Raw genomic sequence first — 57,511 nt, forward strand, 5'->3', positions numbered from 1 at the left:
GTAGCTACGTACGGTCGGGATAAGCGCTGAAAGCATCTAAGCGTGAAGCCCCCCTCAAGATGAGATTTCCCAATTCGTAAGACCCCTGGTAGACGACCAGGTTGATAGGTTCGGGGTGGAAGCGCCGTAAGGCGTGCAGCTGACGAATACTAATCGGTCGAGGGCTTATCCTCAAACCCCCCACAAAGTGACGTGATGCTTCGCAGCAGCACCGATTACTTTGCGAGGGGGCCCGGAAGACCCATTCCGGGTAACTCGATCCAGCTTCAAACTCAATTCTTTCGCATCCGGTTTTCAGGGCGCAAGAGGACCCCCAAAGTGACGATTAGCTTCGACGTTAATCCGAATACTTTGCGGGGAGCCCCGATTGAGCCTGTATAATGCAATTCGTTTGGTGATGATGGCGGAGGGGATCCACGCGTTCCCATCCCGAACACGACCGTTAAGCCCTCCAGCGCCGATGGTACTTGGACCGCAGGGTCCTGGGAGAGTAGGACGTTGCCAAGCGAAGCGAAGAACCGCAATTTTCATTGCGGTTCTTCGCTGTTTTCGAAAGGAATCGTACGGACAGTGGGGAAGCTAAATCCGTTCAATCACGAAGGCGAAAGAAGAAGCGCACGCCGCCGATCATAACGACGATTTCGAGATTGCACCGCTCGTCGGTCGTTTGGTAAGAAAAAGATGATTTCGGATCAGAAAACATGGAATTATTTCAAAATGAATGAAAGGTATTCGTAATGGAAGTTGTTCCACGCCGTTCAGTGCTCCATTTTTCGGGAAATAGGAAATAAACGAATATCTTTATTCCAAAATGAAAGAAAGTCGTTTATACTACAAATAGAGACATGACGAGAGGGACGATGGGGATGGAGAAGCTCGGAACGCGATGGAGACGGTTATGGCCGATTTTCTGGACGTTTTGTCGCATCGCTCCGATTACGTTCGGCGGCGGTTATGCGATGATACCGGTGCTCGAGCGCGAAGCGGTACAGAAGCGCCGGTGGATCGAGCAGGAAGATATAACGGACGTGCTGGCCGTCTCCCAGACGGTTCCCGGGGCGGTCGCGCTGAATGCCGCATCGTTCGTCGGCTTCCGCGTCGCCGGCGTCGGCGGAGCGATTGCGGCCGTGCTCGGCATGATGCTCCCCACCTTTCTGATTGTCATCGGTTTGGCCGCGTTGCTGCTCGCGTTCCAGGATAACGCGAAAGTGGCGGCCGCGCTTCAAGGGATGAAGCCCGCCGTCATCGCCATGATCGTCTACGCGGGTTACCGCATATCCCGAACGTCGATCACCGACAAACCGACGGCGGCGATCGCCCTCGTCGGCGCGTTCGTCCTGCTGCAGAAGCTCGTATCCCCGATCGCCGTCATCGTGCTTGGCGCGATCGCGGGCGTTCTGATCGGCGGCTGGCGGCACAGGCACGGATACGAGACGAGCCGGCCCCAAACGTATTATACCGACCCCGACTATTTCATCGGAGAAGGAATCTAATGCCGGGAGGCGTTTCGCCATGCTTTGGGAACTGTTCGCCACGTTTTTGATGATCGGTTTCGTCTCGGTGGGCGGCGGTTACTCGATGATACCGGTAATCGAGCATGAGGCGATTTCGCGCGGATGGATGAACGCGGAATCGTTTTCTGATATGATTGCGGTAGCGGGTGCATCGCCGGGCCCGATCGCTACGAATACCGCCATTATGGTCGGTTACGAAGCGGACGGTTGGCTCGGCGCGGCCGTTTCCGCGATCGCCATGACGCTGCCGTCGCTCTTGATCGTTATCGTCGTAGGCTTGCTGTTCGCCAAATTCCATCATCATCCGACGGTGGAATCGGCGTTTTACGGCTTGCGGCCGATCGTGGCGGCTCTCATTTTATACGCGGCTTACCGGATGCTGATGACGGGAGGCGCCGCGTTCGCGTTCGATTGGAAAACGGCTTGCTTCCTCGCCATATTCGCCGGAGCGTTTCTCGCCCTGATGCGCTATCGCGTCCATCCGTTGGCGGTGATTGCGGTTTCCGGTCTGGTGGGTGTCGCGTTGTATGCCTAATTTGGAAGATTGGATCCCGAACCGGAAGGCGAAGCCTATTTTCGCCGAAATCCGGCGCAGGGGCGTCGTATCGAAATTCGACCTGCTTGAAATGAGCGGGCTGACGTCCAGCACGCTGACGCGGATGCTCGAAGAGCTGGCCACGTCGGGCTGGATTGAGGAAAGCGGCTTGGGCGAATCGTCCGGCGGACGAAGACCGCTCTTGTATCGGCTCAAGCACGATCGCGGCTACGTACTCGGGTTGGACGTATCGCGCGCGTCGACCCGGCTCGTCCTGTGCGATCTGCAGCTGGAGAAAATCGATTCCGCGTCGTGGCAAATGACGGAACGGATGACGCCCGATCGGCTGCTGCAAGAGATCGAGGCGGCCGCGAACAAGATGATCGCGAAGCATGGCCTCGATCGGGGACGTCTGCTCGGGATCGGCATCGGAGCCGTCGGACCGGTCGACCGGACGAACGGTACGATGCTGAACCCGCTTTATTTTCCCGCAGAGGGATGGAGTCAAGTGCCGATCGGACCGAAGCTCGAGCGAATGCTGGGCGTTCCCGTTCTGCTTGACAACGGCGCGAATACGGCGCTTCTCGCCGAATATTGGGCCGGCTCTCAGCAATATCGCCACTTGCTCTACGTCCGCGCCGGCGTCGGCCTCCGTTCCGCGATGATGTCGAACGGCCAGCTTGTGTACGGCGCCGTCGATATGGAAGGCTCGGTCGGGCACATGATCATCCAGACCGACGGACCGCCGCACCCGGAACGGCCGCACGTGTTCGGCTGCCTCGAATCGTTCGTTTCGATCCCCGTGCTCGAGAAGCAGGCCGCCGCCAAGCTGAAGCAGGGGAGACGCAGCGTGCTGACCGACTGGGTCGATCGCCCGGACGACGTCGGCTTCCATCATTTGCTCAAGGCGTTGTCGGCCGACGACCGGCTCGTGACCGAGCTGTTTACGCAAGCGGCTACTTATTTCGGCATCGGCCTGTCCAATTTGCTTAATATTTTGCATCCCGAGAAGGTCATTTTGGGCGGCCCGCTCATAACGAGCAACGAGCTGTTTTATCAGATCAGCACGCAGGTCGCTTTGAAAAACACGTTATATTACCCGACGTATCCCGTCACGTTTTCGCGCGGCAAGCTGTCCGACGACGCCCTGGCCGTCGGAGCGGCGGCGATGGTCGTCGACCGGCTGACGTCGTGAAAACGTTTTACGCATGCATTTGTTGTTGCTTGACAAGCCTCTTTTGCAAAAGATAAAATGGGGTTGTACACGCGTTTTCGCCGGATTTCGCCTTTTTTTCCTTTTATGCAGGATTTCGCCGCCGACGATTACGGCGGAAGTCCGCGGAATGCGTGCCGTTTTACCGGGCGATAGCCGGGGTTTTCATGAACTGGAAAGTGAATCGGAATAAAAAACCGAATATCCCAAGCTAACCCCTTGGAGGCTTCAACGAGGAGGTGAACAAGATGGAGCTCTTCATCTGGATCGTGATCGTTCTCGTTGTTGGCGCAATATGCTTTGGGATTGGTTATTTTATCCGCAAGTCCCTCGCCGAGGCGAAAATTTCCAGCGCCGAAGAAGCTGCCCGTCAGCTGATCGAATCGGCCAAGAAAGAGGCCGACGCGCAGAAGAAGGAAGCGGTGCTGGAAGCGAAGGACGAGATTCATAAACTTCGCGCCGAAGCTGAAAAAGACATTCGTGAACGTCGGAATGAAACTCAACGGCAAGAAAGACGATTGTTGCAAAAAGAGGAAACGCTGGATAAAAAATTGGAATCTCTGGAGCGTAAAGAAGAGCAGGTCGCCAACAAAGAGAAACGAATCGAAGAAACGCAAGCCCAGATCGATCAGCTGTACCGCAGTCAAGTCGCCGAGCTGGAGCGGATTTCGGGGCTGACGATGGACGAAGCGAAGCATATCATTCTGTCCTCCGTCGAGCAGGAAGTTCGCCACGAGACGGCGCAAATGATCAAGGACATCGAGAATCAGGCGAAGGAAGAGGCCGAGAAGCGGGCCCGCGAAGTCATTACGCTGGCGATCCAGCGATGCGCAGCGGACCATGTGGCCGAGACGACGGTCTCCGTCGTCGCCCTGCCGAACGAAGAGATGAAAGGCCGCATCATCGGCCGCGAGGGCCGGAACATCCGGGCGCTCGAGACGTTGACCGGCATCGACCTGATCATCGACGATACGCCGGAGGCGGTCATCCTGTCCGGCTTCGATCCGATTCGCCGGGAAATCGCCCGGACATCGCTCGAGAAGCTGGTGGCCGACGGCCGGATCCATCCCGCGCGCATCGAAGAGATGGTCGAGAAGTCGCGCAAGGAAGTCGACGAGCGGATTCGCGAGTACGGCGAGCAGGCGACGTTCGAAACCGGCGTTCACGGATTGCATCCGGACCTGATCAAAATATTGGGCCGGTTGAAGTTCCGGACGAGCTACGGCCAAAACGTGCTCAAGCACTCGATGGAAGTCGCTTACTTGACGGGACTGATGGCCGGCGAGCTCGGAGAGGACGTCACGTTGGCGAAACGTGCCGGACTGCTTCACGATATCGGCAAAGCGCTTGACCACGAAGTCGAGGGCTCCCACGTCGAGATCGGCGTCGAAATCGCCAAGAAGTACAAGGAGCATCCGGTCGTCGTCAACTCGATCGCTTCTCACCACGGCGATTGCGAAGCGACTTCGGTCATCGCCATGCTCGTCGGAGCCGCGGATGCATTGTCCGCCGCAAGGCCGGGCGCGCGTCGCGAAACGCTGGAGACGTACATCAAACGGCTCGAGAAGCTCGAGGAGATTACCGAATCGTTCGAGGGCGTCGAGAAGTCGTACGCCATCCAGGCGGGCCGCGAAGTACGCGTCATGGTGCAGCCGGAGAAAATCGACGATACCGAAGCGTTCCGTTTGGCGCGCGACATTACGAAGAAGATCGAGAGCGAGCTCGACTATCCGGGCCACATCAAAGTGACGGTCATCCGGGAAACCCGCGCAGTCGAGTACGCGAAGTAAAGAAACGAATCATACGATCGAACGATTGCGAGAAGTGGCCTTCTGTCGGCCACTTCTCCTTTCTTTTGCCAACGAGGAGGAGATTTCCATTCGGATTTTGTTTATCGGCGATATCGTCGGAGGCTCCGGCCGTCGCGCGGTCAAGGCGATGCTGCCCGAGCTGAAAAAAAAGTACGACCCCGCCTTCATCGTCGTCAACGGCGAAAATTCGGCCGGCGGACGCGGCATTACGGCGCAGATCGCCAAGGAGCTGTACGAGCAAGGCGTGCACGGCATTACGATGGGCAACCATACGTGGGACAACAAAGACATCTTCAACTTCATCGACGAGGACGACCGGATGGTCCGTCCGGCCAACTACCCGCCGGGTACGCCGGGGAACGGCTACGCCGTGTTGAAAAACCGCGACGGCAAGGAGCTGGTCATCGTCAACGTCATGGGCCGCTCGTTTCTCCCGCCTCTCGACTGTCCGTTTCAGACGATCGATTCGATCCTGGACAAGCTAAAGAAAAAGCATAAGTATGTTTTCGTCGACTTTCACGCCGAGGCGACGTCCGAGAAAATCGCGATGGGCTGGCATTTGGACGGCAAAGTGTCCGCCGTCGTCGGCACGCATACGCATGTGCAGACGCACGATGAACGGGTGCTGCCGCAAGGGACCGCCTACGTCACCGACGTCGGCATGACCGGAGCGAGAGACGGCGTGCTCGGCATGGAGCGCGAGGCGGTGCTGCACAAGTTCCGGACACAGCTGCCCGTCCGATTTACCGCGGACGAAGGGAAGTGGCAGTTCCACGCGGTCGTCGTCGACGTCGACAACGATACGGGGCTCGCGAAGCGGATCGAATTGATCCGGCGATTCGAAACGGAAGCGGTTTTCGAATAGATGGCGTGGAACGGTGCTTGATGGGTCGATAAGCCGATTCCTACTGAAATTGCCAAATTGCGCGAATTGACAGAAACTTTCGAAATATTGTGCGGGGCAGGCCTCCGGGAAGAAGGAATTATTTGCGGCATGCGCGAATAGGGTAGTAGTGGAATTCATCCATCATTCCCGAGGAGGTCTTGCCATGGAAGTATTAAAAGTTTCAGCAAAGTCCAATCCAAACTCCGTAGCTGGTGCATTGGCCGGCGTTTTGCGCGAACGCGGGGCGGCCGAGCTGCAAGCCATTGGCGCAGGTGCACTGAATCAAGCTATCAAAGCAGTAGCGATCGCACGAGGATTCGTAGCACCGAGCGGGGTCGACCTGATCTGCATTCCGGCGTTTACGGACATCGTCATCGACGGTGAAGATCGTACGGCCATCAAGCTGATCGTGGAACCTCGGTAAGGAACGGTTGATTTCCATGACTTTACCACCCGGATGAAAGCTCCCCGCAAGGAGCTTTTTTTGCTGGATTGAACGAATAGAACGAATGAAGGAGAAAATCGGAAGGGAGCGGATCCCATGACCATTATCGATGCGCATTGCGACGTGCTCGGCAAGCTGCTGCTCGAGCCGACGCTCGACTTTGCCGGGAACGACCCGTCGCTCGACGTGACGATGCCAAAGCTTCGGCAGGCGGGCGTCCTGATGCAGCTGTTCGCCATCTGGATACCGGAGCGGGTGGACGAGCCGGGGTTCAAGCACGTGCTGCATTCGGCCGAGCTGTTCCGGGACAAGGTCGTCGGACAGGCCGGAATGGCGCTTGTGCGGACGTCGGAAGATTTGACCCGAGCGGCCGCCGGCGGAACGCCGGGCGCGATGCTGACGATGGAAGGCGCGGACGCGCTCGCCGGCAGCATGGAGCGGCTGCGCGCCGCCTACGACCTCGGCGTGCGCTGCCTGGGGCTGACATGGAACTACGCGAATTGGGCCGCGGACGGCGTGCTGGAGCCGCGTAACGGGGCGTTGACGTTGAAAGGGCGCCGGCTAGTTGCCGAATGCAATGCGATGGGCATCATAATCGATGTATCGCACCTGGCCGAGCGCGGCTTCTGGGAAGTGGCGGAACGGAGCGAGCGGCCGTTCGTCGCGTCGCATTCGAACGTGCTGGAGCTGTGCGGCCATCCGCGCAATTTGAATCGGGAGCAGATTCGCTGCATTGCGAGCCGCGGCGGCGTCATCGGAATCAACTTTTTTCCGCCGTTTTTGAGGACGGACGGACCGGCCGCGATCGACGACGTCGTCCGACATATCGAAACCGCTCTTGAATGGGGCGGAGACCGGGCTGTCGGACTCGGCTCCGATTTCGACGGCATCGGCTCGAAGGTGGAAGGGCTCGAAGACCCTACCGGCTACGAAAAACTGGCGGAAGCGCTCGCGAAACGGTTGACGGACGAGCAGACCGAGCGCGTCCTGTACCGGAACTGGTATGAATTTTTTGTGTCGGAGCTGCCGAAAACAGAATGCAACTGAAATAATCAATCTATTTTGGAGATTGATTTCGATCTAAAAAAGCTATGTTTAATTTCTCGCATTTCGCTTGCTTTTTCCTGTCCAAAGGCATAAAATCTTAACGGATGATAAGGAATTGTTAACGGTTTAGCGCTTACAAAATAACCGGGAAACGCGGAATATACGTTCCGAAAATCGTCTCCAGGTACACAGTTCAAAGGAGTGGACGTTGTGATCGAGCAATTGTCGTGGAAAGTCGGGGGGCAGCAAGGGGAAGGCGTCGAAAGTACGGACCGCATTTTCTCCACCGCCTTGAATCGTCTTGGCTACTATCTGTACGGGTATAGACATTTCTCTTCCCGGATTAAGGGAGGACACACGAACAACAAGATCCGGATCAGCACGAAGCCGATGCGGGCGATTTCCGACGACCTGGACATTTTGGTCGCCTTCGACCAAGAGACGATCGACTTGAACGCGCATGAGCTTCGCAAAGGCGGCGTCGTCGTCGCGGACGCGAAATTCAATCCGGTACTGCCTGAAGGAATCGACGCACGACTGTTCCCGGTGCCGATTACGGCTATCGCCGAAGAGCTGGGAACGGCGCTGTTTAAAAATATGGCGGCTTCCGGCGCTTCGTGGGCGCTGCTCGGCTTGCCGCTCGAAGTGTTCAACAAAGCCGTAGAAGAAGAGTTCGGCCGCAAAGGTCCGGCCGTCGTCGAGAAAAACCTCGAAGCGGTCAAGCGTGCCGCCGACTTCGTCATCGAGCTCGCCGGCGGGCCGCTGGAAGATTTCAAGCTGGCCGAAGCGGACGGCAAGCAAAAGCTGTTCATCATCGGGAACGACGCCATCGGTCTCGGCGCAATCGCGGCGGGATGCCGCTTCATGCCCGCGTATCCGATCACGCCGGCTTCCGAGATTATGGAATATTTGATCAAGCGTCTGCCGAAATTCGGCGGAACCGTTATCCAAACCGAGGACGAAATCGCGGCCGTCACGATGGCCATCGGCGCCAACTACGGCGGCGTACGCGCTTTGACCGCATCCGCGGGTCCCGGCTTATCGCTCATGATGGAAGCGATCGGCCTCGCCGGCATGACCGAAACGCCGGTCGTCATCGTCGACACCCAGCGCGGCGGACCGAGCACCGGTCTTCCGACGAAGCAGGAGCAATCCGACTTGAACGCGCTCGTCTACGGCACGCACGGCGAGATTCCGAAAATCGTCATCGCGCCGAGCACCGTGGAAGAATGCTTCTACGACACGATCGAAGCGTTCAACCTGGCCGAGAAATTCCAATGCCCGGTTATCATCATGACCGACCTGCAGCTGTCGCTCGGGAAGCAGTCGTCCGAGCTGCTCGATTACAATAAAATCGTCATCGACCGCGGCAACCTTGTCACCGATGTGCCGGCGCTCGAGGACGGCAAGCTGTTCAAGCGTTACGAGTTTACGGAAAACGGCATTTCCCCGCGCGTACTGCCGGGCGAAAAGGGCGGCCTGCACCACGTGACCGGCGTCGAGCACGACGAGACGGGACGTCCGTCGGAAAGCCCGATCAACCGTCAAAAAATGATGGATAAGCGTCTGTCCAAGCTGAAAAACTTGAAGCTGGCCAACGCGATCGTCGCCGACGCGCCGCACGACAACGCCGATCTGCTCATCATCGGCATGGGCTCGACCGGAGGCACGATCGACGAGGCGAGAGCGCGTCTGGAGAAAGACGGCATCACGTCGAACCATGCGACCGTCCGCCTGATCCATCCGTTCCCGGCCGAAGAAGTGGCCGCGCAAATCGCGAAGGCGAAAAAAGTCGTCGTCGTCGAGAACAACGCCACCGGACAATTGGCAGACCAAATCAAGCTTCACGTCGGACACGACAAAATCGTCAGCATGCTGAAATACGACGGAACTCCGTTCTTGCCTTCTGAAATTCATAACTACTGCAAGGGGCTGAAATAAGATGGCGACATTAAAAGATTTCAGAAACAACGTAAAACCGAACTGGTGCCCGGGCTGCGGCGACTTCGCCGTACAAGCCGCCATCCAGCGCGCGGCCGCCAACGTCGGGTTGGAGCCTGAAAACTTGGCTGTCGTATCCGGTATCGGCTGCTCCGGACGTATTTCGGGTTACATTAACTGCTACGGCTTCCACGGCATTCACGGCCGTTCGCTGCCGATCGCGCAAGGGCTGAAAATGGCCAACCGCGAGCTGACGGTCATCGCCTCCGGCGGCGACGGTGACGGCTTCGCCATCGGTCTCGGCCATACGGTTCACGCGATTCGCCGCAACATCGACATGAGCTACATCGTCATGGACAACCAAATTTACGGGCTGACGAAAGGGCAAAACTCCCCGCGCAGCGCGAAAGGGTTCGTCAATGCGAAGTATACGCCGCAAGGCTCCATCGAGTCCGAGCTCGCTCCGCTCGAAATGGCTTTGGCCGCCGGCGCCACGTTCGTCGCGCAGTCGTTCTCGAGCAACCTGAAGCAGCTGACGACGGTGATCGAGGAAGGCATGAAGCATAAAGGGTTTTCGTTCATCAACATCTTCAGCCCGTGCGTCACGTTCAACAAGTTCAACACGTACGAGTGGTTTAAGGAAAACATCGTCGACCTCGACGAAATTCCGGACTATAACCCGAACGACCGGGTGATGGCGATGACGAAGATCATGGAAACGAACGGCATGCTCACCGGTATCATTTACCAGAACAAAGAAAAGCAAAGCTACGAAGAGATGGTTCCGGGCTTCAAGCCGGAGGCGCTCGCGAAGCAAAACATGAAAATTACCGAAGCCGAATTCGAAAAGCTCGTTGCCGAATTCAAATAATAGTTCGATGCGAAAGACATGTGATGCGACTCACATGTCTTTCGTCATATCCGTGGTAAACTTATAGACGAGGCCATACATACCGATACTAAGCACCAGATCGACTTGATGCGGTTGATAAGGAAGGAGACAGCACGATGAATGCGAAAATCGTTCCGGTCGGCGTGTCCGCACGCCATATTCATTTGACGAGAGAACATATCGACATTTTGTTCGGGGTGGGGTACGAGCTGAAGCCGTTAAAGCCGCTATCGCAGCCGGGGCAGTTCGCGGCCGAAGAGACGGTGGCGATCGTCGGCCCGAAGGGAAGATTCGATAAAGTGCGCATCCTCGGTCCGGCGCGGCGAGCGTCGCAAATCGAAATATCGCGCACGGACGCGTTCCAGCTCGGCGTCGATGCGCCGGTGCGGGAATCGGGCAACATCGAGGGTACGCCCGGGATGACGGTGATCGGACCGGCGGGGGAAGTCGCCTTGGAACGGGGCGTCATCGTCGCCGCCCGCCACATTCACTTTCAGACGAAGGAGGCGGCCGCCTGGGGCATCGCGGACAAGCAGCTATTGAAGGTACGGGTCCACGGCGAGCGGCCGCTCGTATTCGAGGACGTCATCGCGCGCGTCTCGGACGATTTCGCCTTGGACCTGCATATCGATACGGACGAAGCGAACGCGGCGGGTGTCGCGACCGGCGGCCGCGCGGAAATCGTGGACGCGTAAGGGGGGCGCGGCGTGCGGATCCCTTTTCTCGGTACGGAATGGGGATTCTGGCTCCGTGCCGATTTTTTTTGTCAGAAGGGGCGGATCGATGGTATAATTGAATAATGACTGAATGCAGGGAGGAAGTGACGAATTGAACAAGGATTCGACGATTTCGGGCACGAAGCAAGCGAAGTCCGATAAGGACTATTCGATATATTTCCAACCGCCTTCGTTGAAAGAGGCGAAGAAGCGGGGCAAGGAAGACGTCCAGGTCCGGTACGAATCGGCCATTCCGGACGACATGAAGACGATCGGCAAAGGACGGAAGTATTTGATCCGCACGTTCGGCTGCCAGATGAACGAGCACGACACCGAAGTGATGATGGGGATGCTCGAGGAGATGGGGTACGAGCCGACGGAGGACAAGCTGGAAGCCGACGTCATCCTGCTCAATACGTGCGCCATCCGGGAAAACGCCGAAGATAAAGTGTTCGGCGAGCTGGGTCACCTGAAATCGCTGAAGCAGGAGAAGCCTTCGCTCCTTCTCGGCGTCTGCGGCTGCATGTCGCAGGAGGAGTCGGTCGTCAATCGGATCATGCAGAAGCATGCCTTCGTCGATATCATCTTCGGCACGCACAACATCCATCGGCTGCCGGTATTGATCAAGGAAGCGTACTACGGCAAAGAGATGGTCGTCGAGGTGTGGTCCAAGGAAGGCGACATCATCGAGAATTTGCCGAAGAAGCGCGAAGGGATGAAGGCTTGGGTCAACATCATGTACGGGTGCGACAAGTTTTGCACGTACTGTATCGTCCCGTATACGCGAGGCAAGGAGCGGAGCCGCCGTCCGCAGGACGTGTTGGCCGAAATTCGCGATTTGGCGCGCAAAGGGTTCAAGGAAATTACGCTTCTCGGCCAAAACGTCAACGCCTACGGCAAAGATTTCGACGATATCGACTATTCGTTCGCGGACTTGATGGACGACGTCCGCAAAATCGACGTGCCTCGCATCCGATTCACGACGTCGCATCCGCGCGATTTCGACGACCATCTGATCGAGGTGCTGGCGAAGCGGGGCAATCTCGTGGAGCATATCCATCTGCCTGTCCAGTCCGGCAGCACCGAGGTGCTGAAGCGGATGAGCCGCAAATATTCGCGCGAGCTGTACCTCGAGTTGGTCGGCAAAATCAAGCGGGCCATTCCGGACGTCATGCTGACGACGGATATTATCGTCGGCTTCCCGGGCGAGACGGACGAGCAGTTTGAGGAGACCATGTCGCTCGTACGCGAAGTGCGGTACGATTCCGCCTTTACGTTCATTTACTCGCCGCGCGACGGCACGCCGGCCGCCGACATGGAGGATAACGTGCCCGAGCAGGTGAAGAAGGAGCGTCTGACCCGACTGAACGAGCTGCTGAACCAGATCAGCCGGGAGAAAAACGAGCAGCTGCGCGGCCAGACGGTCGAAGTGCTCGTCGAAGGCGAAAGCAAAACGAACCCGGACGTGCTGTCCGGCCGGACGCGCACGAACAAGCTCGTTCATTTCCGCGGACCGAAGGAGCTGGCCGGACGTTTCGTTCACGTGACGATTACCGAGCCTCAGACGTGGGTACTGAAGGGCGAGCTGGTGGCGGAGGACGCGGCGCGCGTCGTGTAAGGCAAAACCACATACAAAGCGATGAAGAGGGTAGGGGTGAGCGGAGATGGCAGCAGGACAAGGGGCGCACGCCCACGATCACGACCATGGACACGGTCACGGTCACACATGCGACATTCACGACAATATGGAGCGGTATACCGCTACCGAATTGATCGTACGCGAAGATATTATGGAGAAGGCGAAGGAGTTGGCCGGACTCCTCTCGACGTCGGACGAAGTCCGTTTTTACCGGCAGGCGGAGAAGCAGGTGCAGGGCAACGCGGAGATTCAAGAGCTGATCAAGCTGATCAAGAAACGGCAAAAGGAAGCCGTCGCGTTCGAGACGTTCCAGAACCGGAAAATGGTCGACAAAATCAACGGCGAAATCGAAGAGCTGCAGGACAAGCTGGACGCATATCCGATCGTCTCCCAGTTCAAGCAGGCGCAGGAGGATATCAACTACTTGCTCCAGCTCGTCGTAGGAGTCATTCGCGATACCGTTTCGGAAAAAATTCAGGTGGAAGAAGGAACGGCCGACGTTTCCACGGGCAATTGCAGCGAATGAACGAAACGGCGGCGCCGTATTCGGAGAAAGGAGGTACGATGCTTCGCGACGGCATTCGGTCGCGGGGCGTCGGCCTTTTTTATTTCAACGGTCGGACGAGAGAGGTTGGAAAAGCCCGTGCACCTGACCGCATAATCATGGATCTAAAAGAATGGGAGGCGTTTCGAACGTGATTCGGGTATTATTCGTATGTTTGGGCAACATTTGCCGCTCGCCGATGGCGGAGGCGGTGTTTCGCCACAAGGTGAAGGAGGCGGGGCTGGACGGCCGGATCCGCGTCGATTCCGCCGGTACGGGCGATTGGCACGTCGGACGCCCGCCGCACGAAGGAACGCGTCGGCTGCTCGACCGCAAACGCATCGATTGGCAAGGCATGACGGCGCGACAAGTGACGAAGGATGATTTGGCCGAGTTCGACTATATCGTCGCGATGGACGGCAGCAACTTGTCCAACTTGCGCGAGATGGCGGCGGAACGGGGGGACGGGTCGGAAGCGAAGCTGTACCGGCTGCTCGATTTCGTCCCCGAGAAGAAGCTCAACGACGTACCGGATCCCTATTATACGGGCAATTTCGAGGAAGTGTACGACCTGGTCGACGCCGGCTGCGGCGCCCTGCTGGACAAAATCCGCCGCGAATCGCTCGAGCGAGGCTGATCGACATCGAGGAGAAACGGACGAAAGCTCCGACGCGGGCCGGAGCTTTCTCGGTCAGATCAGGAACATGGCGACGATCGTCGTCACGACGAGGCCGATGATGACCGGCTTCAAGTTGCGCCGGGCAAGCTCGAACGGGTCGACGCCGCATATAGCGGCCGCCGGGATAAGCGCCCACGGCACGAGCGTCCCGCCGCCGACCCAGATGCCGGCGATTTGTCCGAGCGCCGTCAACGTGGCGATGCCGGAGCCGATCGCCGCGGCGAACAGGTGGGCGATGGAGCCGGCGAGCGATATGCCGGAGAAGCCGGAGCCGTCGAGTCCGGTTATCGCGCCGACCGTCGTCAGGGTCACGGCGCTAACGCCGGTATTGATCGGCACGGACTGCGCGAGGGCGAGGCCGAGGTCGTTGACGATGCCGTGCGATCCTTCGGGCAGCACCTTCCCGAAAATATCGACGAAGGCGGCGTCGCCCAAGTAAAAGAAGGCGGCGATCGGGATGACCGGTCCGAACACTTTGAAGCCGAACAAAAATCCTTCGATCAAGTACGACGTCGTGCGCTCGAGACCGTCTTTGCGGTGCGATACGAGCGACAGGACGAGCATGATGAGCAGCGCGGTTCCGCCGATGAGCGCGGTCGCATCGCCGCCCTGCAAGTTCAGACGGAACATGGCGACGATGTCGAGGGCGAACAGGAGCGGAATGGCGATCGCCGCGATTCGCCGCACCGTCATCGGAAGCGGATTCGCGGGCGGGAACGATGCGGCGCCCGCGACCGAATCGGCCGCCGTAGGCGCGGCTCGGCCGGTCGCCATCGTGAGCCGGCCCGCTTTCATGTCGCGCCGCATGTACCAGTAGGCGACGACGGTCGTCACGGCGCCCATGACGAGCACGAGCGGGACGCTGGCGCCGATAACGTCGGATACCGGAATGCCCGCCGCGTCGGCGGTCAGCTTCGGCGCTCCTTGAATGACGAAGTCGCTCGACAGCGCGATGCCGTGTCCGAACAGGTTCATCGAGACCGCGACCCCGAGAGCGGGCAATCCGGCGCGGATCGCCACGGGGAGCAGCACCGCGCCCACGAGCGCGACGGCGGGGGACGGCCAAAAAAACCACGAGATGACCATCATGACGATCCCGATGACCCAATAGGCGAGCGCCGGAGAACGAATGAGCCGGGCTACCGGGGAAATCATCAATTCGTTGATGCCGGTACGGATCATAATTTTGCTGAGCGCGACGATGAGCGAGATGACGAGGATCGTTCCGATCAATTCCTTGATGGCATAAATGAAACTGGCGAACAGGCCGCCGACCGAGTGGCTGACCGATTCGGTCGCCAGCAAGCCGAGCGCCGTTATGCCGACGACGCAGACGGCGGTCGTATCGCGGCGCATCACCATGAAGCCGATGATGAGCACGACGAACGCCAAATAAACCCAATGCAGCGAAACGAGCGAGACGTCCATGCGCGGAACACCTCCATAAAAGGGGTTACAAGCTACGTATTTCAGTGTATGCGGGGCGGCGTCATGTGTGTTTGCGGAGAATGTCCGGCGAACAGTGGGGAGATGGTCTCGCCTAACGGAGCATCGAAGGGGCGGTTCGGCCGGGTTGGGCGCGTCCGTTCACGATATGACGGAAGTCGTTCGGCGCGCCGGAAAGGTCCCTATCGACCGGAACGTATGGTATAATGGATGGACATCGTCGGCACGCATGCGAATGCGCGTTCGTCAATCGGACCGAAGGAGGAGGAAGGCGATTGAATCCGATTCCCGACCATCTCGACTACGGCCTCTCCGTCCTGTTCGTCGGCTTCAACCCGAGCGTGCGGTCCGGCGAGACGGGACATCATTACGCGAATCCGAACAACCGGTTTTGGACCATTCTGCACGAAGCCGGACTGACTCCGCGCAAATATAAGCCGGAGGAAGACGGCGAGCTGCTCCGTCTCGGCTACGGCTTCACGAATATCGTCGACCGTCCGACGAAGACGGCGGCCGAAATTACGAAGGACGAATACAAAGCCGGCCGTCTGCGGCTGATCGACAAGATCGCGACGTACCGGCCGAAGGTCGCCTGTTTCGTCGGCAAAGGCGTCTACGAGCAGTACAGCGGACGGAAGGACGTCGACTGGGGCGAGCAGCCGGAACCGGTCGTACCGGGCGTCGTCGAATTCGTCGCGCCGTCGTCCAGCGGCCTCGTCCGCATGAGAACCGGCGAAATCGTCGATATTTTCAAACGGTTGAAGCGGTATACGGAGCAAGACGGGAGGGGAAGGGAATGATCGTCGGAGTCGTATCCGATACGCATATGCCGGCACGTGCCCGCAAGCTGCCGTCCGCCCTCGTCGAAGGGCTGAAGGGAGCGGATCTCATCCTGCACGCGGGCGATTGGGTGTCGTCCGACGTCTGCGAGGAGCTGGCGCAGCTCGCGCCGATCGAGGGCGTGTACGGCAACGGCGACGGCGGGGACATCGTGAGTCGGTTCGGCGCTCGAAAAACGCTCGATCTCGACGGTGTCCGGGTCGGACTCGTGCACGGCCATGAAGGCCCGGGTCGCACGACGCCGGAGCGGGCGCTGTTCGCCTTCCGCGAGGAGCTGCCGCCCGACGTGATCGTTTTCGGCCACTCGCACGTTCCGCTGCTTGAGCAGGTCGGGGGCACGACGCTGTTCAACCCGGGCTCGCCCACGGACAAGAGGCGGCAGCCGCTCTATTCGTACGGTATTCTCACGATTCGGGGCGGGACGTTTACGGCCGAGCATCGTTTTTTTGCCGATCGCGACTAAAGCGAATTCCGCTGGCGGAAGGAGAAGAAGCAAGCATGCCTATGCAAATCCGACATTATTCGAAGCCGAGTCCGCAAAAAAGCGAAGGGGAAGACGCGCTGGCGCTTAACCCGCACCGCGGCTTCTACGGCGTCATGGACGGCGTGACTCCGATCGCCGACTATCGGGACGCGAACGGCCATAACGGCGCCTATTTGGCTTCGAATATCTTGAAAGCGTACTTGGAACGACCGGACGGCTCCGGAAGCTTGCTCGAGGAGGTGCGGGCGGCCAATCGGGCTTTGCGGGAGGCGATGGTCGATGCGGGGATCGATTTGTCGCGGAAGCACGAGCTGTGGGCGTCATGTCTTGCGGTCGCGCACGTGACGGAGGAAGGCGTTCGCTTCGCCCAAACCGGCGATTGCATGATCGTGGCGAAGTTCGCCGACGGGAGCGTGCGCGTTTTGACCGAAAACCGGGTGAACGGCGTCAGCGCCAGGGCGAAGGCGAAGCGCGCGGCCGACCGTGAACGAGGGCTGCCCGTCGAGGACGAGAGCCATTACGAGGAGCTGTACAACGTGCTCGCGTACAATCGGTCCGTCATGGCGAACACGCCGGAAGGCTACGGCGTCGCGAACGGCACGGAGGAGGCGGCCGAGCATATCCGCGCCGGCTTCGTCCAGGCGTCGGAGCAGCCGACCGATCTGCTGCTCGTTTCGGACGGGATGTTCCATCCCGGCGTTCCGCTCGAGACGACGTTGGAACAAATCGTGCAGGAAGGCTTCGAAACGTATGTGGAGCGGGTGGAAGCGGCCGAACGGGAGCGGGGGATGCGACCGGACGACCGATCCGCCGTTCTGCTGCAATGGCGCTAGCCGACGAACCCGGCCACACATCGGCAATCGCGCATCTCGCGCATCTCGCGCGTCGGCAACGCCATTCGCATACGAACACGGCAGAGGAGGGCATCGACGTGAATCCCGATTTCATCAAACTGAAGCCGCTGGAAGGCGAATTGAAGCTGTCGCATAAAAAGCCGCATTTCGGCATTACCGTCTCGACGAAGGAAGTCGTGCTGCATAAGCCGCATGTGAACTACTACTTGAATTTGGAAGATATCGTCAGCATTACGCCGTTCGAGACGAAGCCGTCCCCGCAAGTCCGGCTCGTCAGCAGGCAGACCGCCAGCCACGAGGTCGTCCAAGCGGGGGACGGGACGCCGCATTACAACGTATTCGTGAAAAAAGCGACGCTCCATAACCGGAGCGGACTGTTCTCGCTCGGCGCGATGCGCTTCGTCATCCCGATCCATCACGAGCTGATGAACATGATCGGACTGCTCGGCCGATGGGACGTGGCGCTTGACATGTAGGCCGCGTCAGTCGGCGTCCAGCTCCAGCACGCGCCGCCAAATCGCCGGGTCGACGGGGATGCCTTCGCGCAAGTTGCGCTCGCGGATGCGAACCGTTCCTTCCCCCGGGTACCGCGGTTGGCCGCCATGCTCGTCCGGCGCCGCGGCGTGCAGATCGTCGATCATCGCGTTCACCTTGTCGCGCAGCGCCTCTTGATCGGGAAGACGGGCCGCGTCGATGGCGATGAACACCTGCGACAAATCGCGTTCGACGCCGAGACGCCCCATATCCATCGCGGCGTTGCCGCCGGACAGCATCGTGACGATGAGATCGAGCGCGAACGACAAGCCGGAGCCTTTCCAGAAGCCGATCGGCATCGCCCGTCTCGTCTCGAGTATGGCCGCCGCGTCGCGCGTCGGATTGCCGTCGCGGTCGAAGCCGCCGTCCACGGTGAGCGGCTCGCCGCTTTGCGCGTGGATGCCCATTTTCCCGTACGAGAATTGGGACATGGCGACATCGAGCACGATCGGACCTTCCGGCCGCGGGACGGCGAACACGATCGGGTTGTTGCCGAGCTTGTTCTCCATGGAGCCCCACGGCGGCATGTTCGGAATCGTATTCGTCCAGCATAGGCCGATGCAGCCCTGCTCGGCGGCTTGCCAGCCATAGCTGCCCGCGCGCATCCAATGGTTCGTGTTGCGGATGGCGACGCAGCCTACGCCGTGCAGCTTGGCCAGCTCGATCGCGCGCCCCATCGAGAAGTGGGCATTCAAGTTGCCCGGGCCGGAACGGCCGTCCCATCGCTCCAGCACGCCCAGCCGTTCCAGCGCTACCGGCTCCGCCGCGGCTTGGACGTACCCTTTGCGAATATACTCGATAAAGAGAGGAAACCGGTTCAGGCCGTGGGAATAGACGCCGTCCCGGCTCGCTTCCGCGAACAGCCGGGCGCACAGCTCCGCCCGATCCGGCGTAAAGCCGTTCCGCATCAGCACGGACCGGAACCGGCCGGCCATTTCTTCGTACATCACTCGCACCATGCTCAACTCCTTTGGGTATTCGTCGCGACGATCACGCGAAAAATAAAGGTGCCGCTATCGACCAGTATAGCAAAACGGCGGCGCCGCGTCTGCGGATCGAGTCATTTTGAAAGGAAAGGAAAGGGATTCGGATGAGCCCGATGAAACAAGTGGCGGTTGTGACCGGCGCCGGCAGCGGGATCGGCAAAGCGGTATCGGCGGATTTCGCGGCACGAGGTTACGGCGTCGTCGTAGCCGAGCTGGACGCGGAAGCGGGCGAGCGGCAGGCGGCCGCCATCCGGGAAGCCGGCGGCTCGGCGATTTTCGTGCGGACGGACGTCCGCCGCGAGCCGGACGTCGTCCGGCTGATGGAGGCGGCCGTCGAAGCGTACGGCACGATCGACGTGCTGATCAACAACGCCGGCGTCTCGCGCTGGAAGCCGGTTTACGAGCTGACGGCGGACGAGTGGGACGACGTGCTGGGCACGAATTTGCGCGGCTCGTTCCTATGCGCACGAGAGGCGGCGAAGGTGATGCGGCGCGGCGGCGGAGGGGCGATCATCCAAATCGCCTCCACGCGGGCGATGATGTCCGAGCCGCATTCGGAGGCGTACGCCGCGTCCAAGGGCGGGATCGTCGCGCTGACGCACGCGCTTGCCGTCTCGCTCGGACCGGACGGGATCCGGGTCAACTGCATCAGTCCGGGCTGGATCGAGACGGGCGACTACGAGGCGCTTCGCGACGTCGATCACCGCCAACACCCGGCGGGACGCGTCGGCACGCCGGAGGACGTCGTACGGGCGTGCCGATATTTCGCCGATCCCGGCAACGATTTCGTGACCGGCACGAATTTGGCGATCGACGGCGGCATGACCCGGAAAATGATATACGAGCCGTGAAGGGAGAGCGATAGTTGATGAGCGACCGCGCGCAGCACCAGCCGAACGGAGCCGACGGGGCGGCCGGTTCGGGCGAACCGGAAGTGACGGCCGATACGAAGTACGTGGAGCTGTTCATGATCCGCCCGCATTTCCGCGATATTCCGCAGCCGGCTTGGCCCGACGGGTACGCGATCCGGCGTTTTCGGGCGGGCGACGAGCGCCATTGGGCGCGAATCGAGCAGGCGGCCGGCGAATTCAAGACGACGGACGACGCGCTGCGGAGGTTCCGGGACGAGTTCGGCCCCCACGTCGCCGAGATGGAGCGGCGCTGCCTGTTCGTCGTCGATCGGGACGGCGTGCCGGTCGGTACGACGACCGCATGGTACGGCCAATGGGACGGGGCGACGGCCGGCCGCATTCATTGGGTGGCCGTCGTGCCGGACCATCAAGGCCGGAAGCTGGCGAAGCCGCTGCTGGCGCAGGCGCTTCGGACGCTGGCCGAGGAAGGCCACGACCGGGCGTACTTGACGACGCAGACGACGAGCTGGAAGGCGGTCGGCCTGTATTTGAACTACGGCTTCGAGCCGGCGGTTCGCAAACCCGCCTGCGCCGAAGGTTGGGCGCTTGCCGGGAAAGCGCTGAACCGGACCATTCCGCTCGAGTAGACGAACCGACTAACGGATAACGGGGTGTAACATGAGAAGCAGATGGTTCGTCATGACCAGCATCGTGCTGGCCGTCTTGATTTCTTCGATCGATTCTACGATTACGAATACGACGGTGCCGCACATCGTCAAAGAGTTGGGCGGCTTCGAGCTGTACGCCTGGAGCTTCGTCGCCTACATGATTACGTCCACCGTGCTGACGCCGATCGCCGGACGGCTGTCCGACATGTACGGGCGAAAAAAAGTTTTCGCCGCCGGCATGATCGTGTTCCTGATCGGCTCGCTGCTGTGCGGCAGCGCGAACACGATGATTCAGCTCGTTCTGTTCCGCGCCGTCCAAGGCATCGGGGCGGGAATCATGAATCCGTTTCCGTCCATTATCGCGGGCGACTTGTTCCCGGTGGAGAAGCGGGGAACGGTGCAGGCGCTGTTCTCGGGCATGTGGGGCATATCCGCGGTGCTCGCGCCCCTGCTCGGCGCGGTGTTCGTCGAGTTCGCGAGCTGGCGCTGGATTTTTTACGTCAACGTCCCGGTCTGCATCGCGGCGATTCTATTGCTGATCCCGTACAAGGAAACGTATGTGCCGAAGCGAGCCTCCGTCGATGTGGCGGGAGCGGTGCTGTTCACCGCGTCGATCAGCCTGCTGCTGCTGCTCACCGTCGTGGACAAAGGCGTCGTCGTCTACGCCTTGGCCGGCGTGGCGCTGCTTGCGGCTTTCATCGCATACGAGCGAAAGCACCGTTCTCCGCTCATCCCGCTCGGCTTGTTCCGCAAACGGAATGTGACGTGGATGATCGCCAACACGTTTATCGCGTGCGCTTCGCTGTTCGGCACGTCCAGCTACATCCCGCTGTTCATGCAGGAGGTTCGCGGACACGAGCTGTTCGTGAGCGGGCTGCCGCTGCTCGGACAGGCGATCGGGTGGATGTTCGTCTCGGTGCCGGCCGGCAAATGGGTCGTCAAGTACGGCTATCGCAGACTGCTCGTCATCGGCAACGCGCTGCTGATCGGCTGCGGCGTCATGGCCGTCCTGCTGAACGCGGGAAGCGGGTTTGTCTACGTGTTCACGCTGATGTTCGTCCAAGGATTGGCCTACGGCCTCATCTTCACGGTGACGACGATCGGCGCGCAAGAGCTGGTCGGCCAGCATCAGCGGGGAATCTCCACGTCGATGCAGTTTTTCGCCCGCAACATCGGAACGGCGGTAGGGACGACGATCATGGGCGCTTACTTGACGCGTGCGCCGGATACGATGACCGGCATGCATCATTTGCTGCTGTACGGCTTCTGGACGTCGCTCGCCGCATTCGCCGCCGGCTTGTTCATCCAAACCGCCCGCGCGGCGCAAACGGAAGAACGGCCGGCTTGATCGCGAAAGGCCGCGGTACAAATCGGATAGCGGGAAATTAGGAAGGAGGGGACGATCGGATGAACGACCGGTTGGGCGGGAAACGAAGAAGGCTTCCGTTTGTCCTATCGGCGCTGGCGGCAATCGCCCTCACGGCGACAGCCTGTGCGCAAGTCATCGTCGATTGGGTCGACTTCGTCCGGTTGGACGGACGAACGTACGAAGCGCAGTGGGAGGCGGTCGTCGCCGATCCGTCCCGCATCGGCCAGGAGGTCGGCAGCGTCAAGCACATGCTGAACGGGAACGTCAAGCGGGCGAATTACAAGTCGAAGGACGGAGACGCCGCTTACTTGGATAAAGGGACGAAGCTGCTGTCGCTGACCGGGGTCGATGCCGAGGCGGCGGTCGTCGTCGCGGACGGCCGTTATCCGAACGGGTACAAAGTGTACGCGAACCGCGACGACGCCGGGATGCTCGAGCGGATACGGGCCGAGCCCGAGCCCGGAAAGACGGCGAAGGTCGATTGGATCCGCGAGGAAGGAACGTCCGTCGAGCCGTATCGGACGGTCGAGGGCGACGAGGCCGGGACGCTCGTCCGGCTGCTGGTTAGCCCCGCCGCCGAGCCCGAGCAGCGCGGCATCGGCTCCGGCGCCCAAGCCAGCTATTACTCCGCGGTCGTCTACACCGACTCGCCGTTCGCCGTCCGCATCCGAATCCGGTGTGAAACGGCGGGCTGCTACCGGCAGGACGACCGGTCCGGCAAGCTGCCGGACGAGGTGCGGGCTTTTCTCGAGCCGAGATGAACGCCCGCACCGCACTTGCTTGTTTTCATCAACGGTTCTTCAATATCGATTGCGACGCCGCCCATTCCAGCAGCCGGTCGACCGGCCCCCTGCCGCCCGTCACGGCATACCAGCCTCCCCCGATCTGAGCTATCATGCTCCGTTCGGGGTTTTTGCGTTGAACCGGCACGTACAGGACGAATTCGTTATCCCCGTACCGCGCATACACGTGATCGCCGATCGATTTTGCGTCGCCGTCCGTCAGCTTGCCGGAGACGGCCAGCGTCGGCAGCACGTCGTCCATGAGCCGCTGAATGGCGGCTCGTCCGTCCGGCGTCCATTCGGCGATCGCGCGGTTCGATTGGAAGTCCGGCGTCCGGCCGACCATGCCGGCAACGATGCCGGAAGCCTCCGCTTTTTCGGCAGGATCGAGCGTCTCCGTCCGAACACCGCGATCGTCGTCGCCGCAGCCGGCGGTTATCGGCAGGAGCAGCAGGAAGCACAATAGAACCAGAATCGGATTTCGCATCGACATCATCCTTTCGTCGGCTGGTCTGCAAGCCGTTTCGATCATGCAGACGGCCGGAAGGTGCGGATTGTTGCACCCGCCACGCAAAAGTACAAAAACGGCGAACGATAATCCAACACGAAGTGCAAAAAAAGCGGGCGATCGGATAAAGCTTTTCCGCTCGCTTCCGGCTACGATAACGGTATCTTCCACGAGTCGCTTCGTTCTTGCCGCCGCTCGCAAGATCACCCAGAACGCACCCCGCCGTTTCGCTCATTCTCCTCGGAAGCTTCTTTCACCGACGTACCGTCCGGCAGCCCGAAAAATGTAACCGCTTTATCCGTCCGCACCGACGTTTCCGCTCGCGATCGATCCGGCATTTCCGTCCGCACGAGGCCCGCATCCCGGTATGACGGCTTACTTCAGCCTTCATATAATTTGAGGTCGAATGGAGGAACGAGGATGAACGAAACGAACGAACCGGCGTCCGCCGCCATCGGAGGCGCCACCCCAGCTTTGCAAACCCAAACGAAAGGAGGGACGATGACGAATGAGACGGCGCAAGACGCCGGACAAGCCGCCGTGCGAGCGCCGGGCCGCCGCAAGCTGCTGCGTACGATCGGGATGGCCGGGGCGGCCGCCTTCGCCGGCAGCCTGCTCGGTCCGGGGGCGATGCGTACCGCCTATGCGGCGGGAGCCTATACGCTGACGACGATCGCCGCGCTGCGCGCGACGTCGGCCGCGCCGGATCCGGCGAATGTGTATTACGTGACGGACAAAGGACAAGAGGGCCATTTCTATTACGATCCGGCCGATACGACGTCCGCAGACAATACCGGCACCGTGCTGGCCGCCGCGGCGGGCTATCGGTTCAAGCGGATCGTCGAGTCCGAGACGTACAGCGTGAGATGGTTCGGGGCGAAAGGGAACGGGACGAACGACGACACGCAGCCGATTCGGGACGCCATTGCGGCCGTTTCCGCCGCGGGCGGAGGGACCGTCTTTTTTCCGCAAGGGACGTATATCGTGGCGCCGTCCGGCTCGACCCGCATCGATTTGAAAAGCTTCGTTCATTTGAACGGCGTCGGAGCGAAATCGGTCATCAAGGTGAAAAACAATCCGGGCGATTACGCCGCGATATTCGGCGCGCCTTCGTCGGTGCTGACGGAGCATGTGCGGATCAGCAACTTGAAATTCGACCAAAACCCGGCGAACAATACGACGTGCAATCTCGATACGACGCGGACGGATGCGAACTGGTATCAGTTCTGCATCATGCTGTACAACTACGATCATATCACGATCGACAATTGCATCTTCGATCCGGTTTGCGGCGTAAACGCCATTACGCTCAACAACGTCGCCTGTCGCAACGCGACGATCCACAATTGCTACTTTCATTTCGTCCGGGGCACCGGCACGCCGAACTACGACAATACGTCCGTTTATTTGAACGGCCGCAACCACACGGTGTCGCATTGCCGCTTCTACACCGAGATCGGGACCAAGGCGCTCGGCGCGATCGAGACGCATACGGGACAGAGCGTCATCGCGAACAACGTCTCGGAAAATTATTGCACCGGCATCAACTTGCAGGCGAGCGCGGACAGCGACCCGCACTGCGACATGACGATAACGGGCAATACGTTTTCGAACGCGAACCAGGGCATTCAGCTTTGGCCGCTCGGCGCGCATCCGATCAAAAACGTGACGATCGTCGGCAATACGATCAGCCTCGACAATCCGGGCCACAACCGGCAGACGACGGCGGGCATTACGAGCGCGGGCGCTTCGACCGATATCGGCGCCTTCGAAAACATCAACATTACCGGCAATACGATATTGTTCAAGGAGGAGCTGACGCAGCGGACGAGCACGTTTTACGAGGGGTTCGCCTACGGGATCGGGATCGCGAAAAATACGACGATCCGCGACGTGACGATCGCCAACAACGTAATCAAGTACGCGCCGTGCATCGGCATCCAGCTCGGCACGCCCGACCCGACCGCGACGAGCTGCATCGTCGAAAACGCGGCGATCACCGGCAACGTCATCGTCAATTCGGGCTGCTACCCGGCGCTGAACGAAACGGTGCGGGCCGGCATTATCCTGCGCAAGACGGTGCGCAACGCGAAGGTGTCCGGCAACTGCATCATCGACACGTACGACCCGTGCCGCTCCGTCTTCTCGATCCGGCTGAACGCCGGCGAAGGGACGTTTACGAACGTCGAGGTCGGCGGCAACTTCGTCCAGACGAAGCAGGGCGGACTGTACCTCGACCTCGCGTCGACGGTCGCGAATGCGGATGCCGCCAATCCGGTCAAGCTGTCGGCGGCCAATCCGCCGAACGCCGGCTCGTACACGGCGGGAGACGTCATCCTGACGAACGCCGCCGCCGCAACCGACGGCCAGACACCGGTCGGGTACAAATGCACGGCCAGCGGCACGTTCGGATCGATCACGGGCGTAACGGCGACCGGGACGAGCGGCACGTTCAAAATCGTCGTCGCCGGATCGGCGGCCGAGCTGGCCAAGCTGAAGGTCGGCCAATGGATCAGCATCGCGACGACGTCGGGAGCGGTCTCGAGGCAAATCGTCCGCATCGGCGGGACGGACGTCCGGCTGCACGCCTCGCTTCCGGCCGCCGTCTCCGGAGGGGCGGTCACGTTCACCGCTCCGGTGCTGAAGCCGTTCGGGGCGATCGGCGCAAACGCGGCGATCCCGAACGTGGCGGTCGCCAGCTTCGCCGCCGTAGAGGCGGAGCTGAACAAGCTGAAGCAGGCGATGCGCAGCTACGGCATCATCGCGCCGTGAACGAAGGCGGGGCTCCGAGCGGAGCCTCGCTTGTTTTTTTGCCTCGGCGGGAGACAGTTCAAGTGCAAAAAAAATGAACGAATGTCCAACCCGAAGTGCAAAAAGAACGCAAAATCCTCCAAAGCCTTCCCTTTTGTTCCACGTTATGATTACGGTAACAGCGCCGATGAAAACGGTTACGAAGCTTCGGCAAGCAGGCGCGGGCGGAAAGGGGACTGAAGCCGGATTGCGACGGGAACGGCCGCAGAGGCGCGTTCCAAACCAAACAGTCGGGAGGGATGAATATGAACGGAAAGGAACAGGAACACCGGACGGCGCCGATGGGGGAACGGGAACAAACGGAGATGACGGAATCAACGGAATCAACGGAATCGGGCGCAGCCTCGAACGGAGGCGACGATGCGGATGCGGTCCCAGCGGCGGAGACGGCCGAATCGGAGCAGCTCGCGGATCGGGCGAACCGGCCGGGCGACAAGACGATCAGCCGGAGAAAGCTGCTCGTCTCGATGGGGATGGCCGGCGCGGCGGCGATCGCATTCGGCACGATGCTGAACGCGAACGGCGGCGAGGGCGGGACCGTGCAGGAGGCCGTGTACGGGAAGAAAAAGCCGAAGCCGGGCGAGCCGCTCGATTTGACGGGAACCGGCTGCGTCGTACGCGCCACGATCGCGGAGCTGCGGGCGATGACCGCGCCGGATCCGGCCTTGGCGTATCTCGTAACCGACCCGGGGCAGGAAGGCCATTTCATCGTCGATCCGGAAGATACGACGTCCTCCGACAATACGGGTACGGTACTGGTCGCCGCATCCGGCGCCCGGCTCAAGCGTCTGCTTGAAGCGCCGTTCATGAATGTGAAATGGTTCGGGGCGAAAGGCGACGATACGACCGTCGATATGACCGCCATTCAGCTTGCGATCAACGCGGCGTCCGCCATGGGCGGAGGAACGGTGTTCGTCCCGAAAGGGACATATATCGTCGCTCCTTCGGGAAGCACGAGGATCCTCTTGCGCGACAACGTCCATGTGCTCGGCGAAGGGACAGGCTCGGTCATCAAAGTGAAGGACAACGCCGGCGATTACGGGATGATCTTCGGAGCCGCTTCATCGGCAACTCCGCTTCGGAACGTCCGCATCTCCAACCTGCGCGTCGACCAAAATCCGCAAAACAACTTGTCGTGCAACATCAACTTGTCCCGAACCGATTCGTATTACTGGCAATTCGTCATCGCCCTGTACAATTACGACCATATCGTCGTCGACAACGTGACGTTCGACCCGACCTGCGGCGTCAATACGATCACGATGAACAACGAATCGGCCCAAAACGCGACGATTACGAACTGCCGATTCAACTTCGTCAAGGCGAACGGCGACCCGGAATACGACAATTCCGCGATCTATCTCAACGGTCGCAATCATACGGTGTCCAACTGCCTGTTCTACGCGGCGCCGGGTCAAAAGGCGCGCGGAGCGATCGAGACGCACGGCGGACAGAGCGTCGTGACGAACAACGTGAGCGACGGCTACTATACCGGCGTCAACATCCAAGCGAACAGCAAGGACATCCACGGAGACATTACGGTCAATTCGAATACGTTCAGCAACGCGAACCAGGGCATCCAGCTTTGGCCGTATAAGCACTATGCGCTGCGCAACGTGACGGTCAGCGGCAACACGATTCATTTGGCCAATACGGTCCATCAGCGCTATACGACGACCGGCATTTCGAGCGCGGGCGGGACGACGGAAACCGGGGCGTTCGAAAACATTACGATTACCGGTAACACGATTACGTTCCAGGAGGAGCCGGCGTACCGTTCATCGATGAACGAAGCCGCGTACGGCATCGGGCTCGTCAAAGACATCGACATGACGAACGTGCTGATCGCCGGCAATCTCATCAAGAACGCGCCGGTTTCGGGCATCCGGCTCGGCAGCAACAGCAAAGTCGGCACGATCCGGAACGTGCAGATTACGGGCAACGTCGTCGTCAACGCCGGTTATTATCCGGCGCCGTCGGAGCTGTACCGGGCGGCCATCGTGCTTCGCTCGACGGTGAACGGCGCGAACGTGTCCGGCAACTTCATCTCGGATACGTTCGATCAGGCGAAGGGGCTGTTCTCGATCCGGGTCAACGACTTCGACGGCACGTTCACGAACGTCTCCGTTACGAACAACTTGATCGCGTCGAAGCAAGGGGGCTTATGGTTCAGCATCAGCCCGTCGGTGACGACGGACGCGCCGCTCGTGAAGACGGCGACGGCGTACCCGCCCGCTTCCGGGACGTTCAACCAAGGCGAAATCGTCATGATCGCGGGACCTTCGGTCGCTCCGGGCCAGACGCCCGCCGGTTACAAAGTGACGGCGACGGGCACCGCCGGGACTCTCTCCGGCGTGACGGGGACCGGAACGATCGGGACGCCGACGATAACGGTCAACGACTCGTCCCCGCTCAAGCCGGAGCAATGGATCCGCATCGCGGCCGGCAACCAGCTAAGGCGCATCGTGCGCATTTCCGGCAATCAGGTGCGGTTGAACGCCAACTTGACGACGGACGTTCCGACGCCGAGCGCGATTTCGTTCCAGGCGCCGACGTTCGAGCCGTTCGGCGCGATCGGCAGACTGCCCGGCATCGCCGACACGAACGGCGCGACGGTCGCGCAGCTGGAAGCGGAAATGAACCAGGTCAAGCAGGCGCTGCGGCAGTACGGCATTCTCCATACGTAAACGGCGAGGAGGGACGAACATGAACAAGATGCACGAACAAGGGACAAGTAGGACCGAGGGCGGTTCCGGCGGCGCCCGAGACGCCTCCGGGCGGCCGGAGGATCGGTTGATCAGCCGGAGGAAGCTGCTCGCTTCGATGGGAGCGGCCGGCGCGACGGCCGTCGTATTCGGCTCGATCCTGAACGCGAATGGCGGAGACGGAGGGCCGTCGGTATCGGAATCGGTGTACGGCTTGGGCGGGGCGAAAACGAAGCCGAAAGATTTGGTCGATCTCGGCTTCGTCGTCTCCTCGACGATCGCGGAGCTTCGGGCGATGACGGACCCGAACCCCGAGTACGTTTATCTCTTAACCGATCCGGGACAAGAAGGGCATTTCGTTTTCGATGCGGCGGACACGGCTTCGGCGGACAATACCGGGACGGTGCTCGTATCCGTATCCGGCGCCCGGTTTAAGCGACTTCTCGAGTCGCCCTATATGAACGTGAAATGGTTCGGGGCGAAGGGCGACGGCGTCACAGACGACATGGCCGCCATCCAGAGCACGATCAATGCAACGTTCGCACGCGGAGGGGGAACGGTGTTTCTTCCCAAGGGGACGTACCTCGTATCGCCGTCGGGCAGCACGAGAATCGTCCTGCGCGACAACGTCGACCTGCTCGGGGAAGGGACGGCGACGGTTGTCAAGGTGAAGGACGACGCCGGCGACTACGGCATGGTGTTCGGCGCCGCCACGTCGGCCGTGCCGCTCAAAAACGTCCGCATCTCGAACCTGCGCGTCGATCAAAACCCGCAAAACAATACGACGTGCAACATCAACTCGTCCCGCACCGACTCGTACTACTGGCAATTCGTCATCGGGCTCTACAACTACGAAAACATCGTCGTCGACAACGTCACGTTCGATCCGACGTGCGGCATCAACACGATCACGCTGAACAAAATAACGGCGAAAAACGCCGTCATTACGAACTGCCGGTTCAACTTCGTCATGGCGAAGGGCGACGGCACCTACGACAACTCGGCCATTTACTTGAACGGGCGAAGCCATACCGTATCGAACTGTCTGTTCTACGCCGCCCCGGGCCAAAAAGCGCGAGGGGCGATCGAAACGCACGGCGGCACGAGCGTCATTTCGAACAACATCAGCGACGGTTATTATACGGGCATCAACCTGCAGTCCAGCGAGGCGAGCGGCGAGCATAGCGACATGACGGTCACGAACAATACGATCAGCAACGCGAACCAAGGGATTCAGTTCGGCCCGCGGTTTCAGCACGGCATTAAAAACGTCGTCATCGCGAACAACACGATCCATCTGATCAATACGGTCCACCAGCGCTCGCTGACGACCGGCATCTCGACGGCGGGCAGCTCGGTCGACAAAGGCCCTTACGAGAACATTACGATTACCGGCAATACGATCGTGTTCGAGGAGGAATTCGTCCGCCGATCCACGCTGAACGAAGCCGCATACGGCATTTCGCTGTACAAGGACAGTGACTACACGAACGTGCTGATCGCGAACAACGTCATCAAGAACGCTCCCGTGACGGGCATCCGGGTCGGCAGCAGCAACAAGGTCGGCGTCTCGACCAATATCAAAATCACCGGCAACATGATCGTCAACGCCGGCCATTACCCGGCTTCGTCCGAGCTGTACCGGGCCGCGATATTGCTTCGCTCGACGGTAAAGGGGGCGGACGTCTCCGGCAACTTCATTACGGACACGTACGATCAGGCGAAGGGGCTGTTCTCGATCCGGGTCAACGACTTCGACGGCACGTTTACGAACGTGTCCGTGACGAACAATTTGATCCAGTCGAAGCAGGGCGGCCTGTGGCTCAGCATCAGCCCGTCGGTCGCGACGGACGCCCCGTCCGTGAAGACCTCCGCGTCGTTCCCGCCCGCCTCCGGCACGTTCCAACAGGGCGAAATCGTCCTCGTGACGGGGACGGCCGTTACGCCGGGCCAGACGCCAGCCGGCTACAAGGTGACGGCGACCGGCACGGCCGGAACGCTCGCCGGCGTGACGGCGTCCGGTACGACCGGCACACCGTACTTGACGGTAAGCGACGCGTCGCAGCTGAAGCCGGAGCAGTGGATCCGCATCTCCGCGGGCAACCAGCTGCGACGGATCGTGCGCGTCTCGGGCAGCGAAGTGCGGCTGAACGCCAACTTGACGGCCGACGTCCCGCCTTCGAGCGCGATCGCGTTCGCGGCGCCGCAATTCGAGCCGTTCGGGCCGGTCGGCAAGCTGGCGGGCATCGCCGACACGACCGGTTCGACGCTGGCGCAGCTCGAAACGGAGGTGAATTTGCTCAAGCAGGCGATGCGGCAGTACGGCATGTTGTCTTGAATGTCCAAACGGGGGTTGCACGAACATCCATCATCCGAAAAAAAGGAGCATGAAACGAACATGATCAACTGGAAGCGCGTTAAACGGTCGACGATCGGGCTTGTGCCCGTCCTGGCTCTCTCTCTCGCCTTGTCGGGGTGCGGAGGAAGCGGAGAAGCGGGCGAAACGCCGCCCGCCGGCACCGGCGAAAAGACGCAGGAGACGAAGCCGAAAGCGGAAGATCCGGCGTCGGTCAAAGGCGAGGTCGTCTGGCAATACCCGAACACGACTTGGCCCGAGCCCGAAATCAAAAACATGATCGCCGATTTCAACAAAACGTACCCGAACGTGACCGTCAAGCCGGTGCTCGGACCGCTCGAGCCGATGATCGCGGCGGGCAACCCGCCGAATGTGGCGACGAACAACCGGCTCGAGGCGAACTGGATCATGGACGGGATGTTCGAAGAGCTGACGCCGTATATCAAGCGCGATCCGGACTACAAGCCGGAGACGCTGTTCCACCAGGTGCTGTACGAAATTCCGCAGTTCGAGAAAGGCCAGTACGGCATCCCGATGTATTCGAACCCGACCTACGCGCTCGTCGTCAACAACAAGATCATGAACCAGTACGGGGAAAAGTCGATTCCGAACTTGCAGGGGCTGAAAGATACCGACGAATTTTACAAAAAGTTTTGGATCATGAAGAACGGCGAATACGAGATGACCGGCGAAAATCCGCTGTTCTACTACGGCAATTTGTCGGGCCTGTTCTTCGTCTCGTATTTGAACGGCGCCGACCCGTCCACGTTCTGGAATCCGGAAACGAAGAAAGTCAACTTCAACGATCCGAAAATCGTCGACGCGCTCGATTGGCTGGCCAAATTCAATCTCGATACGATCAACCAGCCGGCTTACACGAAGCTGAAAGGCCAGCTGCCGAAAAACACGCATCCGTTCCTCGCCGAGAAACAGGCGATGATGATCATCACCTCGAACAACCTGAAAGATTTCCGCAAGGCGAAGCCGGACCTCGATCTGACCGTCCTGCCCGCCCCGCAGGCGAGCTTGTGGAACGGCGGCTCCAACCTGGCGATCGTGAAGGCCGGCAAAGACAAAGACGCGGCCTGGGCGTTCATCAAGTGGATGACGTCGACCGAGCAAGGCTCGGAGTCGCTCTATACGCGTCTCGGCCTGCTGTCGCCGATGAAGTCGAGCAAATATCTCGAGGAAAAAGCGAAAACGGACGCCGACCTGAAAGTGTTTCTCGACATCAACGGAAAAGCGAAAAAATGGATCCCGCAATTCCCGGTCGCATACGACACCGAATACAAGAAGCTGTTCCCGGATTTCCTCGCGGGCAAAGTGACGGCGAAGGAAATGATGGACCACGTCAACAAGGAAGTGCAGAAGCGGATCGACGAGTTTTACGCGAGCAAGAAAAAATAACGGGCGAGAGGCAAACGGTTCCGCGCGGTCGGAACCGTTTGTTCTCCGTTTTTCGACGCGAGCGGAGTGCAAAAAAAGCGGAATATTGTACAAACGCGGATGCAAAAAGTGCGGATAATCGGCTAAATCTTTTGTCCCGGCCCCCATGTATCATAACGGTAAGAAGGGGAATGTAAACGTTATCACTCGTAAGTCGAAGGAGGCATTCGGATGAAGAACGCCGACGAGGATTGGAACACGATCGACCCGGATCGCGTTGCGGAACAAAAAATAAGCCGGCGCAAGCTGCTCGCATCGATCGGTGCCGCGGGTGCCGCGGCGGTCGCTTACGGCGCGACGCTCGGACTTGCGCAGGCCGAGCCCGGAGGAGGCGTAACCGATTCGGTTTACGGAGCGGCCGCCGACAAGGACAAGGACAAGCCGAAGCCGCCGAAGCCCGACAAGCATAAAGGGGCGCTCGTGAAGACGACGATCGCCGCGTTGAGGGCGGAGACGGAGCCCGACGCCGACGCGCTGTATTACGTAACCGACCCGGGGCAGGAAGGGCATTTTTATTTCGACCCCGCCGATTCGGCGTCGGCCGACGATACCGGGTTCACGCTCGTCTCCGCGGGAGGCGCGCGGTTCAAACGCATCGTCGGAAGCGAAAGGTACAGCGTGACATGGTTCGGGGCGAAGGGCGACGGCGCGACCGACGACATGGACGTCATCCGGGCGGCCATCCTCGCCGTGTTCAACCGGGGCGGGGGCACGCTCTATTTTCCGCCGGGCACCTACATCGTCTCGCCGTCGCTGCAAAAACGGCACATCCCGCTCAAGAGCAATGTCCATCTGCTCGGCGACGGACCGAGCTCGGTCATCAAGGTGAAGGACGACGCGGGCGACTACTGGACGATATTCGGCGATTTCCAGGAATGGCCGCTCGTCCGCAACGTGACGATCCGCGGCCTGAAGTTCGACCAAAATCCGCAAAACAACACGTCGTGCTACATCGATCTGAACCGGACCGATACGTACTACTGGGCGCAATTTTGCATCAGCCTGTTCAATTACGACAATGTCGCCGTAGAGGATTGCGTATTCGATCCGGCCTGCGGCATGAATACGGTCATCATGAACAATCCGAATTCGAAAAACGCCCGCGTCGCCAGCTGTTCGTTCCGTTTCGTCGCCGCCCGGGGTGCGAAAGGATACGACAACTCGGCCGTCTACCTGAACGGGCGAAATCATACGGTGACGAACTGCCGGTTTTACGCGGCGCCGGATCAGACCGCCTTCGGCGCGATCGAAACGCATACGGGCCAAAGCGTGGTGTCGGGCAACGTATCGGACGGCTACATCACCGGGGTCCACATCCAGGCGAGCGAGACGAGCGCCGAGCATGCCGACATCACGGTCGCGAACAATACGTTCTCGAACGCGGCGCACGCGATCCAGCTGTGGACGTACAAGGAGCATTCGATCAAAAACGTGACGATAACGGGCAATACGATCAGCATCGCCAACGCCGACAAAAAGCGGACGATGATGGTCGGCATCGGCGCTTATCCGGGGTTTTTGCCGCCGACGTATACGGGCACGTTCGAGAACGTGACGATTACGGGCAACACGATCCAATTCCAGGAGGAGTTCGTACGGCGCGACCTGCTGGAAGGGTTTTGCTACGGCATCGGCTTCGTCCGCGAGACGGACGTCCGCAACGTCGTGATCGCCAACAATATCATCAAAAACGCTCCCGTACCGGCGATCCATATCGGCAATACGAAAAAGGTCGGCACGATGGCCCACTTGCACATCACCGACAACGTCATCGTCAACGCCGCGCACTACCCGTTTGCGAACGAAGCGTACAAGGCGGCGATTTTGCTCCGCTCCAACGTCGTCGGAGCGCGCATCGCCGGCAACATGATCGTCGATACGTACGATACGGCGCGCGGCTTGTACTCGATCCGGCTTAACGCGGCGGACGGCACGTTCCGGGACGTGACGGTGACCGGCAACCATATTTCGTCGAAGCAGGGCGGCTTATGGCTCGATCTGAACGCCGCCGTCAAGACGGACGTCGCCGAGGCGCGCTTGACCTTTACCGACAAAGCGCTGGAAGACCCGCTGCTGGAGGCGGGAACGACGGTCCAGGCGGGGACGATCGTGCTCGTCGCCAAGCCCGGTGCGGACGCGAGCCCGTCCCCGGTCGGCTACAAGGTGCAGACCGGGGGGACGTTCGGTACGCTGAGCGGCGTGACGGCGACGGGCCGGCGCGCGGCGTACGCGGTAACCGTCAACGACGCGTCGGCGCTCAAGGTCGGCCAATGGATTACGCTGCAGGCCGGCGCCCAGACGCGCCGCATCGTCCGGATCGCGGGCAACGAGCTGCGGGTGAACGCGCCGCTGTCGGAAGACGTAACCGTCCCGACGCCGGTGGCGTATGCGCCTCCGACGTATCGGCCGTTCGGCTGGGCGGGGAGGCTGCCGGCGATGCCGGACACGAGCGGCTCGACCGTGGAGCAGCTGGAAAGCGAGCTGAACCGGCTGAAGCAGGCGCTGCGCAATATCGGCATGATGGCGTAACGAAAAGGAGCGGGAACGACATGGCAGGAGTATCGCTGCGGCATTTGCATAAAAGCTACGGCAAAAACGGGCCGCTCGTCGTCAAGGACGTCAACCTGGACATCGAGGACGGCGAATTCATGGTGTTCGTCGGTCCGTCCGGCTGCGGCAAATCGACGACGCTGCGCATGGTGGCGGGGCTCGAGCGGGTGAGTCAAGGCGAAATCTACATCGGCGACGAGCTCGTCAACAACGTGCCGCCGAAAAAACGCGACATCGCGATGGTGTTCCAAAACTACGCGCTTTACCCGAACATGAGCGTGTTCGAAAATATGGCGTTCGGCCTTCGGCTGCGCAAGACGGAGAAGCATCTGATCGATACGTCGGTGAAGCAAAACGCCCGGACGCTCGAGATCGAGCATCTGCTCGAGCGGAAGCCGCGCCAGCTGTCGGGGGGCCAGCGGCAGCGCGTCGCGCTCGGCCGGGCGATCGTCCGCCACCCGAAAGTGTTTCTCATGGACGAGCCGTTGTCCAACTTGGACGCCCGGCTGCGCGTGCAGATGCGCACCGAAATCGTCGAGCTGCACCGGCGGCTCGAGACGACGATGATCTACGTCACGCACGACCAGACGGAAGCGATGACGATGGGCACCCGCATCTGCATCATGAAGGACGGGGTCATCCAGCAGGTAGGCGCGCCGGAAGACGTCTACATGAGGCCGGCCAACATGTTCGTGGCCAACTTCATCGGGTCGCCGCCGATCAACTTCATCGAAGGCCGGCTGCTGCCGGGGAAGGACGGTGGGCTCGTCTTCGATACCGCTCGCTTCCGGCTGCCGATCTCGCCGGAGAAGAGCAAGACGCTGCTGGCGCAAGGCTACCTCGAGAAGACGGTCGTCCTCGGCATTCGCGCCGAGTACGTGCACCGGGAGGAAGACGTCCCCGGACTCGCGCCGCCGACCGACGCGCCGATTCGCGGCGACGTTCACTTCAGCGAGCTCGTCGGCGCGGACCGGTTCATCCACGTCAAGGTAGGGGACGACAAGCTCGTCATGCGGGCGGCCGCGTACGACCGGATGCCGGACGGGACGAAGGTGACGCTGGCGCTCAATCCGAAGTTCATGCTCTTTTTCAATCGCGATACGCAGCAGGTGATCGCATAAACCGTCAAAGGTGGAGAGGATTTCCGATGGGAACGAATACTGCAGCCGTTACGAAACTGGCGCTGGCCGTCTTGCTGCTGCTGGCGCCGGCCGCCGCCCCGTTCGCGAACGGGACCGCACGCGGCGAAGAGCGAGGGCGGCTCGCGCTGCCGGCCGTCGAGAAGCTGGCCGGGACGTATGCGTCGCTCTATTCGCAAACGCTTCTTGCGTGGACGGAGCAGGGATGGAAGCCGGCGTCCGCCGATGCGGGACGGCTTGCGGGAGGGCGGTACAAGAACGCGTCCGCGAACGTATTCGTCCGGTCCGACGCCCTGCAGGGGAAGCCGGGCGCCGCCCAACTGAAGCAGCCGAAGGATTGGATCGAATATGAATTCGACGTGCCGCAGGACGGCTTGTACGAAATCGAGCTGACCGCGCTGCCGACCGAAGGCTCGTTCAGCCCCGTTCAAATCGGGGTGAAAATCGACGGCGACTACCCGTTCTTCGAAGCGAAAAACATCCAGCTGCCGCGCAAATGGCAGGATTCGGCGTATCCGCCGGCCGTCAACGAGCATGGCGACCAAATTCGCCCGTCGCAGCGGGAAATCGCCGAATGGAGCGTGGCGACGCTGACGGATGCGAAACATTCGAATCCGGACCCGCTCCGCTGGAAGCTGTCCAAGGGCAAGCATACGATTCGTCTCGAATCGGTCATGGAGCCGTTTGCTTTGGCGGAAATCGCCGTCAAGGCGCCCCGTCCGGCTCCTTCGTACGATGAGGTCGCCGCCGGCTGGAAGTCGCTGCCGAACGGCGCCGAGCCCGGCTGGACGACCGTCGTCGAGGCGGAGAACATGAGCGCGAAATCGGATCCGTCCGTGCAGGTGCAGGCGAGCAACGACAATCTCGCCGCGCCGGAGTCGAACGGCAAGCAAATCTACAATACGATGGGCGGCTTCCGGTGGAGCCGGGGCGGCCAATCGGCGGAATGGACGTTCGACGTGCCGAACGACGGATTTTACTATATCCATTTCAAATATTTGCAAAACTTCACGAAAGACGTCATCAGCTTCCGGGAAATTCGTCTCGACGGCGAAGTGCCGTTCCGCGAGCTGCAATCGTACCCGTTCCCGTATTCGCGGAAATGGAGCGTCGAGCCGCTGAAGGACGGGGACGGCAAGCCGTTCGCCTTGTATTTGAAAAAAGGGACGCACCGGCTCGGACTGACGGCCGATCCGTCTCCGACGACGCCGGTGCGCGAGTCGCTGCAGTCGATCGTCGACGGCTACCAGGACATCAACCGTCAGGTCGCCATGGTGACCGGCGTCAAAAACCGCAGCATGGTCGACCAAAACCGCGATTGGAACTTGACGGAGACGATGCCGGGCGCAGCCGGCCAGCTGAACGGACTGGCCGACCGGCTGCAGGGGCAGGTCGACAAGCTGCAGGCGCTGTACGGCAATTCGCTCCAGGGCGCGGAAGGACTGCGCTCGGTCATTTACGACCTGCGATCCATGGCGGCGGAGCCGGATTTGCTGTCGAAGCGGCCGCCCGAGCTGCATGCGCAAAACATCGAGAAAATGACGATGTTCATCGACAGTCTCGGCAGGCAGCCGCTCACGCTCGACCGGATTTACGTCTCCGCATCGCCGGAACGCCCGGCCTCGCCTCCGGGGACGATGGCCGTCGTCGCCGACATGATCGGCAACTTCTTCCGTACGTTTTCGCCGAATTATCATTACTACGGGCGGCGCGATCCGGACGGAATCGACGTCTGGGTGAACCGGGGACGCGATTACGTCGCTCTCATGCAGCAGCTGGCGGACGAATCGTTCACGGCGAAGACGGGCGTGAAGGTGAACGTCAACCTGATGCCGAACCCGGGCCAGCTCATCTTGAGCAATTCCGCCGGACGGGAGCCCGACTTGGCGCTCGGCATCGCCGAAGGAACGCCGGTCGACTTCGCGATGCGCAACTCGCTCGTCAAGCTGAGCGGCTTCCCGGACTATGCGGACGTCGCGAAGCGGTTCCAGCCCGGGACGCTCATCCCGTTCACCTACGACGGGGACGTCTACGCCTTGCCGGAGACGGTGGCGCTCAGCGTGCTCTTTTACCGGACCGACATCTTGCAAAGCATCGGCCTGAAGCCGCCCGATACGTGGGACGACTTGTACAAGATGCTGCCGACGCTGCAGCAGAAAGGGTACGAGTTTTATTTCTCCAAGCTGAATTACGGTCCGATCTTCATGCAGAACGGCGCGTCGTTCTACACGGAGGACGGTTTGCAATCCGGCTTGAACTCGCGGGAGGCGTTCAACGCGTTCAAGCAGTGGACGGAGCTGTTCACCGTCTACGGCTTCCCGACGGAAGTGCCGAGCTTCTACATGCACTTCCGCAGCGGCGACATGCCGATCGGCATCGCCGACTACAACGCCTACATGCAGCTGCTCGTGGCGGCGCCGGAGCTGGCCGGCTCCTGGGAAATTTCGCCGATTCCGGGCATGCGGCAAAAGGACGGCACCGTTGCCCGATGGTCCGGCGGCAACTTGACGTCGGGGATGATCTTCCGCTCGTCCGAGCGGCAGGACGACGCGTGGGCGTTTTTGAAATGGTGGACGTCGTCCGAGACGCAAGCCCGGTTCGGCACCGAGATCGAGCTGCTGAACGGCGTCGAATTCCGCTGGAACACGGCGAACGTCGAAGCGTTCCGCAAGCTGCCGTGGCCGGAGAAGGACGGCAAGGCGATATTGGATCAATGGAAATGGTACAAAGAAATGCCGAATGTGCCGGGCGGCTACTTCACGCCGAGGGAGCTGTCGTTCGCCTGGACCCGGACGGTGCTGCAAAACCAAAATTACCGGGAAATGCTCGAGAAGGCGGTGTTCCAAATCGACAGCGAGCTGAAACGCAAGCAGCGGGAATTCGGCTTCGTCGACGAGAACGGCGTCACCGTGCGGAAGCTGCGCGTGCCCGACTTGAAGCGGCCGTGGGAAGGGGAGGATGACCGATGACGAACCCGACGACCCGGACCGGAGCGGCGGCCGCGGCTCCGTCCGGCCGCACGGCGAGACGCGGAAGGACGGCCGCACCGCTGTCGGTGCGGATACGGGCGGCTGCCGCCGACATGAAGAAGACGTGGGTGTCGTACTTGTTCGTGTCGCCTTTCTTCCTGCTGTTCCTGCTGTTCATCGCGCTGCCTACGGCCGCGGCGATTATGCTGTCGTTCACGAGCTTCAACGCGATCGAGCCGCCGACGTTTATCGGCCTGCTCAACTATCAAGCGCTGTTCACCCAGGATCTCGTCTTTTGGCAGTACGCGCTGCCGAACACGTTCCTGTTCGCGGTCGTCGTCGGACCGATCGGCTACGTGCTGTCGTTCGCGCTCGCCTGGCTGATCGCCCAGCTGCCGCATCGGATCCGGGGGGTATACACGCTCGCCATGTACGCGCCGTCGATGACGGCCGGCATCGCGATGTCGGTCGTCTGGCTGATCGTGTTCAGCGGCGACCGGCTCGGCTACTTGAACAACTTCCTGCTCAACATCGGCTATATCAACGAGCCGAAGCTGTGGACGACGTCCCCGCAGTACATCATGAAAATCATGATCGTCGTCTCGCTGTGGGCGAGTATGGGAGTCGGCTTCCTCGCGATGCTGGCCGGCATCCAGAACGTCGACCGGCAGCTGTACGAGGCGGGGCGCATCGACGGCATCCGCACGCGGCTGCAGGAGATCTGGTACATCACGATCCCGGCGATGAAGCCGCAGATGCTGTTCGGCGCCGTCATGGCCGTCGTCGGCACGCTGAAGGCGGGAGCGATCAGCGTCGAGCTGACCGGCTCCAATCCGTCGCCGAACTATGCGGGGCACCTGATGATCAACCATATCGACGACTTCGGCTTCATCCGGTTCGAGATGGGGTACGCGTCGGCCGTATCGGTCGTCCTGCTCGTCATCATTTACTTGTCCAGCAAGCTGTGCTGGAAGCTGTTCGGCTCGAAGGGGGAATGACGCGATGGCGATCCGAATGTTTCGAAGACGAAGACGGCTGAACCGGATCACGCCGTTTCAGTGGGTGCTGACGGCGATGCTGACGCTGCTGGCGGCGTTCATGCTGCTGCCGATGGTGTACTTGTTCAGCCATGCGCTGAAGCCGTACCACGAGCTGTTCCTGTACCCGCCGACGTTTTTGGCGCGCCAGCCGACGCTCGACAACTTCTACGACCTGCTCGTCGTGACGAAGACGGCGGTCGTGCCGGTCAGCCGGTACTTGTTCAACGGCGTCATCGTCGCGTTCGCCACGATCGCGCTCGGCACGCTCATCAGCGCCTTGTGCGCGTACGCGCTGTCCAAGCACGAATTCCGCGGGAAGAAATGGATGTTCTCCGTCATCATCGTCTCGCTCATGTTCGCGCCGGAGACGGTGCAAATTCCGCGGTATTTCGTCATCAGCAAGCTGGGCATCATCAACACGTATTGGGCGCACATATTGCCCGTCATCGCGCTGCCGGTCATCGTGTTCCTGTTCAAGCAGTTCATCGACCTGCTGCCGGACGAATTGCTCGAGGCGGCGCGAATGGAAGGCGCGAACGAGTTCACCGTGTTCGCCCGCATCATCGTGCCGCTGTGCATGCCGGCCGTGGCGACGGCGTCCATCCTGATCTTCCAGTCGACGTGGGGCAACCTGGAGACGTCGACGCTGTACATCGAGGACGAGACGATGAAGACGCTGCCGTTCTACGTCAGCTCGCTGACGAGCGGGCTCGCGAACAACGTGGCGCGCCAAGGGGTGGCGGCCGCGGCCGGCCTGCTTATGTTCGTGCCGAGCTTCGTTCTGTTCCTCGTCCTTCAGCGGAAAGTCATTTCGACGATGGCGCATTCGGGGTTGAAATGACCGACGCGAATCATCCACCACGGAAAGGAGAGGAACGGGGAACGATGAAACGGTTCGCGCTACGCGCCCTGCTCGCGCTGCTGGCATTCGCGGCGGCCGGCCTGACGGGAAGTCCGGCCGCGCACGCCGGCGTGCCGTACGGCACGTTCATCTACGATTTGAGCGGCAAGGAAATTCCGGTCCAGCCGGCATACGTGCCGGTATCGTTCATCCACGGCGGCTTGAAAAACCCGGAGGACCTGTTCGTCGACGCGAACGACCGGCTGTACGTCGCCGATACGGGGAACAACCGGATCGTCCAGCTCGACGCGAACGGAAATACGGTACGCGTCATCCAGCCCGACGGGGAAGGGAAGCTGAACGAGCCGAACGGCGTGTTCGTTCGGCCCGACGGGACGATCTACGTCGCCGATACGAAAAACGAGCGAATTGCCGTCTTCGACGCCGAGGGCCGGTTTCGAAAGGCGATCCGGCGTCCGCAGTCGCCGATCATCCCGCCCAATTTCGTCTACCAGCCGACGAAGCTCGCCGTAGACGAGCGGGGCTACCTGTACGTGGCGACGCGCAACGGCTACCAAGGGCTGCTGCTGCTTGACCCGGACGGCGCGTTCGAAGGCTTTTTCGGGGCGAACAAAGTCGATTTCAGCGTGACGGACGCGCTGAAGCGGGTGTTTTATACGAAGGAGCAAATGCAGAAGGAGCTGCTTAAGCTGCCGGGCACCGTATCGAACGTGACGATCGGTCCGAACGGGCTATTGTACACGACCTCGATGCAGGTGACGAAAGGCCAAATCAAGAAGCTGAACTTCGACGGCAAAGATTTGCTCGGCGAAAAAAATTACGGCGTGACGAAGCTGCTCGCCGGACAGCAAAAGCAGTTCACCGACATCGCGGTCGATGCGCTCGGCAATATGACCGCCGTCGACGCGCAGTTCGGCATGTTGTTCCAATACAGCGCGATCGGCGACTTGATGTTCGCGTTCGGGTTCAAGGACGAAGGGTACCAGAAGCTCGGTCTGTTCAAATATCCGTCGGCGCTCGCCGTCGATTCGGCCGGAAGCCTGTACGTGCTCGACCGGACGTCGAACCTGATCCAGACGTTCAAGCGGACCGAGTTCGGCACGCTCGTCCAGCAGGCGACCGATCTCCATTTGCAGGGCCATTACGACGAAAGTGCGGGGCCGTGGCGCGAAGTGCTGCACCGCAACAGCAAATATTTCCGTGCGCATCTCGGGCTTGCGAAGGCGTACTACAAGGAAGGCGATTACGGCTCCGCCATGAGGGAATTCCGCGAAGCGGGGGATACGAAAGGGTATTCCGACGCGTTTTGGCAGGTGCGCCTCATTTGGATGCAGAAGCATTTCACTCGGTTGGCGCTGGCCGGAGCCGCCGCTCTGCTCGTGCTCGCGGCCGCATGGAAATGGAAGAACAAGATTGCCGGGAGGAAGGACGATGAAAGCATTGAACCTGCAGCCTGATCCGCAACAACCGGAGTCCCGCTCGGACCGTTCTTCCCATCGTCCGGCGGGCGGCATTCCCGGCTCCGGCATCGCCTCGTCGTTTCGGACGATGCCGTTCTGGGCGCAGCTCGGGAAGGACGTCCGGTTTCAGCTGGCCCAATCGTTCCGCGTGCTGAAGCATCCGTTCGAAGTGTTCTGGGAAATCCGCTACCGGCCGGAAGGCTCCATGATCGCCGCTTTTCTGCTGCTGATGGCGGCTTACGCGGTGCTGCTGCTGTCGAAGCTGGTCACTTCTTACTTGTTCAACCCGTCCGGCGTGGAGGGCGTGAGCCCGCTGACGCTGCTCGGACAGTACGGGCTGCCGTGGCTGACTTGGGTATTCGCCAATTATTTGATCGGCTCGATCATGAAAGGCCAAGGCCGCTGGACCGAAGTGTTCGTCGGCAGCGCCTACGCGCTCATGCCGTTCATCCTGATCACGCTTCCGCTCTCCGTCCTGTCCAACGCGCTGACGCTGAACGAGAAGGTCGTGTACGACTTTTTCAATTGGGTGACAGTCGGGTGGACGCTGATCCTGTTCTTCGTGATGGCGAAAGAAATTCACAACTACGACATCGGGGAAGCGGCGACCAACGTCGTCTTGTCGGTCCTGTTCATGTTCGCCGTCTGGATTTTGCTGTTCATCGTCGCGGGCTTGACGTTCCAGCTGTACGACTTCGTCCTGCAAATCGCGAGGGAGGTGTCGTATCGTGGTTAGACGCATTTGGGCCGGACTGCTCGCGATCGCCGCCATCGCCGGCGTCGTCTACGTCGTCGGCTTCGGCGGATCGTTCGGCGGCAAGACGGCCACCCGGTCGGCGGATCCGGCGGCCGCGACGATCCAACCGGGCTCGATCGCCCGAATCGACTACAATCCGGACAGCTACCGGACGTTCGCCGACGACGGAAAGCTGGAGCTGCTCGTGAACGACGCCGGCCATATCCGGGTGCGCGACAAGCAAGGCGGCGGCTTCGTCTGGCAGAGCGATCCGGATACGTCGCTCGAGCCGGATTTGAAGGGGCTGTGGAAAAGCAACGCCGACTCCCCGTTCATGCTCGACTACGTGGACGCTTCCAAGCAAAGCACGGGCGTCCTGATCGCGACGGCGAACTTGTCCGACGCGAAGACGAAGACGACGGTTCGCCCGGCGGACGGCGGGGCGGCGATCGCCTACGACCTGCAGACGCTCGGCATCCGGTTCGAGACGGTCGTCCGTCTGCGCGCCGGTTATGTCGAAGTGTCCGTGCCGGCCGGATCGATCGTGGAGAGCGCGGGCAAGCAGGTCGTCTCGATCTGGCCGTTCCCGTTTTTCGGAGCGGTCCAGAAGCAGGCGGTGAAGGAGGAGGGCTACATGCTCGTGCCGCTGCAAGGCGGCGCGGTCGTGCCGATGAAGGAGGAGCACCAGCTGCTTTCGCGCGTGTCGGCGAAGCTGTACGGCGGCGACCGGGCCATTCCCGGCCAGCCGGGCACGTTTTCGATTTTCCCGGCTTTCGGCATGAAGCGCGACGCGCATTCGTTCCTCGCCGTCATCGAGGAGGGCGAATATACCGCTACGGTGCACGCGACGCCGGCGGGCTTGTACACGTCGTACCACTGGATCGCGCCGCAATTCGTCTATCGGAACGAATATTTCCGCCAGACGAGCAAGCTGGGGGCCGGCTACAAGACGGTCGAGAAGGCGCGCTCCGACGAGGACCGGCGCCTCCGATACTACTTTCAATCCGGCGACAAGGCCGATTATGCGGGGATGGCCGCCGATTACCGCGGCTACTTGACGGAGACGCAGGGCATGGCCAAGCTGCGCAGCGCGTCGGCGGCCGAGCCGCTTCCGCTGTACTTGACGCTGTACGGCGGCGCCCAGGAAAAAGGGCTGTTCTCGCCGAGCTTCGTCCCGGCGACGACGTTCGAGCAGGGCGCGGCGATCTTGCAAGGACTGCACGATGCCGGCGTCGGGCCGATCCGCGTTCTGTACAACGGCTGGGCGAAAGGGGGCGACCGCAACGTGATGCCCGACGTGCCGCCGGCGGAGAAGGAGCTCGGCGGCGACAAAGGACTGTCCGCGTTCGTCGACGCGGCGCAGGCGCAGGGCGACCGCGTCTACTTGCAGGCCGATTACACCCGGTCGCGGCTGAACGCCCGGTTCGTCCCGTCGCGCGACGCGTTGAAGGATATCAACAACAAGGCGCAGTTCGGCAAGACGATGGGCGAGAACGAATACGTCAATCCCGCCTCGGTCGCGCTGCGGCTGTTCGAGGAGAACGTCGGCAAGTACGAATCGCTCGGCGTCGACGGCCTCTACTTCGAAGGGTTCGGCAGCGTTTATTCCGATTACCGGGCGGAGCACCCGGCTTCGCGCGCCGAGGCGGCGGCCGACTACCGCAAGCTGCTGAAGCTCGCCAAAGAGCGGCTCGGCTCGGCCGGTGCAGCGGAAGGAAACGGCTACATCGTCGGCAGCCTCGATTTCGTCCAGCGAATGCCGATCGGCGACAGCTACGACCTCGTCGCGACCAAGGCGGTGCCGTTTCTGCCGATCGCCCTTCACGGGCTGATCGATTATTCGGGAGAGTGGGGCAACCTGCGCGAAGCCGGGACGATCGAGTTTCTTCGCTCGATCGAGGTCGGCGCCGTTCCGCAATATTTGCTCACGTACGACGATCCGGCGAACCTTCGCCATACGGCGGGCAGCTTTATATACAGCAGCCGGTACGAGGAATGGAAGGAAACCGTCGCCTCCGAGTACAAACGGTGGAACGAAGCGCTCGGCCCGCTGCGGAGCGCGTTCATTGCCGATCATCGGGAGCTGGCGCCCGGCGTAGCCGAAACCCGCTACGAGAACGGCGTCGCGATCGTCGTCAATTACAACGACACGGCTTACGCCTACGGGGGCCGTACGGTCAAGCCGCTCGATTTTGCCGTATTCGGAGGTGGGGGATAAGATGAAGCCGACAATCGGATGGCGCAAAAGGCGTTCCCGCCTTTCGATCGAAGCGCAGCAGGCGATATCCGGATACGTGTTCCTCGTGCCTTGGCTCGTCGGGCTCGGCTTGTTCGTCCTGTTCCCGCTCGGCTTCTCCCTGTATATGAGCTTCCAGAAAGTCCGGTTTACGGGCGAAGGGATGAAGTTCGAGTTCAAAGGGTGGGAAAATTACTCGTACGCGTTTTTGTCCGACAATACGTTCGTCGCCGCGCTGATCAACATTTTGAAAAATACGCTGCTCGTCATTCCGATCATCGTCCTGTTCTCGCTGTTCGTGGCCATTCTGCTCAACATGAAGTTCCGCGGGCGGATGGGGTTCCGCGCCGTCTTCTTCCTTCCGGTCATCTTCAGCACGGGGCAGGTGCTGTCGGAAATTTTCAACCAGAAGGCGGGCAGCCTCGACATGCTGAACAAGTACGACATCGCCGGCTTCGTCTCGGCGAACGTGCCGACGTTTTGGGCGGAGCCGATATTGACCGTGCTCAACCTGTTCGTCGTCATCCTCTGGTACTCCGGGGTGCAAATTTTGATCTACTTGGCCGGCTTGCAGACGATCGGCACGAGCGTGTACGAAGCTTCGCTCATCGACGGGGCGACGCCGTGGGAAATGTTTTGGAAAATTACGCTGCCCGCGCTGACGCCGTTCATCCTGCTGAACGTCGTGTACACGATCGTCGACATGTTTACCGTGCCGCTGCTCAACCCGGTGCTGAACATGATCGTCTCCAACATGACCGTCGCCAATCTCGGTTACGGCTATGCGAGCGCCCAAGGGTGGATCTACTTCTCGGTCGTTTTCGTCCTGATCTTGATCGTGCTCGGCCTGTCGCGCAAATTCGTCCACTACGCGGGGGAAAGGTAGGAAATCGACATGGTGTGGAGATTATGGCTCGAACGGACGCGCACGCTGCTGTTCGGCGACCGCGAGCGGAAAGGGATCGTCGTGCTGGCGCTGTTGTACCTCGTGCTGGCCGACATCGCGCTCATGTATTTGACGCCGTTTCTGTATATGCTGTCGACGATGTTCAAGACGACGGCCGACCTGCTCGATCCGACCGTGAAATGGGTGCCGACGTCGTTCGAGTGGGCGAACCTGAAGCTGGCGTGGCAAGGGCTGAAATTTCCGGAGGCGCTGCGAAATTCGCTTCTCTTGTCCGTCAGCGCGGCGGTGGCGCAGGTCGTCTTCTGCTCGATCGCCGGCTACGCCTTCGCCCGGCTGAAGTTTCCGGGGAAAAACGTGCTGTTCGCGCTGCTCATCTTCAGCTTCCTGATCCCGCCGCAGACGCTCATCATCCCGCTGTACGTGCTGTTCAAGCATTTGGGGCTGCTCGGCACCCATTGGGGGATCCTATTGCCGGCAATGCTCGGCCATGGCGTCCGGGGCGCGCTGTTCGTCATCATTTTCCGGCAATTTTTCATGACGCTGCCGAAGGAGCTCGAGGACGCGGCGCTCATCGACGGAGCCGGTCCGTTCCGCGTCTACTGGCGCGTCATGATCCCGCTCGCGAAGCCGGCGATTCTCGTCGTGTTCCTGTTCTCGTTCGTCTGGCATTGGAACGAGACGTTCGTGACCGGACTCATGCTCGGAGGCAAAGATTTGCCGCTGTCGCTCAGCCTGTTCAACTTGAACAAGGTGCTGTCCGGGCTGTACCCCGACGCGGAGGCCGGCTTCGATCTGAACGAAACGATCCGCATGGCGGCCAGCTTCCTTATCATCATGCCGCCGCTTCTCGTCTACATGATCGCCCAACGGTGGTTCGTGGAAGGCGTGGAGCGAACGGGGCTGGTCGAATAGAAGAAAGGAAAGGTGTTCCCCTATGTCCATCCGATTCGGCATTTACGGCTGCCAGCACGGCCATATCGCCACATTCGTCACCGAAATGATCGAGGCGGGCGCGACGTGCGCCGGCATCTACGACCCGGAGCGCAACGCGCTCGCGGAGCGCCTCGCCTCCCAGCACGGCATCCCGCTGCTGGACGGCGTCGAGCCGCTCCGGGACGAAACGGTGACGATCATCGGCTCGTCGGCGGTCAACAGCGACAAGCTTGACGTCATCGAATGGTGCGAGCGGCACGGCAAGCACGTCATGCTCGACAAGCCGATTGCGACCGGCCGCGACGGGCTCGCCCGGCTCGAGGAGGTCGTCGCGCGCGGGCGCATCTCGATCGGCATGCTGCTGACGGAGCGGTTTCGTCCGTCGGTGGCGGCGCTCAAGCGCGCGATCGAAGACGGCAAGCTCGGGCGGATCGCCGCCATTTCGATGCGCAAGCCGCATCGGCTGTCGCCCGCGTCCCGCCACGACTGGCATTTCTCGAAGGAGCGGAACGGGGGGATCGTCATCGACTTGTTCGTGCACGACTTCGATTTGCTCCGGTGGCTGACGGGCCAGGAAATCGGCTACGTGCAGACGTTGATGGCGAAGCACATCCTGCCCGAGCATCCGACGTTCTACGATACGGCGTGCGCCCAGGTGCTGCTCGAAGGAGGGACGATGGCGCAGCTGTATGCGGACTGGCATACGCCCGACAAAAGCTGGACGTGGGGCGACTGCCGCATCTTCGTCACCGGCACGGAAGGCTGCGCGGAGCTGAGGCTTAGCGGCGACCCGTCCTGCGACAAGAACGGGGAGCTGTATTTCCAAGTGACGAACGGCGAGCCGTTCGTCCGGGTTGAGCCGGAGCCGTTGTCCGCTACGATCACGCGCGACTTTCTCGATCGGATCGAAGGGAAGCCGTGCATTCTTACGCATCGGGATATCGTCGAGACGAGCCGGGCGGCCGTGCTTGCGGACGAACACGCGAGAGTTATTAACACTACAAAATATTAATGATATTAACAAAGGAGCAGAGAACCCCCAATGAGCCATCCCCAACGCAAGGTGCGTTTTGCCGTCGTCGGCTGCGGCGGCATCTCGTTCAGCCACTTTATCGGCATCGAGCGGGCGCCGGAAGCCGAGCTCGTCGCGGTCTGCGACGCGAACGCGAAACGAGCGGAGGAATACGGAACGAAATACGGCGTCAAAACGTACACGGATTACGACGAATTGCTCGCCGACCCGGACGTCGAGGTCGTCTGCCTGTGCACGCCGAGCGGCATGCATGCGGAACAGACGATTCGCGCTGCGGAGGCGGGCAAGCATATCGTCTGCGAGAAGCCGATGGCGATTCAGCTGTCGGACGCGGAGCGGATGGTCGAGGCGTGCGAGGAAATCGGCGTCAAGCTGGCGGCGATATTCCCCCGGCGCATGTCGCCATCTTCGCAATTCGTGAAGAAGCTGGTCGACGACGGCAAGCTCGGAAAGCTGAGCCTATGCTCGGGCTACGTCAAGTTTTACCGCGACCAGGCGTATTACGACAGCGCCGGCTGGCGGGGCACGTGGGCGATGGACGGCGGCGGGGCGATGATGAACCAGGGCATTCATACGATCGACCTGCTGCAATGGCTGGCCGGGCCGGTCGCTTCGCTGCACGGCTATGCGCGCAACGTGCTGCGAACCATCGAGGTGGAGGATACCGCCGTCGTCTCGATGCAGTTCAAGAACGGCGCACTCGGCTCGATCGAAGCGACGACGACGGCGTACAAGCAGCCGGACCATCGCATCGTGCTGCACGGTGACAAAGGGACGATCGTCCTTACCGGAGACGAAATCACGACGCTCGACCTGATCGGCGAGCAGCCGGACATTCCGGCGTTCCCGCCGTTCCAGGTCGTACCGGACGGTCACGCCGTCCAAATCCGCGACATGGCGCTCGCGGTGCTCGAGGACCGGCAGCCGATCGTCACCGGCCGCGACGGCAAGCACTCGCTCGAAATTATACTCGGGACGTACGAATCGCACCGCAGCCATCGCGAAATTTTGTTCGGATGACGCTTCGATCGATCCGATAAGCGGAAACACTCCTCATTGCGCAACACGGCGCGATGAGGAGTGTTTCTTTTCGTTTTTTTTTGTGCAAACGTCGGCGACCGCTCGAACGTTATTTCATAATCCGCGTGTAGCCGCCGGACAGCGTCTTCGCATACTCCGACGGCGTCATGCCCGTCGATTTTTTGAAGTGGCGGGAGAAGTAGTGGACGCTGCTGTAGCCGAGCAGCTCGGATATTTCGGTCAAATTGTAGACGTCTTCGCGAATATGCGTTTTGGCGCGGTCGATTTTCAGCTGGTTCATATATTCCATGACGCCGCAGCCGACCCGCTTCTTGAACATGATGCTGATCTGGGTGCGCCCGATGGCGAAATGGTCGCACAGCTGGTCGAGCGTCAAATTGTCGCCGAGATGGTCGCTCATGTACGAGATGATTTTGTCGGTCATGCCCGATTCCGGCTTCTCGCGGGGGACCGGCGTCGCCTCGACGTCCGAATTGCCGTGGCCGGCCCGGATCAAGTATATGAGCAGCGTCTCCAGATGCACCTTGAACAGCTGCTCGCTGCCGAACGGGGCGCCCTCCCGCGGGTACAGGATGCGGCCGCTTCCTTTCGGACTCGGGCCGAACGAGTTCCAGCCTTCCTCCATAAGATGGGCGAGCACGGTGCGCTCCTTGCCGTTCAGGTGGAACAGCTTGTTCCGCAAAAAGTACGACATCGGCTCGGACTCGCATTCGAACGTGACGACGAAGACGTTCGGAGATACTTTTCCGTTGCTTTTCGGGCTATGAAATTCGTCCGGCTCGTGAAAGAGCAGGTCGCCCTGCTTCAGGCAAAAGTGGCCGGAATCCGTATCGATCTCGATTTCGCCCTTGTCCACGTAATAAATTTCCCAGAAGTCGTGCTTCTCGCCGGCATACTTGTAGTTTTTGGACAGCTCGAAATAATAGCACGAGATCAGCTTGCGAATGTGAATGTCTTCGCGAATTTCGTAACGTGGGAACCGCATCGTCGAGTATCGCCCCTTTTCGTTGAAAACGTTCTCTTTCGTCTAACATTCCACATGAAATCAGAAAATCCTGTCTTTGTCGGAAAATGGATCGTCCGGCGCGAAAGAAAATGCAAATATTTCGGAAGATTGTACAACCGGATGTGCAAAAAAGCCGTTTCATCGTCTAAAGATCGGGTTCCCGCTTCACGTTATGATTACGTTGAATCCAAGTCAGAAACGGAGGGCGCTAGCGATGGAAATCGGCGTCGTCAACATTTTGAAAAACGGCGGCAACTGCTTCGAGCATGTGAGCCAATTCGGCTTGAACGTCTGCCAGCTGATCGGCTGGAATCCGGAGCTGTGCACGACGGAAATCGCCGACACCGTCATCCGCGAATCCCGCGACCATAACGTGCGCATATGCGCCATGTGGGGATGGGTGGCCGGTCCCGGCCAATGGAACTTCACGGAAGGGCCCGTTACGCTCGGTCTCGTGCCGGAAGCGTACCGCAAGGAGCGCGTCGCCACGTTGAAGCGGTGGGCCGACTTCGCCGAGCGGATCGGCGCGCCCGCGCTCGTCACGCATTGCGGCTTCATCCCGGAAAACATGACGGACCCGAACTACGAAGGCGTCGTCGAAGCGATCCGCGAGGTGGCCGCCTATTGCGAAGGAAAAGGGCTCGGCTTCTGGTTCGAGACCGGCCAGGAGACGCCGGTCGTGCTGCTGCGCACGATCGAGCGGGTCGGCACGTCCAATCTCGGCATCAACCTCGATCCGGCGAACTTGATCCTGTACGGCAAGGGCAACCCGATCGACGCGCTCGACGTCGTCGGCTCGTACGTGCGCTGCGTGCACGTGAAGGACGGGCTTTATCCGACGAACGGAGACTTGCTCGGCAAAGAGGTGCTCGTCGGCACCGGCAAGGTGAACTTCCCCGCGTTTCTTGCCAAGCTTCGTTCGATCGGCTACGACGGCGATCTGATCATCGAACGGGAAATTTCCGGCGAGGAGCAGGCGAGAGATATCCGCGAGACGATCGACAATTTGACGACTTGGCTGGCTTGAACGGGCCGGCCGGAAGGAGGAATGGGAATGAACTTGTTCACGACGATCCGAGGCTCGATGATGGAGTCGTTTTTCCCGTCGGGCTGGGACTTGGAGAAGATCGACCGGTGTGCGGGCACGCCCCCTGCCGAAGCGCTGAAGCCGGAGCCGCATTGGCATCCGGGCTTCCGCCCGGTCCCGTGCGCGAGCCTGGAGCAGTTCGACGCGTACATGGGTCACGAAATCGCGATGCTGATCCGCGAAACGCGGGATCGGGGGGAGAAGCTCGCGATCATTTTGCCGGTCGGGCCGATGGGGATGTACAAGTGGACCGTCTACTTCCTGCAGGCGTGGAACGTGAGCGCTTCCCACGTATACGGCTTCAACATGGACGAATGGAGCGACGCCGAAGGCAACACGCTGCCGCCGTCCAACCCCGGCGCGTTCCAATACGCCATGGAGAACAGCTTCTACGCGCCGCTCGGCGAATTGACCGTTCCGGCCGCGCAGCGTCATTTCGCGACGAAGGAAAACTTGCCGGCTTACGCGGACAAAATCGCCAAGCTGCGCGGCGAAGGGGCGAAGCTGGCCGTCGTGTACGGCATCGGACGCGTGTTCCATATCGCGTTCTGGGAGCCGCATTTCGCCGGAGAATACGCTTCGGAAGCCGAGTGGAGGGCGGATACGCACCGGATCGCCGCCAAGCTGCACCCGCTTACGATCGAGCAGAACGCGATCACGAGCTTCAAAAGCCGGACGACGCTCGTGCCGTGCTACGCCAACACGATCGGGCCGGGACTGTTCCTGCAGGCGGACTACGCGATCGGCGGCGCCGACGGGGCGCTCGGTCGAGGCATGATGTGGCAGGGCATGTCGCTGCTTACGACGTTGAAGTACGGTCCGGACCCATGGGTGCCGTCCAGCTATATGCCGACGATTCCCGGGAAGCTGTTTTTCCTGCGGGAGCTGGCCGGCCCGCTCGAGCCCGAATTGAACTGACGACGCGAAGAAAGGGGCGGTACAAGTGAATATTTTGGCCGTCGGGGCGCACCCGGACGACATCGAAATATCGTGCGCCGGAACGCTGTCCAAGCTGAAGCAGGCCGGCCATCATATCGTGCTTTGCCACGCGTGCAAAGGCGATAAAGGCCACTATACGATTCCGCCGGAGGAGCTGACCGAGATTCGCCGCAAGGAGGCTCAGGAAGCCGGGGCGGTTATCGGCAGCGAGGTCATTTCGCTCGGCTTCGGCGACGGGGAGATTATCGCCGAAAACCAGGAGAACCGGATGACGTTCATCGACCTCGTCCGGTACGCCCGGCCCGATATCGTCATCACCCATGCGCCGAACGATTATATGCCGGACCATATCGCGGTCAGCCAGCTCGTCTTCCATGCGACGTTTTTCGCTACGCTGCCGTGGTTCAAGACGAACCATCCGGCGGCCGACAAGGTGCCGGGGCTGTATTATATGGACAATTTGTCCTGCCTCGGCTTCGAGCCGACGTTCTACGTCGACGTGACCGATCATCTGGAGACGAAGCTCGACATGCTGCGCAAGCATCAGAGCCAGCTCGCCTGGCTGAAGGAGCACGACAACGTCGACATCGTCGATTTCGTCACGACGCTCGGCAAGACGCGGGGCATTCAAGCCGGCTGCGCCGTAGCCGAAGGGTTCGTCCAGCACCTCGTCTGGACGCGGCCGAACGCCGTCCGGTTTCCGGTGTAAACCGGCGGCTCGCGCGTCATCGGTCGCCGCATCATATCGAAGGAGAGAACGCATATGTTGAAAGTGGGCTTGGTCGGCCTCGGCTTCATGGGGCGGATGCATTTGAGAAACTACGAGCGGCTGGAGCGCGAAGGCTACCCGATCCAAGTGACGGCGATTTGCGACTTGGACGAGAAAAAGTTTCAAGGCATATTCGTCGAAGGCAATCTGCAGTCGGGCGGCGACGAATTCGACTTGTCCCGTTATCGCGCTTACCATGACTTCGACCGGATGCTGGCGGAGGAGGAGTTCGACATCGTCGACATCGCCATGCCGAGCTACCTCCACGAGGAAATGACGGTCAAGGCGCTCGGCCGCGGGCTGCACGTCCTATGCGAGAAGCCGATGGCGCTCAGCACGGCTGCGGGCCGGCGGATGCTGGAGGCGGCGGAGAAGAGCGGCAGGAAACTGATGATCGCCCAAGTGCTGCGGTTTTGGCCGGAGTACGAATATTTGAAGGAAACGGTGGAGAGCGGGCGGTACGGCCGCGTGCTGTCGGCGCATTTTTTCCGCGGCGGCAATCCGCCGAAATGGACGTACAACGATTGGATGGTACGCGGAGAGACGAGCGGAGGAGGGCTATACGACCTGCACATCCACGACATCGACATGGTCAACTGGCTGTTCGGCACGCCGCAGTCGGTATCGACGCAAGCGCTCGACGTCCTGCCCGGCAGCACGTTCGACATCATCTCGACCCATTACGCGTATCCGGACCGGAAAGTGGTCAGCACGCAGTGCGACCGGACGCTTCAGGGCGAGTTCGGCTTCGAAATGTCGTTCCGTGTCAATTTCGAAGGCGGCAATCTCGTCTTCGAGAAACGGACGCTGCGCGATAACCCGAAGGACGGCAAAGGGTTCGTCCCCGAGCTGTCGAAGGATACCGGCTATTATCGGGAAATCCGCTATTTCGCCGACGCGGTGCTGCACGACCTTCCGATCGAACGTTCGACGCCGGCCGATTCGCTCATGGCGCTCGCCATCGCCGAGGCGGAAGCCCGTTCGGCGGTGGCCGGAGGCGAAGCCGTCGACATCGCGTAATTGTAAAATTTCAATAATTTGCGCATTTGGCCCGCCCGGGGGATTGCCCCGGGCCGGGCTGTCTGTTATCGTGGAAGTATAGGCTTCCCGGGAAGCGGCCGGATCCCGATGGAGGGGCGGCGGCCGATTCGGAGGTCAAGCATAGGGAGGGAATTGATATGCCGTTCAATATCGGGTGGACCGGTCTTATTCTGATCGTCCTGATCGGCTTGCTTCTGTTCGGGCCGTCCAAGCTTCCCCAGCTCGGGCGCGCGATCGGGGACACGATGCGGGAGTTCCGCAAAGGAAGCCGGCAAATGATCCAGGAAGCCGAGGCGGAGAACGTCGTCGACGTCAAGCCGCAAGCGGAGCGCAAGTCCGTCAATTAAGAGGATGCGGGACGATGGCCCCGTATACGAGAAGAACCGAACGTTCCGGCTCAGCGGGACGATCGGTTCTTTTTTGTCGTGTTCGCGTTGGATCGGCTTTTGCGCCGTTTCGGCCGTCGGCCGCCGCGAGCGCGCATAGCGGAGCGGCCGTTCGTTTTCGGCCTGCCGCCGGCACCGGAACGGCTGCGGCGGAAGCCGCTCGCAAACGCGGACGGACCGATCGCGACCATGTCGACGACGTCGTTGTCGCGAAAGTACGTCCGGTTGCGGACAGCGTCGCCGTCCGCCTGAACGCCGGTTTGCTGCTTGCCGAACGATCCCCAGAGCGAGGCGTCGTTGTTGCCGACGAATACGCCGCTGTTGCCGCTCATTTGCTGCACGCTAATTTGTTTGAACACGATCGTGGAATACGTCACGGCGTCGTTCGCTCCTTCCCGGGTGACGGCGACCGCCTTCCCGTTCTCTGCTACAGCTTACGCGAAGACGGCGGCTCGCGGTTGGGCGCGGCCGGGCGGTCGGCGTGCGCGTACGGCGTCGTGTCGACCGAAAACCCCGACGGCGTCCGGCGAAAAGCGGCTTCGGGAGTCGCCCCGTCCCGCCGCTTTTCCGGCTTTTTCGGCGAAGCGGCGTCCGGACCGGCGCCGGCATCGCCGGGAGGCCGTTTCGCCGACTCCTTTTTGCGTCCGAAAAGAGCGTCGGGATCGAGCTGGACGTCGAAGTTGTTGCCCAGGTTGAGCGAGCCGCTCAATTCGTCGATATCGAGCGAGTCGAGCCGGAACGTAACGTTTTCCACGACGGGCCGATGAATATGCAATTGCCGTACGACGACGCTCTGCTTGCGGGTTTCGTTCGCGAGCGCCTGCAGCGTCCGTTCGAGCCGTTCGATATGCTGCTCCAGCCGGCGCAACTCGTCCCCCGCCGGACGGGGTTCGTCCCGCTTGCCTCGTCCCGCAAACCAATTGAGCATGGGTTTCGTTCCTCGTTCGTCCGAATTAGACACTCGTCTCTTACAGTATATGGGCGCCGCCCGCCAGACATGCTTCCCGAAAGGCGGGAAACGAATAGGACAGCGGTACGGCGGCATATAGTTCGAATAAGGAGCGGATTGGAGGAACTTTCATGCCGGGCACGATTATTTTTAACGGAATATACGTGAACGCCCAAGCGACGAACGCGGCCGTCTTTATCGGTGAAGCGGCGGCGCCGGGTTGGGACTCGCACAACAAGAACCAAATGTCGATCGGGACGATCTTCAACGCGTTCGGCGGCGGCGGCCCCATTGCGGGCAATTTGAACCTGCTGTCGGATAACGATTTTTTGGATACGCTCATTTTGGACGGCTTCGAGAGGGATGGCGGTCCGAGCATCCAATCGTAAGGAGGACGCCGACAACCGATGTCCGATACGAAGCTTCTGGTCCAATTCGACCGCATCGTCGTCAACTCGATCGGCACGAACGCCGGCATTTTCGTCGGCACGAACCTGCAGTACGGCTGGAGCTCGCACAGCAAGACGAACGCCAGCATTACGGATGTTACGGGCGACGGCAACGAGGTGAGAGGGAACGTCAACGTCATCTACGACAACGACCTGATCGATACGCCGATCGACGACCGCGACGTTATCCTGAGCGCGCAGCGGGCGGCGAAGGCGTGTTGATCGCACGATTCGGATAAGGGGAGGCGGGGCGGATGAGCCGGACGAACGACGGGGAGCCGGCGGGAGCGGCGTTCCCGTTCGATTGGGACGATTTTCAAACCCGGTTTTTCGGCGACGGGGGATGGAAGGAGGCGTGGAACGGAGGCGCCGGCACGATCCCGTGGGTGGATCAGTACGTGCGGCAGGTGCTCGCCAAAGCGGTTCCGGACGTCAACGTCAATCAGGCGCGGCCGATGCCTCCGGACAACAAATCGACGTCGCCTGCAGTCGCCTGCAGCGTGTTCGAGACGCATCGGGCGATTATCGCCCGGATCCGGCTTTCGCCCGACGTCGACCCCCGGGCCGTCCGGCTGTTTGCGTATTCGCACGAGCTGAAGGTGACCGGTCTCCCCGGAGAGCGGGAGAAGACGATCAAGCTGCCGGTTCCGGTCCGCGTCGACGGGACGAAGGCGGTGTGCAGGCAGCGAGTCGTGGAGGTGACGATGCCGAAGGAGGAAGCGTCGCCGGTCAAAGAAATTCCGATCCGGCACGGGGACTGAAGCGGGAGCGGCGCTAGCCGGAGCGGGCGAGCGCGAAACGAATCGCGAACGAATGGAGGGCTGCCCGAATGGCGGGCGGCCCTTTCGTCGTCTCGATCGTCCGAGTCCCGGCGCGAGGCGGCTTGGTGCCGGCGGCACGGTCAATTCCCCGGCTTCCCGCATACGATATCGGAACAGGTCGTGCGCATGCGGGAGGGATCGATATGGCGGAGGAAGAGAAAGATCCGTGCATCCGGTGCGGGCACCAGCCGGACAAGACGGACCAGTATTGCGTCCGGTGCGGCGCTCCGCTCGTCAACAAATGCACGAAAAAAAAGAGCCCTTTGCACAAGGGCTGCTCGAAAGTGAACCGGTCCGACGCGGCGTTCTGCGCGTCGTGCGGGTCGCCGACCGTCTTTCGGCAAGCGGGCCTGCTGTAGGCGGCTAGCTGCCGATGTCCGGCTGCGGCTTCGCCGAATCGCGCACGAGCTCGGCGAACCACCGCCGGACGGGCTCGGGAACGTCCGACGCCGCTTCGCCCGACATCCATTCCACGAAGTCCGCGTCGTCGAGCGCCGCTCTCGTGCCGGACAGCCGATTGTTGTCGCCGCTTACTTCGCCGAAGCCTTGATTGTGCTTCTTATGGCTTTGAAATTGCGAAGGAAAGTTGTTGCCCATATTGACGCAGGACGCGCCTTCCACGCTGCCGATCCGGATATGGCCAATGACGAAATTGG

Annotated in this window: 53 protein-coding genes and 2 rRNA genes (1 of these 55 cut by a window edge); 48 read left to right on the plus strand and 7 right to left on the minus strand. The window is 60.8% G+C overall.

Annotation, left to right across the window (positions count from 1 at the left end; genetic code table 11):
* The 15 genes from DLM86_RS06610 to DLM86_RS06685 all read left to right on the plus strand — a co-directional run.
* Positions 1 to 173 (plus strand): 23S ribosomal RNA (locus tag DLM86_RS06610); the annotation flags it as partial.
* A gap of 217 nt (positions 174 to 390) precedes the next feature.
* A 5S ribosomal RNA gene (gene rrf, locus DLM86_RS06615) occupies positions 391 to 507 on the plus strand.
* A gap of 359 nt (positions 508 to 866) precedes the next feature.
* Positions 867 to 1,493: a chromate transporter gene (locus DLM86_RS06620; RefSeq protein ID WP_158289362.1), complete on the plus strand. Its 627-nt coding sequence runs from the start codon at positions 867 to 869 to the stop codon at positions 1,491 to 1,493.
* Between the two features lie 19 nt (positions 1,494 to 1,512).
* On the plus strand, positions 1,513 to 2,049 hold the full coding sequence (locus tag DLM86_RS06625; protein ID WP_110839212.1) for a chromate transporter: 537 nt from the start codon (positions 1,513 to 1,515) through the stop codon (positions 2,047 to 2,049).
* Positions 2,042 to 3,244, plus strand: coding sequence for an ROK family protein (locus DLM86_RS06630; RefSeq protein WP_110839213.1), 1,203 nt, complete (start codon positions 2,042 to 2,044; stop codon positions 3,242 to 3,244). The genes DLM86_RS06625 and DLM86_RS06630 overlap by 8 nt, the downstream gene beginning before the upstream one ends.
* Before the next feature lie 266 nt (positions 3,245 to 3,510).
* Entirely contained in the window at positions 3,511 to 5,052 is a 1,542-nt protein-coding gene (gene rny / locus DLM86_RS06640) for a ribonuclease Y (protein ID WP_110839215.1), read from the plus strand.
* Between the two features lie 88 nt (positions 5,053 to 5,140).
* Positions 5,141 to 5,938, plus strand: a complete 798-nt coding sequence (locus DLM86_RS06645; protein WP_110839745.1) for a TIGR00282 family metallophosphoesterase — start codon at positions 5,141 to 5,143, stop codon at positions 5,936 to 5,938.
* A 184-nt stretch (positions 5,939 to 6,122) separates the two neighbouring features.
* The gene (locus tag DLM86_RS06650; protein ID WP_006286829.1) at positions 6,123 to 6,383 is read left to right on the plus strand and encodes a stage V sporulation protein S; all 261 of its coding nucleotides are present in this window, start codon (positions 6,123 to 6,125) and stop codon (positions 6,381 to 6,383) included.
* Positions 6,384 to 6,500: 117 nt separating this feature from the next.
* On the plus strand, positions 6,501 to 7,451 hold the full coding sequence (locus DLM86_RS06655) for a dipeptidase (protein ID WP_110839216.1): 951 nt from the start codon (positions 6,501 to 6,503) through the stop codon (positions 7,449 to 7,451).
* Between the two features lie 210 nt (positions 7,452 to 7,661).
* Positions 7,662 to 9,392 (plus strand): 2-oxoacid:acceptor oxidoreductase subunit alpha, encoded by a 1,731-nt coding sequence (locus DLM86_RS06660; protein WP_110839217.1) that lies wholly within the window; start codon positions 7,662 to 7,664, stop codon positions 9,390 to 9,392.
* A gap of 1 nt (position 9,393) precedes the next feature.
* On the plus strand, positions 9,394 to 10,263 hold the full coding sequence (locus tag DLM86_RS06665) for a 2-oxoacid:ferredoxin oxidoreductase subunit beta (RefSeq protein ID WP_110839218.1): 870 nt from the start codon (positions 9,394 to 9,396) through the stop codon (positions 10,261 to 10,263).
* 137 nt (positions 10,264 to 10,400) lie between these two features.
* Entirely contained in the window at positions 10,401 to 10,979 is a 579-nt protein-coding gene (gene pduL, locus DLM86_RS06670; RefSeq protein WP_110839219.1) for a phosphate propanoyltransferase, read from the plus strand.
* Positions 10,980 to 11,091: 112 nt separating this feature from the next.
* On the plus strand, positions 11,092 to 12,618 hold the full coding sequence (gene miaB / locus DLM86_RS06675; RefSeq protein ID WP_110839220.1) for a tRNA (N6-isopentenyl adenosine(37)-C2)-methylthiotransferase MiaB: 1,527 nt from the start codon (positions 11,092 to 11,094) through the stop codon (positions 12,616 to 12,618).
* 127 nt (positions 12,619 to 12,745) lie between these two features.
* Positions 12,746 to 13,165 (plus strand): YlbF/YmcA family competence regulator, encoded by a 420-nt coding sequence (locus DLM86_RS06680; RefSeq protein WP_110839221.1) that lies wholly within the window; start codon positions 12,746 to 12,748, stop codon positions 13,163 to 13,165.
* Between the two features lie 169 nt (positions 13,166 to 13,334).
* A complete protein-coding gene (locus DLM86_RS06685; RefSeq protein WP_110839746.1) occupies positions 13,335 to 13,820 on the plus strand; it encodes a low molecular weight protein-tyrosine-phosphatase in 486 nt (161 codons plus the stop codon).
* Between the two features lie 54 nt (positions 13,821 to 13,874).
* On the opposite strand, the gene DLM86_RS06690 is transcribed toward DLM86_RS06685, so the two are convergent.
* Entirely contained in the window at positions 13,875 to 15,290 is a 1,416-nt protein-coding gene (locus DLM86_RS06690) for a hypothetical protein (protein ID WP_110839222.1), read from the minus strand.
* A gap of 293 nt (positions 15,291 to 15,583) precedes the next feature.
* On the opposite strand from DLM86_RS06690, the gene DLM86_RS06695 reads away from it, so the two are divergent.
* From DLM86_RS06695 to DLM86_RS06710, 4 genes are all read left to right on the plus strand, one after another.
* Positions 15,584 to 16,108, plus strand: a complete 525-nt coding sequence (locus DLM86_RS06695) for a mismatch-specific DNA-glycosylase (protein ID WP_110839223.1) — start codon at positions 15,584 to 15,586, stop codon at positions 16,106 to 16,108.
* Complete coding sequence (locus DLM86_RS06700) at positions 16,105 to 16,611, plus strand: metallophosphoesterase family protein (RefSeq protein WP_110839224.1); 507 nt, start codon at positions 16,105 to 16,107, stop codon at positions 16,609 to 16,611. Before DLM86_RS06695 ends, DLM86_RS06700 begins: the two co-directional genes overlap by 4 nt.
* A 35-nt stretch (positions 16,612 to 16,646) precedes the next feature.
* Positions 16,647 to 17,465: a protein phosphatase 2C domain-containing protein gene (locus DLM86_RS06705; protein WP_110839225.1), complete on the plus strand. Its 819-nt coding sequence runs from the start codon at positions 16,647 to 16,649 to the stop codon at positions 17,463 to 17,465.
* A gap of 98 nt (positions 17,466 to 17,563) precedes the next feature.
* Positions 17,564 to 17,962, plus strand: coding sequence for a hypothetical protein (locus DLM86_RS06710; protein WP_110839747.1), 399 nt, complete (start codon positions 17,564 to 17,566; stop codon positions 17,960 to 17,962).
* 6 nt (positions 17,963 to 17,968) lie between these two features.
* Here DLM86_RS06710 and yiaK read toward each other — a convergent pair whose 3' ends face one another.
* On the minus strand, positions 17,969 to 18,979 hold the full coding sequence (gene yiaK, locus DLM86_RS06715) for a 3-dehydro-L-gulonate 2-dehydrogenase (protein ID WP_211326491.1): 1,011 nt from the start codon (positions 18,977 to 18,979) through the stop codon (positions 17,969 to 17,971).
* A 131-nt stretch (positions 18,980 to 19,110) separates the two neighbouring features.
* Here yiaK and DLM86_RS06720 point away from each other — a divergent pair, with 131 nt between their 5' ends.
* Genes DLM86_RS06720 through DLM86_RS06735 form a run of 4 tightly spaced genes read left to right on the plus strand, consistent with a single transcriptional unit; the run spans position 19,111 to position 22,655 of the window.
* Entirely contained in the window at positions 19,111 to 19,857 is a 747-nt protein-coding gene (locus DLM86_RS06720; RefSeq protein WP_110839226.1) for a glucose 1-dehydrogenase, read from the plus strand.
* A 17-nt stretch (positions 19,858 to 19,874) separates the two neighbouring features.
* On the plus strand, positions 19,875 to 20,504 hold the full coding sequence (locus tag DLM86_RS06725; RefSeq protein ID WP_245954386.1) for a GNAT family N-acetyltransferase: 630 nt from the start codon (positions 19,875 to 19,877) through the stop codon (positions 20,502 to 20,504).
* A gap of 31 nt (positions 20,505 to 20,535) precedes the next feature.
* Positions 20,536 to 21,873: an MFS transporter gene (locus tag DLM86_RS06730; RefSeq protein ID WP_110839227.1), complete on the plus strand. Its 1,338-nt coding sequence runs from the start codon at positions 20,536 to 20,538 to the stop codon at positions 21,871 to 21,873.
* A gap of 59 nt (positions 21,874 to 21,932) precedes the next feature.
* On the plus strand, positions 21,933 to 22,655 hold the full coding sequence (locus DLM86_RS06735; RefSeq protein ID WP_110839228.1) for a hypothetical protein: 723 nt from the start codon (positions 21,933 to 21,935) through the stop codon (positions 22,653 to 22,655).
* 28 nt (positions 22,656 to 22,683) lie between these two features.
* Here DLM86_RS06735 and DLM86_RS06740 read toward each other — a convergent pair whose 3' ends face one another.
* A complete protein-coding gene (locus DLM86_RS06740) occupies positions 22,684 to 23,163 on the minus strand; it encodes a hypothetical protein (RefSeq protein WP_110839229.1) in 480 nt (159 codons plus the stop codon).
* 441 nt (positions 23,164 to 23,604) lie between these two features.
* Between DLM86_RS06740 and DLM86_RS06745 the strand changes: the two genes are divergently transcribed.
* The 16 genes from DLM86_RS06745 to DLM86_RS06820 all read left to right on the plus strand — a co-directional run bounded on the left by DLM86_RS06745 (position 23,605) and on the right by DLM86_RS06820 (position 49,387).
* Entirely contained in the window at positions 23,605 to 25,956 is a 2,352-nt protein-coding gene (locus tag DLM86_RS06745; RefSeq protein ID WP_110839230.1) for a glycosyl hydrolase family 28-related protein, read from the plus strand.
* A gap of 284 nt (positions 25,957 to 26,240) precedes the next feature.
* Positions 26,241 to 28,682, plus strand: a complete 2,442-nt coding sequence (locus tag DLM86_RS06750; protein WP_158289363.1) for a glycosyl hydrolase family 28-related protein — start codon at positions 26,241 to 26,243, stop codon at positions 28,680 to 28,682.
* Between the two features lie 19 nt (positions 28,683 to 28,701).
* Positions 28,702 to 31,038, plus strand: a complete 2,337-nt coding sequence (locus DLM86_RS06755; RefSeq protein WP_110839232.1) for a glycosyl hydrolase family 28-related protein — start codon at positions 28,702 to 28,704, stop codon at positions 31,036 to 31,038.
* Positions 31,039 to 31,098: 60 nt separating this feature from the next.
* Positions 31,099 to 32,463 carry an ABC transporter substrate-binding protein gene (locus DLM86_RS06760; protein ID WP_158289364.1) on the plus strand — a complete coding sequence of 455 codons (1,365 nt, stop codon included), beginning with the start codon at positions 31,099 to 31,101 and terminating at the stop codon, positions 32,461 to 32,463.
* Between the two features lie 210 nt (positions 32,464 to 32,673).
* Complete coding sequence (locus DLM86_RS06765) at positions 32,674 to 35,031, plus strand: glycosyl hydrolase family 28-related protein (protein WP_110839234.1); 2,358 nt, start codon at positions 32,674 to 32,676, stop codon at positions 35,029 to 35,031.
* 20 nt (positions 35,032 to 35,051) lie between these two features.
* Positions 35,052 to 36,173 (plus strand): ABC transporter ATP-binding protein, encoded by a 1,122-nt coding sequence (locus DLM86_RS06770; RefSeq protein WP_110839235.1) that lies wholly within the window; start codon positions 35,052 to 35,054, stop codon positions 36,171 to 36,173.
* Between the two features lie 26 nt (positions 36,174 to 36,199).
* A complete protein-coding gene (locus tag DLM86_RS06775; RefSeq protein WP_110839236.1) occupies positions 36,200 to 39,160 on the plus strand; it encodes an extracellular solute-binding protein in 2,961 nt (986 codons plus the stop codon).
* Positions 39,161 to 39,273: 113 nt separating this feature from the next.
* A complete protein-coding gene (locus DLM86_RS06780; RefSeq protein ID WP_245954465.1) occupies positions 39,274 to 40,158 on the plus strand; it encodes a carbohydrate ABC transporter permease in 885 nt (294 codons plus the stop codon).
* 4 nt (positions 40,159 to 40,162) lie between these two features.
* A complete protein-coding gene (locus DLM86_RS06785) occupies positions 40,163 to 41,041 on the plus strand; it encodes a carbohydrate ABC transporter permease (protein WP_110839238.1) in 879 nt (292 codons plus the stop codon).
* Positions 41,042 to 41,085: 44 nt separating this feature from the next.
* Positions 41,086 to 42,519, plus strand: coding sequence for an NHL repeat-containing protein (locus DLM86_RS06790; protein WP_158289365.1), 1,434 nt, complete (start codon positions 41,086 to 41,088; stop codon positions 42,517 to 42,519).
* A complete protein-coding gene (locus DLM86_RS06795; protein ID WP_110839240.1) occupies positions 42,494 to 43,258 on the plus strand; it encodes a Yip1 family protein in 765 nt (254 codons plus the stop codon). Before DLM86_RS06790 ends, DLM86_RS06795 begins: the two co-directional genes overlap by 26 nt.
* Positions 43,251 to 45,476, plus strand: a complete 2,226-nt coding sequence (locus DLM86_RS06800; protein ID WP_110839241.1) for a DUF5696 domain-containing protein — start codon at positions 43,251 to 43,253, stop codon at positions 45,474 to 45,476. Before DLM86_RS06795 ends, DLM86_RS06800 begins: the two co-directional genes overlap by 8 nt.
* Before the next feature lies 1 nt (position 45,477).
* Complete coding sequence (locus DLM86_RS06805) at positions 45,478 to 46,380, plus strand: carbohydrate ABC transporter permease (RefSeq protein ID WP_110839242.1); 903 nt, start codon at positions 45,478 to 45,480, stop codon at positions 46,378 to 46,380.
* Between the two features lie 9 nt (positions 46,381 to 46,389).
* Positions 46,390 to 47,313 (plus strand): carbohydrate ABC transporter permease, encoded by a 924-nt coding sequence (locus tag DLM86_RS06810; protein WP_110839243.1) that lies wholly within the window; start codon positions 46,390 to 46,392, stop codon positions 47,311 to 47,313.
* Positions 47,314 to 47,335: 22 nt separating this feature from the next.
* Entirely contained in the window at positions 47,336 to 48,346 is a 1,011-nt protein-coding gene (locus DLM86_RS06815) for a Gfo/Idh/MocA family protein (protein ID WP_110839244.1), read from the plus strand.
* A gap of 30 nt (positions 48,347 to 48,376) precedes the next feature.
* Complete coding sequence (locus tag DLM86_RS06820) at positions 48,377 to 49,387, plus strand: Gfo/Idh/MocA family protein (RefSeq protein ID WP_110839245.1); 1,011 nt, start codon at positions 48,377 to 48,379, stop codon at positions 49,385 to 49,387.
* 109 nt (positions 49,388 to 49,496) lie between these two features.
* On the opposite strand, the gene DLM86_RS06825 is transcribed toward DLM86_RS06820, so the two are convergent.
* On the minus strand, positions 49,497 to 50,393 hold the full coding sequence (locus DLM86_RS06825; RefSeq protein WP_110839246.1) for an AraC family transcriptional regulator: 897 nt from the start codon (positions 50,391 to 50,393) through the stop codon (positions 49,497 to 49,499).
* A 235-nt stretch (positions 50,394 to 50,628) separates the two neighbouring features.
* On the opposite strand from DLM86_RS06825, the gene DLM86_RS06830 reads away from it, so the two are divergent.
* The 5 genes from DLM86_RS06830 to tatA all read left to right on the plus strand — a co-directional run bounded on the left by DLM86_RS06830 (position 50,629) and on the right by tatA (position 54,597).
* The gene (locus DLM86_RS06830; RefSeq protein ID WP_110839247.1) at positions 50,629 to 51,441 is read left to right on the plus strand and encodes a sugar phosphate isomerase/epimerase family protein; all 813 of its coding nucleotides are present in this window, start codon (positions 50,629 to 50,631) and stop codon (positions 51,439 to 51,441) included.
* 27 nt (positions 51,442 to 51,468) lie between these two features.
* The gene (locus DLM86_RS06835) at positions 51,469 to 52,419 is read left to right on the plus strand and encodes a sugar phosphate isomerase family (protein ID WP_110839248.1); all 951 of its coding nucleotides are present in this window, start codon (positions 51,469 to 51,471) and stop codon (positions 52,417 to 52,419) included.
* 25 nt (positions 52,420 to 52,444) lie between these two features.
* Positions 52,445 to 53,149 carry a PIG-L deacetylase family protein gene (locus DLM86_RS06840; RefSeq protein WP_110839249.1) on the plus strand — a complete coding sequence of 235 codons (705 nt, stop codon included), beginning with the start codon at positions 52,445 to 52,447 and terminating at the stop codon, positions 53,147 to 53,149.
* Between the two features lie 54 nt (positions 53,150 to 53,203).
* The gene (locus tag DLM86_RS06845; protein ID WP_110839250.1) at positions 53,204 to 54,229 is read left to right on the plus strand and encodes a Gfo/Idh/MocA family protein; all 1,026 of its coding nucleotides are present in this window, start codon (positions 53,204 to 53,206) and stop codon (positions 54,227 to 54,229) included.
* A 158-nt stretch (positions 54,230 to 54,387) separates the two neighbouring features.
* The gene (gene tatA, locus DLM86_RS06850; protein WP_110839251.1) at positions 54,388 to 54,597 is read left to right on the plus strand and encodes a twin-arginine translocase TatA/TatE family subunit; all 210 of its coding nucleotides are present in this window, start codon (positions 54,388 to 54,390) and stop codon (positions 54,595 to 54,597) included.
* A gap of 50 nt (positions 54,598 to 54,647) precedes the next feature.
* Here tatA and DLM86_RS06855 read toward each other — a convergent pair whose 3' ends face one another.
* Entirely contained in the window at positions 54,648 to 55,013 is a 366-nt protein-coding gene (locus DLM86_RS06855; protein WP_110839252.1) for a hypothetical protein, read from the minus strand.
* A 50-nt stretch (positions 55,014 to 55,063) separates the two neighbouring features.
* Positions 55,064 to 55,564 carry a hypothetical protein gene (locus tag DLM86_RS06860; protein WP_110839253.1) on the minus strand — a complete coding sequence of 167 codons (501 nt, stop codon included), beginning with the start codon at positions 55,562 to 55,564 and terminating at the stop codon, positions 55,064 to 55,066.
* A gap of 152 nt (positions 55,565 to 55,716) precedes the next feature.
* Between DLM86_RS06860 and DLM86_RS06865 the strand changes: the two genes are divergently transcribed.
* The 4 genes from DLM86_RS06865 to DLM86_RS31710 all read left to right on the plus strand — a co-directional run bounded on the left by DLM86_RS06865 (position 55,717) and on the right by DLM86_RS31710 (position 57,214).
* On the plus strand, positions 55,717 to 55,974 hold the full coding sequence (locus DLM86_RS06865; protein WP_110839254.1) for a hypothetical protein: 258 nt from the start codon (positions 55,717 to 55,719) through the stop codon (positions 55,972 to 55,974).
* An 18-nt stretch (positions 55,975 to 55,992) separates the two neighbouring features.
* The gene (locus tag DLM86_RS06870) at positions 55,993 to 56,256 is read left to right on the plus strand and encodes a hypothetical protein (protein WP_110839255.1); all 264 of its coding nucleotides are present in this window, start codon (positions 55,993 to 55,995) and stop codon (positions 56,254 to 56,256) included.
* Between the two features lie 32 nt (positions 56,257 to 56,288).
* Positions 56,289 to 56,795, plus strand: a complete 507-nt coding sequence (locus tag DLM86_RS06875; RefSeq protein ID WP_110839256.1) for an Hsp20/alpha crystallin family protein — start codon at positions 56,289 to 56,291, stop codon at positions 56,793 to 56,795.
* Positions 56,796 to 56,998: 203 nt separating this feature from the next.
* Complete coding sequence (locus DLM86_RS31710) at positions 56,999 to 57,214, plus strand: double zinc ribbon domain-containing protein (protein WP_146250166.1); 216 nt, start codon at positions 56,999 to 57,001, stop codon at positions 57,212 to 57,214.
* Positions 57,215 to 57,218: 4 nt separating this feature from the next.
* Here DLM86_RS31710 and DLM86_RS06885 read toward each other — a convergent pair whose 3' ends face one another.
* Positions 57,219 to 57,511 carry the 3' portion of a hypothetical protein gene (locus tag DLM86_RS06885; RefSeq protein WP_211326492.1) on the minus strand. Its footprint extends 22 nt past the window's final position, so 293 of the gene's 315 nt are visible here — the last part of the coding sequence; its start codon lies beyond the right edge, outside the window — the gene reads right to left on this strand; its stop codon occupies positions 57,219 to 57,221.

The sequence above is a fragment of the Paenibacillus flagellatus genome, from assembly GCF_003217775.1.
Classification (GTDB): Bacteria; Bacillota; Bacilli; order Paenibacillales; family NBRC-103111; genus Paenibacillus_AB; species Paenibacillus_AB flagellatus.

Coding starts and splice junctions, on each gene's coding strand:
- DLM86_RS06810 (WP_110839243.1), top strand. CDS start 46,390: ATGGTGTGGAGATTATGGCTCGAACGGACGCGCACGCTGCTGTTCGGC.
- DLM86_RS06805 (WP_110839242.1), top strand. CDS start 45,478: ATGAAGCCGACAATCGGATGGCGCAAAAGGCGTTCCCGCCTTTCGATC.
- DLM86_RS06750 (WP_158289363.1), top strand. CDS start 26,241: ATGAACGGAAAGGAACAGGAACACCGGACGGCGCCGATGGGGGAACGG.
- DLM86_RS06680 (WP_110839221.1), top strand. CDS start 12,746: ATGGAGCGGTATACCGCTACCGAATTGATCGTACGCGAAGATATTATG.
- DLM86_RS06760 (WP_158289364.1), top strand. CDS start 31,099: ATGATCAACTGGAAGCGCGTTAAACGGTCGACGATCGGGCTTGTGCCC.
- DLM86_RS06690 (WP_110839222.1), bottom strand. CDS start 15,290: ATGGACGTCTCGCTCGTTTCGCTGCATTGGGTTTATTTGGCGTTCGTC.
- DLM86_RS06795 (WP_110839240.1), top strand. CDS start 42,494: ATGAAAGCATTGAACCTGCAGCCTGATCCGCAACAACCGGAGTCCCGC.
- miaB (WP_110839220.1), top strand. CDS start 11,092: ATGCAGGGAGGAAGTGACGAATTGAACAAGGATTCGACGATTTCGGGC.
- DLM86_RS06655 (WP_110839216.1), top strand. CDS start 6,501: ATGACCATTATCGATGCGCATTGCGACGTGCTCGGCAAGCTGCTGCTC.
- tatA (WP_110839251.1), top strand. CDS start 54,388: ATGCCGTTCAATATCGGGTGGACCGGTCTTATTCTGATCGTCCTGATC.
- DLM86_RS06775 (WP_110839236.1), top strand. CDS start 36,200: ATGGGAACGAATACTGCAGCCGTTACGAAACTGGCGCTGGCCGTCTTG.
- DLM86_RS06835 (WP_110839248.1), top strand. CDS start 51,469: ATGAACTTGTTCACGACGATCCGAGGCTCGATGATGGAGTCGTTTTTC.
- DLM86_RS06765 (WP_110839234.1), top strand. CDS start 32,674: ATGAAGAACGCCGACGAGGATTGGAACACGATCGACCCGGATCGCGTT.
- DLM86_RS06705 (WP_110839225.1), top strand. CDS start 16,647: ATGCCTATGCAAATCCGACATTATTCGAAGCCGAGTCCGCAAAAAAGC.
- DLM86_RS06825 (WP_110839246.1), bottom strand. CDS start 50,393: ATGCGGTTCCCACGTTACGAAATTCGCGAAGACATTCACATTCGCAAG.
- DLM86_RS06815 (WP_110839244.1), top strand. CDS start 47,336: ATGTCCATCCGATTCGGCATTTACGGCTGCCAGCACGGCCATATCGCC.
- DLM86_RS06865 (WP_110839254.1), top strand. CDS start 55,717: ATGCCGGGCACGATTATTTTTAACGGAATATACGTGAACGCCCAAGCG.
- DLM86_RS06725 (WP_245954386.1), top strand. CDS start 19,875: ATGAGCGACCGCGCGCAGCACCAGCCGAACGGAGCCGACGGGGCGGCC.
- rny (WP_110839215.1), top strand. CDS start 3,511: ATGGAGCTCTTCATCTGGATCGTGATCGTTCTCGTTGTTGGCGCAATA.
- DLM86_RS06830 (WP_110839247.1), top strand. CDS start 50,629: ATGGAAATCGGCGTCGTCAACATTTTGAAAAACGGCGGCAACTGCTTC.
- DLM86_RS06820 (WP_110839245.1), top strand. CDS start 48,377: ATGAGCCATCCCCAACGCAAGGTGCGTTTTGCCGTCGTCGGCTGCGGC.
- DLM86_RS06780 (WP_245954465.1), top strand. CDS start 39,274: ATGAAGAAGACGTGGGTGTCGTACTTGTTCGTGTCGCCTTTCTTCCTG.
- DLM86_RS06740 (WP_110839229.1), bottom strand. CDS start 23,163: ATGCGAAATCCGATTCTGGTTCTATTGTGCTTCCTGCTGCTCCTGCCG.
- DLM86_RS06785 (WP_110839238.1), top strand. CDS start 40,163: ATGGCGATCCGAATGTTTCGAAGACGAAGACGGCTGAACCGGATCACG.
- DLM86_RS06860 (WP_110839253.1), bottom strand. CDS start 55,564: ATGCTCAATTGGTTTGCGGGACGAGGCAAGCGGGACGAACCCCGTCCG.
- DLM86_RS31710 (WP_146250166.1), top strand. CDS start 56,999: ATGGCGGAGGAAGAGAAAGATCCGTGCATCCGGTGCGGGCACCAGCCG.
- DLM86_RS06620 (WP_158289362.1), top strand. CDS start 867: ATGGAGAAGCTCGGAACGCGATGGAGACGGTTATGGCCGATTTTCTGG.
- DLM86_RS06630 (WP_110839213.1), top strand. CDS start 2,042: ATGCCTAATTTGGAAGATTGGATCCCGAACCGGAAGGCGAAGCCTATT.
- DLM86_RS06875 (WP_110839256.1), top strand. CDS start 56,289: ATGAGCCGGACGAACGACGGGGAGCCGGCGGGAGCGGCGTTCCCGTTC.
- DLM86_RS06770 (WP_110839235.1), top strand. CDS start 35,052: ATGGCAGGAGTATCGCTGCGGCATTTGCATAAAAGCTACGGCAAAAAC.
- DLM86_RS06700 (WP_110839224.1), top strand. CDS start 16,105: ATGATCGTCGGAGTCGTATCCGATACGCATATGCCGGCACGTGCCCGC.
- DLM86_RS06720 (WP_110839226.1), top strand. CDS start 19,111: ATGAGCCCGATGAAACAAGTGGCGGTTGTGACCGGCGCCGGCAGCGGG.
- DLM86_RS06755 (WP_110839232.1), top strand. CDS start 28,702: ATGAACAAGATGCACGAACAAGGGACAAGTAGGACCGAGGGCGGTTCC.
- DLM86_RS06650 (WP_006286829.1), top strand. CDS start 6,123: ATGGAAGTATTAAAAGTTTCAGCAAAGTCCAATCCAAACTCCGTAGCT.
- DLM86_RS06745 (WP_110839230.1), top strand. CDS start 23,605: ATGAACGAAACGAACGAACCGGCGTCCGCCGCCATCGGAGGCGCCACC.
- pduL (WP_110839219.1), top strand. CDS start 10,401: ATGAATGCGAAAATCGTTCCGGTCGGCGTGTCCGCACGCCATATTCAT.
- DLM86_RS06870 (WP_110839255.1), top strand. CDS start 55,993: ATGTCCGATACGAAGCTTCTGGTCCAATTCGACCGCATCGTCGTCAAC.
- DLM86_RS06790 (WP_158289365.1), top strand. CDS start 41,086: ATGAAACGGTTCGCGCTACGCGCCCTGCTCGCGCTGCTGGCATTCGCG.
- DLM86_RS06730 (WP_110839227.1), top strand. CDS start 20,536: ATGAGAAGCAGATGGTTCGTCATGACCAGCATCGTGCTGGCCGTCTTG.
- DLM86_RS06665 (WP_110839218.1), top strand. CDS start 9,394: ATGGCGACATTAAAAGATTTCAGAAACAACGTAAAACCGAACTGGTGC.
- yiaK (WP_211326491.1), bottom strand. CDS start 18,979: ATGGTGCGAGTGATGTACGAAGAAATGGCCGGCCGGTTCCGGTCCGTG.
- DLM86_RS06845 (WP_110839250.1), top strand. CDS start 53,204: ATGTTGAAAGTGGGCTTGGTCGGCCTCGGCTTCATGGGGCGGATGCAT.
- DLM86_RS06735 (WP_110839228.1), top strand. CDS start 21,933: ATGAACGACCGGTTGGGCGGGAAACGAAGAAGGCTTCCGTTTGTCCTA.
- DLM86_RS06625 (WP_110839212.1), top strand. CDS start 1,513: ATGCTTTGGGAACTGTTCGCCACGTTTTTGATGATCGGTTTCGTCTCG.